General features: G+C 63.5%; 44 protein-coding genes and 1 tRNA gene. 31 read left to right on the top strand and 14 right to left on the bottom strand.

What is annotated here, in order from left to right; genetic code table 11:
- Nucleotides 1-137: 137 nt before the first annotated feature.
- From F757_RS0127800 to fdxA, 6 genes are all read right to left on the bottom strand, one after another.
- Nucleotides 138-467: an AzlD domain-containing protein gene (locus F757_RS0127800; RefSeq protein WP_027214239.1), complete on the bottom strand. Its 330-nt coding sequence runs from the start codon at nt 465-467 to the stop codon at nt 138-140.
- The gene (locus F757_RS0127795) at nt 464-1228 is read right to left on the bottom strand and encodes an AzlC family ABC transporter permease (protein WP_051376881.1); all 765 of its coding nucleotides are present in this window, start codon (nt 1226-1228) and stop codon (nt 464-466) included. Before F757_RS0127795 ends, F757_RS0127800 begins: the two co-directional genes overlap by 4 nt.
- Before the next feature lie 49 nt (nt 1229-1277).
- Nucleotides 1278-2108: a helix-turn-helix transcriptional regulator gene (locus F757_RS0127790; protein ID WP_027214237.1), complete on the bottom strand. Its 831-nt coding sequence runs from the start codon at nt 2106-2108 to the stop codon at nt 1278-1280.
- Between the two features lie 135 nt (nt 2109-2243).
- Nucleotides 2244-2744, bottom strand: a complete 501-nt coding sequence (locus F757_RS0127785; RefSeq protein WP_027214236.1) for a CreA family protein — start codon at nt 2742-2744, stop codon at nt 2244-2246.
- 284 nt (nt 2745-3028) lie between these two features.
- Nucleotides 3029-3104, bottom strand: a tRNA-Asn gene (locus tag F757_RS0127780).
- Nucleotides 3105-3219: 115 nt separating this feature from the next.
- A complete protein-coding gene (fdxA, locus tag F757_RS0127775; RefSeq protein WP_006052862.1) occupies nt 3220-3543 on the bottom strand; it encodes a ferredoxin FdxA in 324 nt (107 codons plus the stop codon).
- Between the two features lie 329 nt (nt 3544-3872).
- On the opposite strand from fdxA, the gene pncB reads away from it, so the two are divergent.
- The 5 genes from pncB to F757_RS0127750 all read left to right on the top strand — a co-directional run bounded on the left by pncB (nt 3873) and on the right by F757_RS0127750 (nt 9930).
- The gene (gene pncB, locus F757_RS0127770; RefSeq protein ID WP_027214235.1) at nt 3873-5069 is read left to right on the top strand and encodes a nicotinate phosphoribosyltransferase; all 1197 of its coding nucleotides are present in this window, start codon (nt 3873-3875) and stop codon (nt 5067-5069) included.
- A 210-nt stretch (nt 5070-5279) separates the two neighbouring features.
- Nucleotides 5280-5942 carry a LutC/YkgG family protein gene (locus F757_RS0127765; protein WP_027214234.1) on the top strand — a complete coding sequence of 221 codons (663 nt, stop codon included), beginning with the start codon at nt 5280-5282 and terminating at the stop codon, nt 5940-5942.
- Between the two features lie 77 nt (nt 5943-6019).
- Nucleotides 6020-7450 (top strand): sodium:proton antiporter, encoded by a 1431-nt coding sequence (locus F757_RS0127760; protein ID WP_027214233.1) that lies wholly within the window; start codon nt 6020-6022, stop codon nt 7448-7450.
- Nucleotides 7451-7504: 54 nt separating this feature from the next.
- Nucleotides 7505-8494 carry a 2-hydroxyacid dehydrogenase gene (locus F757_RS0127755; protein ID WP_027214232.1) on the top strand — a complete coding sequence of 330 codons (990 nt, stop codon included), beginning with the start codon at nt 7505-7507 and terminating at the stop codon, nt 8492-8494.
- On the top strand, nt 8491-9930 hold the full coding sequence (locus F757_RS0127750) for a DNA recombination protein RmuC (protein WP_027214231.1): 1440 nt from the start codon (nt 8491-8493) through the stop codon (nt 9928-9930). Before F757_RS0127755 ends, F757_RS0127750 begins: the two co-directional genes overlap by 4 nt.
- Nucleotides 9931-10100: 170 nt before the next feature.
- Here F757_RS0127750 and F757_RS0127745 read toward each other — a convergent pair whose 3' ends face one another.
- The 5 genes from F757_RS0127745 to F757_RS0127725 form a co-directional block, all read right to left on the bottom strand.
- On the bottom strand, nt 10101-10376 hold the full coding sequence (locus tag F757_RS0127745) for a hypothetical protein (RefSeq protein ID WP_006053283.1): 276 nt from the start codon (nt 10374-10376) through the stop codon (nt 10101-10103).
- A 98-nt stretch (nt 10377-10474) separates the two neighbouring features.
- Complete coding sequence (moeA, locus tag F757_RS0127740) at nt 10475-11776, bottom strand: molybdopterin molybdotransferase MoeA (RefSeq protein ID WP_027214230.1); 1302 nt, start codon at nt 11774-11776, stop codon at nt 10475-10477.
- Nucleotides 11777-11836: 60 nt separating this feature from the next.
- Nucleotides 11837-12475, bottom strand: coding sequence for a molybdenum cofactor guanylyltransferase MobA (gene mobA / locus F757_RS0127735; protein ID WP_027214229.1), 639 nt, complete (start codon nt 12473-12475; stop codon nt 11837-11839).
- Between the two features lie 9 nt (nt 12476-12484).
- Nucleotides 12485-13594, bottom strand: a complete 1110-nt coding sequence (gene moaA, locus F757_RS0127730) for a GTP 3',8-cyclase MoaA (RefSeq protein ID WP_027214228.1) — start codon at nt 13592-13594, stop codon at nt 12485-12487.
- A gap of 185 nt (nt 13595-13779) precedes the next feature.
- A complete protein-coding gene (locus tag F757_RS0127725; protein ID WP_027214227.1) occupies nt 13780-17082 on the bottom strand; it encodes an Rne/Rng family ribonuclease in 3303 nt (1100 codons plus the stop codon).
- A 718-nt stretch (nt 17083-17800) separates the two neighbouring features.
- Here F757_RS0127725 and F757_RS0127720 point away from each other — a divergent pair.
- The 4 genes from F757_RS0127720 to F757_RS0127705 are packed head-to-tail and all read left to right on the top strand — an operon-like array spanning nt 17801 to nt 20965.
- Nucleotides 17801-18838: an RluA family pseudouridine synthase gene (locus F757_RS0127720; protein ID WP_027214226.1), complete on the top strand. Its 1038-nt coding sequence runs from the start codon at nt 17801-17803 to the stop codon at nt 18836-18838.
- Nucleotides 18831-19490 (top strand): HAD-IA family hydrolase, encoded by a 660-nt coding sequence (locus F757_RS0127715; RefSeq protein WP_027214225.1) that lies wholly within the window; start codon nt 18831-18833, stop codon nt 19488-19490. The genes F757_RS0127720 and F757_RS0127715 overlap by 8 nt, the downstream gene beginning before the upstream one ends.
- Nucleotides 19487-19909, top strand: a complete 423-nt coding sequence (locus F757_RS0127710) for a Rieske (2Fe-2S) protein (protein ID WP_027214224.1) — start codon at nt 19487-19489, stop codon at nt 19907-19909. The genes F757_RS0127715 and F757_RS0127710 overlap by 4 nt, the downstream gene beginning before the upstream one ends.
- A gap of 51 nt (nt 19910-19960) precedes the next feature.
- Nucleotides 19961-20965, top strand: a complete 1005-nt coding sequence (locus F757_RS0127705; protein ID WP_027214223.1) for a S49 family peptidase — start codon at nt 19961-19963, stop codon at nt 20963-20965.
- A 10-nt stretch (nt 20966-20975) separates the two neighbouring features.
- Here the strand turns inward: F757_RS0127705 and F757_RS0127700 are convergent, their stop codons facing one another.
- Together F757_RS0127700 and F757_RS0127695 are read right to left on the bottom strand one after the other, a co-directional pair.
- Complete coding sequence (locus F757_RS0127700) at nt 20976-21695, bottom strand: SAM-dependent methyltransferase (RefSeq protein WP_027214222.1); 720 nt, start codon at nt 21693-21695, stop codon at nt 20976-20978.
- Complete coding sequence (locus F757_RS0127695) at nt 21692-22309, bottom strand: Maf-like protein (RefSeq protein WP_027214221.1); 618 nt, start codon at nt 22307-22309, stop codon at nt 21692-21694. Before F757_RS0127695 ends, F757_RS0127700 begins: the two co-directional genes overlap by 4 nt.
- A gap of 332 nt (nt 22310-22641) precedes the next feature.
- Here F757_RS0127695 and F757_RS0127690 point away from each other — a divergent pair, with 332 nt between their 5' ends.
- From F757_RS0127690 to nagZ, 22 genes are all read left to right on the top strand, one after another.
- Complete coding sequence (locus F757_RS0127690; protein ID WP_027214220.1) at nt 22642-23295, top strand: YceD family protein; 654 nt, start codon at nt 22642-22644, stop codon at nt 23293-23295.
- A gap of 101 nt (nt 23296-23396) precedes the next feature.
- Complete coding sequence (gene rpmF, locus F757_RS0127685; RefSeq protein WP_006051932.1) at nt 23397-23576, top strand: 50S ribosomal protein L32; 180 nt, start codon at nt 23397-23399, stop codon at nt 23574-23576.
- A 183-nt stretch (nt 23577-23759) separates the two neighbouring features.
- Nucleotides 23760-24866 (top strand): phosphate acyltransferase PlsX, encoded by a 1107-nt coding sequence (plsX, locus tag F757_RS0127680; protein ID WP_027214219.1) that lies wholly within the window; start codon nt 23760-23762, stop codon nt 24864-24866.
- On the top strand, nt 24866-25855 hold the full coding sequence (locus F757_RS0127675; RefSeq protein WP_027214218.1) for a beta-ketoacyl-ACP synthase III: 990 nt from the start codon (nt 24866-24868) through the stop codon (nt 25853-25855). The genes plsX and F757_RS0127675 overlap by 1 nt, the downstream gene beginning before the upstream one ends.
- 97 nt (nt 25856-25952) lie before the next feature.
- The gene (fabD, locus tag F757_RS0127670) at nt 25953-26891 is read left to right on the top strand and encodes an ACP S-malonyltransferase (RefSeq protein ID WP_027214217.1); all 939 of its coding nucleotides are present in this window, start codon (nt 25953-25955) and stop codon (nt 26889-26891) included.
- A gap of 70 nt (nt 26892-26961) precedes the next feature.
- Nucleotides 26962-27711, top strand: coding sequence for a 3-oxoacyl-ACP reductase FabG (gene fabG / locus F757_RS0127665; RefSeq protein WP_027214216.1), 750 nt, complete (start codon nt 26962-26964; stop codon nt 27709-27711).
- Nucleotides 27712-27862: 151 nt separating this feature from the next.
- Nucleotides 27863-28102: an acyl carrier protein gene (gene acpP, locus F757_RS0127660; RefSeq protein ID WP_004197638.1), complete on the top strand. Its 240-nt coding sequence runs from the start codon at nt 27863-27865 to the stop codon at nt 28100-28102.
- Between the two features lie 243 nt (nt 28103-28345).
- Complete coding sequence (fabF, locus tag F757_RS0127655) at nt 28346-29584, top strand: beta-ketoacyl-ACP synthase II (protein WP_027214215.1); 1239 nt, start codon at nt 28346-28348, stop codon at nt 29582-29584.
- 115 nt (nt 29585-29699) lie between these two features.
- The gene (locus tag F757_RS0127650) at nt 29700-30083 is read left to right on the top strand and encodes a protein YgfX (RefSeq protein WP_027214214.1); all 384 of its coding nucleotides are present in this window, start codon (nt 29700-29702) and stop codon (nt 30081-30083) included.
- 116 nt (nt 30084-30199) lie between these two features.
- Nucleotides 30200-30799: an RNA polymerase sigma factor RpoE gene (gene rpoE, locus F757_RS0127645; RefSeq protein WP_013340057.1), complete on the top strand. Its 600-nt coding sequence runs from the start codon at nt 30200-30202 to the stop codon at nt 30797-30799.
- Nucleotides 30800-30880: 81 nt separating this feature from the next.
- Nucleotides 30881-31537, top strand: coding sequence for a sigma-E factor negative regulatory protein (locus F757_RS0127640; RefSeq protein ID WP_027214213.1), 657 nt, complete (start codon nt 30881-30883; stop codon nt 31535-31537).
- A gap of 4 nt (nt 31538-31541) precedes the next feature.
- Nucleotides 31542-32585, top strand: coding sequence for a MucB/RseB C-terminal domain-containing protein (locus F757_RS0127635; RefSeq protein WP_027214212.1), 1044 nt, complete (start codon nt 31542-31544; stop codon nt 32583-32585).
- Nucleotides 32586-32619: 34 nt separating this feature from the next.
- On the top strand, nt 32620-34155 hold the full coding sequence (locus F757_RS0127630) for a DegQ family serine endoprotease (protein ID WP_027214211.1): 1536 nt from the start codon (nt 32620-32622) through the stop codon (nt 34153-34155).
- Entirely contained in the window at nt 34152-34436 is a 285-nt protein-coding gene (locus F757_RS0127625) for a glutaredoxin family protein (RefSeq protein WP_027214210.1), read from the top strand. Before F757_RS0127630 ends, F757_RS0127625 begins: the two co-directional genes overlap by 4 nt.
- Nucleotides 34437-34648: 212 nt before the next feature.
- The gene (lepA, locus tag F757_RS0127620) at nt 34649-36442 is read left to right on the top strand and encodes a translation elongation factor 4 (RefSeq protein WP_027214209.1); all 1794 of its coding nucleotides are present in this window, start codon (nt 34649-34651) and stop codon (nt 36440-36442) included.
- Nucleotides 36443-36460: 18 nt separating this feature from the next.
- Nucleotides 36461-37354 carry a signal peptidase I gene (gene lepB, locus F757_RS0127615; protein ID WP_027214208.1) on the top strand — a complete coding sequence of 298 codons (894 nt, stop codon included), beginning with the start codon at nt 36461-36463 and terminating at the stop codon, nt 37352-37354.
- A gap of 208 nt (nt 37355-37562) precedes the next feature.
- Nucleotides 37563-38801 carry a ribonuclease III gene (gene rnc / locus F757_RS0127610; RefSeq protein WP_027214207.1) on the top strand — a complete coding sequence of 413 codons (1239 nt, stop codon included), beginning with the start codon at nt 37563-37565 and terminating at the stop codon, nt 38799-38801.
- 54 nt (nt 38802-38855) lie between these two features.
- The gene (gene era / locus F757_RS0127605) at nt 38856-39755 is read left to right on the top strand and encodes a GTPase Era (protein WP_027214206.1); all 900 of its coding nucleotides are present in this window, start codon (nt 38856-38858) and stop codon (nt 39753-39755) included.
- Nucleotides 39742-40662, top strand: coding sequence for a DNA repair protein RecO (gene recO / locus F757_RS0127600; RefSeq protein ID WP_027214205.1), 921 nt, complete (start codon nt 39742-39744; stop codon nt 40660-40662). The genes era and recO overlap by 14 nt, the downstream gene beginning before the upstream one ends.
- Nucleotides 40659-41423: a pyridoxine 5'-phosphate synthase gene (pdxJ, locus tag F757_RS0127595; protein ID WP_027214204.1), complete on the top strand. Its 765-nt coding sequence runs from the start codon at nt 40659-40661 to the stop codon at nt 41421-41423. Before recO ends, pdxJ begins: the two co-directional genes overlap by 4 nt.
- A 26-nt stretch (nt 41424-41449) precedes the next feature.
- Nucleotides 41450-41905: a holo-ACP synthase gene (gene acpS / locus F757_RS0127590; protein ID WP_027214203.1), complete on the top strand. Its 456-nt coding sequence runs from the start codon at nt 41450-41452 to the stop codon at nt 41903-41905.
- A 65-nt stretch (nt 41906-41970) separates the two neighbouring features.
- Entirely contained in the window at nt 41971-42999 is a 1029-nt protein-coding gene (gene nagZ / locus F757_RS0127585) for a beta-N-acetylhexosaminidase (protein ID WP_027214202.1), read from the top strand.
- 86 nt (nt 43000-43085) lie between these two features.
- Here nagZ and F757_RS0127580 read toward each other — a convergent pair.
- On the bottom strand, nt 43086-43364 hold a 279-nt coding region (locus tag F757_RS0127580), incomplete at its 5' end, for an IS3 family transposase (RefSeq protein ID WP_027214201.1).

The raw sequence follows: 43364 nt of genomic DNA, 5'->3' as shown, positions 1-43364 counted from the left end.
CAAGGGCAAGGGCAAGGGCAAGGGCAAGGGCAAGGGCAAGGGCAAGGGCAAGGGCAAGGGCAAGGGCAAGGGCAAGGGCAAGGGCAAGGGCAAGGCAAGGGCAAGGCAAGGCAAGGGCAAAGCCAAGCCCAAGGCCTCTAGCGGAGCACCACGCCTTGCCAGACGAAAAACACCGTCAGCCCGATGGCGATGGTCACAAGCGGCCGCCGCGTCAGCGCGCTCGCCACGACAGCGGCCAGCGCGCCGACGAGTTGCGGATTGCGCCAGGTCAGCTCCGCGCCGGCGTCGGCGCCATGTGGCGAAACCGCCATCGGCACGATGATCGCCGTGAGCACGGTGACTGGCACAAACCCAAGCGCTGTTCGCACCAGTGGCGGAAACACCAGCCTGTCGCCGAGCACGAAGACGGCCGCCCGTATCACCCACGTGATGAGCGCCATGCCGAAGATGAGAATCACATAATTCATCGCGACGCCTCCGCCGATCGACGCCCGCGCCGGGAGCGCAGGGCCGGCGCCGACAACACGACGCCGACGGCGACACCCGCGAACACCGCGGCAAGCAGACCGAGTTTGTACGGCCACGCCTGCCACAGGAAGGCGAGCGTGCCCGCTGTCGCCGCAGCCGCAATGTAGCGCACCGCTAAAAGTTGCGGCACGACGATCGCAATGAAGGTTGCAACCATCGCGAAATCGAGCCCGAGCGATTGCAAGCCGGGGAACGCCGCGCCGAACAGCAACCCGCCCACGGTCCAGCACTGCCAGTTCAGATACATGGCGAGACCTGCGCCGAAGAAGTAATGCGGGCCGACCGTGCCCGGCTCGCGGTTGCGGTAGTGTTCCCAGGCGACGGCGAACACCTCGTCGGTGAGGAGTGCGGCGAGGGCCCAGCGCCAGCGCGCCGGCAAATGCGCGACATGCGGCGCGAGCGTCGCGCTGTACAGCACGTGACGCAAATTGACGACGAATGTGGTCGCGAGGGTCACGGCGAAACTCGCGTGACCGGCAATCAGCCCGAGCGCGATGAACTGCGCGGAGCCGGCGAATACGACGAGCGACATCAACTGGCCCTGCCACAACTGCAGCGGGCCGGACGCCACGAGCGTGCCGTAGATGACACCGAAGGGCGCCGAGCCGATCATCATCGGGATGATGTCGCGGGCGCCAGCGGTGAATTCCTTCAAAGGTTTCGACGGTGTCAAGATTTGCCTCCTTGAGTCGGGAAGCATAGCGGGCGGCCCACGGCAGGGCTTGTACGTTCTTGCGGGGGAGCGAAGCTCAGGTTCCCTGCCAACGTCCCGGCGGCACGCCGAACATGCGCCGGAAATGGCGCGTGAAGTGGCTCTGGTCGGTAAAGCCGCTAGCGGCCGCCACCTCGGTGACTGGCACGCCCGCGCGCAGCGGTGCGAGTGCGCGTTGCAAGCGCACCTGATTGCGCCACGCGTGCGGCGGCAGGCCGGTGCTCCGGTTGAACAGGCGCGCCGCGTGGAAGGGCGACAGCCCGGCGGCCCGCGCGAGTTCTGCGAGCGTGACAGGTTCGAGCAGGTCGCCCGTCAGACGCTCTTTCATCATCGCGACGCGGATGTCGTCAGTCGCGGCGTGAGAGGGCTCCGGCTGCGTCTCTCCGTAGCGCACGAGCAGCGTTGACAGTGCGTCGAGCAGCGCGGCTTCGGCGGCGAGCGCATCGGTGCCGGCTTCGAGCAGGCGGTGTGCGTTCGCGAGCCGCGCGGCGAGATCGGGATCGCGGATCACACCCGGCGCGAACCACGGCTGCGGCTGCGGCTTACCGGCGACTTCGTTAGCGAGTTCGTGGATGTATGGGACGGGCGCATACATCACCCGATAGCGCCAGCCGGCCTCCACGGCCTTCGAGCCGGTGTGAAGCTCGCCCGGATTGATGATCGGCACGCCGCCTGCTTCGGCGACATAGTCCGAGCCGCGATAGCGGTAACCCTCGGCGCCCGCGACGATCACCGGGATCGTGTACGCGTCATGCCAATGCGGCGCGAATTGGTGGTCGTGATATTCGGCCGTGAGCAGATCCGCGCCGGGCAGAAGCGGCGTTCGCCAATATCGGGCGGAATTGCGGAAATGATGGACAGCGGTCATGGCAGAGCTCTCGCACAGCCGCTCAGTTTAGCGCGGCACGGCTGACGGCGGCGCGGCCATGCGTGCTGCGCCGCTACACGCGACGTGCGCTTTCCCGTAGGGCGCAGCTCGGCTGCCCAATATCGTCCGGTGTGCTTACCTGAGCGGAATCGTTGTGCCGGCCGGCATCGGCACGGCGCTGACGCTGTTCTTCGCGCTGCCGCTTACCACCCGGTCGCTGTAAGTGAGATACACGAGCGCGTTACGTTTGGTGTCCACCACGCGCACCACGTGCAACGCCTTGAAGATCAACGACATGCTGACGGAGAACACATCGGCTTGCTGCTTCAGCGGACCGCTGAAATGGATCGCGCCGACCTGGCGGCACGCGATGGATGCCTCGGTGGGATCTTCGGCGATACCCAGCGTGCCTTTGACGCCGCCCGTCCGTGCGCGCGACACATAGCAGGTCACACCTTGCACGAGCGGATCGTCGTAGGCCTCGACCACCACGCGGTCCGAACCCGTGATGCGGAAATTCGTGTTGACGCTGCCGACCTCTTCGCCGTGCGCCAAAGGCGTGAACACGGTGGACGCGACTGCAAGCGCGGCGGTAAGCGTGGCTGAAAGGGCGATGCGCAGAGGAACGAGTTTCATGAAAGTGCCGACTGGGGAGCGAGGGGTGCGCGGGCAGGGCGGTTGCGCACTGCGAAGCCGCCATCGTATACCGCCTTGGACTCGCGCGACGAACGCGCATAGCGGCCCGTGCACCAATGCGGCGGAACGGGAATGGCAACGGTGAATCAACGCGATCTCAGAACAGAGTAGCCAAGCCGTGCTGCGGCGAGCGCATCCCGTCAACGCGCGTCGCATGACGCCGCACAAGTGCAGTTGCAGCGCACAAAAGAAAAGGCCCGCACGGATGCGGGCCTTTCGAATTCTGGCTCCTCGACCTGGGCTCGAACCAGGGACCTACGGATTAACAGTCCGGCGCTCTACCGACTGAGCTATCGAGGAACAGAACAACAACAGCAGAGAAACGAAATTGTAGGAGCAGGTTAGGCGCCTGTCAATACCTTGGCTTCATCTCAAATTGATTGGAGCGCGCAGGGTGGGTGACAGGCTGAGGCGCTCAGCGCACCAGCAGCGCGAGCTTTTCCTTGACGTCCTTGAACTCGTCGGCTTCCGGCAGCGGCGCCTTGGTCTTCGTGATGCTCGGCCAGTTCTTGGCGAGATCCGCATTCAGCTCGATGAAGTTCTGCTGGTCGCCCGGCACGTCTTCTTCGGCATAAATGGCGTTTACCGGGCATTCGGCCACGCACACGGCACAGTCGATGCATTCATCGGGGTCGATCGCGAGGAAGTTGGGACCTTCGCGAAAGCAGTCCACCGGGCACACATCGACGCAGTCGGTATAGCGGCACTTGATGCAGCTCTCGGTCACAACGTGAGTCATTCAGGCAGCTCCTGCATGCGGAATCAGGGAAGGCGCAAACGCCAAAAGCGCTATTGTAACGTAACGTCAAGAGGCGCATGCAGCATCGCGTCATGCCGTTTATATGTTTTCGTGATTAGTTTATTGCGCGAGCAATGAGTAACAGGCGAGTAACCCGCGAGTAACCCGGGAGTAACCGGCGCGGCCGGGACGGCGCCTGCTGGACGCGCGTTGAAGCCTGAAGGGCGGCGCATTCGGGTAACATGCGTCAAGCCGGCGCGCACGAGGCGCGCCATATGCATGGGTTGAGTCAGGCCTTCCGTACCTCCTGCGGTCCAGTTCGCACCATCATGATTATTACTTCGCTGCTCGACACCGATCTGTACAAATTCACGATGATGCAGGTGGTGCTGCATCACTTCCCGGCGGCCAACGTCGAGTATCGCTTTCGTTGCCGCACGCCCAACGTCGACCTCGTGCCGTACATCGGCGAAATTCGCAACGAGGTGCGCAAGCTCTGCGAACTGCGCTTTACCGACGACGAGCTCGACTACCTGCGGCGCATGCGCTTTATCAAGGGCGACTTCATCGAGTTCCTCGCGCTCTTTCATCTGAACGAGAAGTACATTTCGATCGAGCCGTCGCCAAAGAACAACGGCGAGATCGACATCGAGATCAAGGGCCCGTGGCTGCATACGATCCTGTTCGAGATCCCGATGCTCGCGATAGTCAACGAGGTCTACTTCCGCAACACGCAACAGGAACCGGACTACAGCGAAGGTCGCGGGCGCCTCGTCGAAAAGATGAAACTTCTTGGCGCGCGCCCCGAATTTGCCGACTGCAAAATCGCCGATTACGGCACGCGGCGCCGCTTTTCGAAAGAGTGGCACGAAGAAGTCATCCTCACCCTGAAGGACGGGTTGGGCGAGCAGTTCGCCGGCACGAGCAACGTGTTCTACGCGATGAAGCACAGCCTCACGCCGCTTGGCACCATGGCGCACGAGTATCTGCAGGCATGTCAGGCGCTCGGCCCGCGGCTGCGCGATTCGCAGATTTTCGGCTTCGAAATGTGGGCGAAGGAGTATCGCGGCGACCTGGGCATTGCGCTGTCCGACGTCTATGGCATGCAGGCATTTCTGCGCGACTTCGACATGTACTTCTGCAAGCTGTTCGACGGCGCGCGTCACGACTCGGGCGACCCGTTCGACTGGGGCGAGCGCCTGCTCAAGCACTACGAGGCGAACCGTTGCGATCCGCGCACGAAGATCCTGGTGTTTTCCGACGCACTGGACATTCCCAAGGTGCTGCAACTCTATGAGCGCTTTCGCGGCCGCTGCAAGCTCGCGTTCGGCGTGGGCACCAATCTGACCAATGATCTCGGCTACAACCCGTTGCAGATCGTCATCAAGATGGTTCGCTGCAACGGGCAGCCGGTGGCCAAGCTGTCGGATTCGCCGGGCAAGAACATGTGCGAGGACAAAGCTTATCTGGCCTATCTGCGCCAGGTGTTCGGCATCGCGCAGCCTGAGGAAGAGGCGGCGAAGTAGCACCCCGCAAAACGCACGACGAGCACACGCGAAGCGCAGGCAGTAGCGCAGGCAATAGCGCAGGCAATAGCGCATCTCTCGCGTGTGCGACGTGCTCCTATGCCGTCCGGCCAGGGTGTTCGCGCGGAGGGCGGCCGGTATAATTCCCCGACATGCAAGGCTTGCATATCGCACGGCTGTCGACACGAGGACTCTCGAGGACTTTCGCATATGGACACATCGACTGCCCGCCGCAACATCCTGGCGCGCATCCGCGCGGCGCAAGGCCGGGAGCCTGAGCCCTCCGCGTCCGAGCGCGAGGCTGCGGCGGACTACCTTGCGCGCCATCCGCAGGGACCGCGCCCGGACATGCCGCTTGACCTGACCGCGCGCTTCATTGAAGAAGCGCAAAAAATGGCGACCACCGTGGACACGGTCGAGTCGCTGGCCGACGTGCCGGCCGCTGCGCACCGCTACCTGGTTCAACACGCGCTGCCTTTGCAAGCCATTGCGTGGCAAACGCTGCAGGATCTGCGCTGGATCGACGCGGGCCTGACTGTCGAATTTCGCAAGCCGCGCGACGGCGACGTGGTGGGCCTAACCGGCTGCTTCTGCGCCACAGCTGAGACCGGCTCGCTCGTGCTGCTCTCCGGGCCGCAGACCTACGCATCAGCCGGTCTGCTGCCGGAAACGCACATTGCAATCGTGCCGGCTTCGCGCATCGTGTCAGGACATGAAGAAGCATTTGCGTTGATCCGCAGGGAGCGGGGCGAGCTTCCGCGTGCGGTCAACTTCGTATCGGGACCATCGCGCACCGGCGATATCGAACAGACCATCGTGCTGGGCGCGCATGGTCCTTACCGCGTGCATGTGATCGTCGTGCTCGGCGCCTGAGCCGCGCGGCGGGTGGTTCTGAGCGGACCGGCCGGTCCGCGCTTTTTATCGCAATTCAAAACAGGAACTTCCAGAATATGAATCGACGTGCCGTGCCGTCGAGCATGGTGCTCGCGGCTGTACTCATCTTGACGAGTTGGCCTCAGCTTGCCTGCGCTGCCACTCTGAACGGCGCTTCGCTATCCGTGCTTTGGGCACTGCCGTTTGCCGGCGTGCTGCTCTCTATCGCAGTGTTTCCGCTTGTTGCGCCGGCTTTCTGGCATCACCATTTCGGCAAGATCGCAGCGGCGTGGGGACTCGCGTTTCTCGTGCCGTTTGCTTTTGCCTTCGGCCCGAATGTCGCGTTCGGCACGCTCATGCATGCCTTGCTCGAAGAATACGTTCCCTTCATCGTGCTGCTGACCGCGCTTTACACGGTCGCGGGCGGGATCTGCGTGCGCGGTAATTTGCACGGCACGCCGCGCCTGAACGCATCGATTCTCGCGCTCGGCACCTTACTCGCGAGCGTAATGGGTACGACCGGCGCGGCCATGCTGCTGATCCGGCCGTTGCTGCGCGCGAACGACAATCGCCGGCATGTCGTGCACGTGGTGATCTTCTTCATCTTTCTGGTGGCCAATGCCGGCGGTTCGCTGTCGCCGTTGGGCGACCCGCCGCTCTTCCTCGGCTTTCTGCAGGGCGTCGACTTCTTCTGGACCACTACGCATCTCGCGCTGCCAATGTTGTTCGTTTGCGGCGTGCTGCTGATCGCGTTCTATTGTCTCGATTCATATTATTTCCATCGGCGGGAAGAGGAACGCGCGCGGTTTCTGGACCCGACGCCCGACTCGCCCGCGCTCGGTATCGACGGCAAGATCAACTTTGTTCTGCTCGGTGCGGTTGTCGGCCTCGTGCTGATGAGCGGCTTGTGGAAGCCCGGCGTGAGCTTCGACGTGTTCGGCACCCACGTGGCCTTGCAAAACGCGGTGCGTGATGTCGCGCTGATCTGCGTCACGTTGCTCTCTCTCGCGTGGACTCCGCGTGCGGCTCGCGCGGGTAATGACTTCAACTGGGCGCCAATGGAAGAAGTCGCGAAACTTTTTGCCGGCATCTTCGTGACAATCGCGCCGGTGATCATGATGCTGCGCGCGGGGGAGGCCGGTGCGTTTGCGGGCGTGGTCCATCTCGTCAACGATTCCGCTGGGCAGCCGCACAACGCCATGTACTTCTGGGCAACGGGCCTGCTATCTTCGTTTCTCGACAACGCGCCCACGTATCTCGTGTTCTTCAACCTTGCCGGCGGCGACGCCGCCTCGCTCATGACCAAGGGCGCCACCACGCTTGCCGCGATCTCGGCGGGCGCAGTGTTCATGGGCGCGAACAGTTATATCGGCAATGCGCCGAACTTCATGGTCAAGGCCATCGCGGAGTCGCGCGGTGTGCGCATGCCGAGTTTTTTTGCTTATCTGGCCTGGTCGGGGGCGGTGTTGTTGCCGCTTTTTCTCGTCACCGGCTGGCTGTTTTTCTGACACTGAGCTTGCTGCCGAGGCCGTCGAACTCGACACGCTACACGGAGAATTGCAATGCAGAAGATACTCGTCGCCCGTCCGATCTTTCCCGACGTGATCGAACGGCTTCAACGGTATTTCGACGTCGACTGGAATCAGGGCGACGTGCTGTCCGCGCAGGAGTTGAAGCGCCGCCTCGCCGACAAGGACGGCGCGCTGACGGCAGGCGACCCGATCGGCGCCGATGTGCTTGCGGCTGCGCCGCGTCTTCGCGTGGTGTCGAACATGGCGGTGGGCTACAACAACTTCGACATGGCTGCGTTCAACGCGGCAAACGTGCTCGGCACGAACACGCCCGACGTATTGAACGAATCGACCGCGGACTTCGGCTGGGCGCTGATGATGGCCGCAGCGAGGCGCATTGCGGAATCGGAGCACTGGCTGCGCGCCGGCAAGTGGCAGAAATGGTCGTACGACGGCTTTCTCGGCAGCGACCTCTACGGCTCGACATTGGGCGTGATCGGCATGGGCCGCATCGGCCAGGCGCTTGCGCGGCGCGCGCGTGGCTTCAACATGCAGGTGCTCTATCACAACCGTTCGCGCGTCGCGCCGGAAATCGAGGCCGAACTGAACGCCGAATACGTATCGAAGCAGGATCTGTTGCGGCGTGCTGATCACGTGGTGCTCGTTCTGCCGTACACCAAGGAAAACCATCACACGATCGGCGCTGCCGAACTGGCGCTGATGAAACCCACTGCCACGCTGACGAATATCGCGCGCGGCGGCATCGTCGACGACGCCGCGCTCGTCGAGGCACTCCGTGCAAGGCAGATCGCCGCGGCCGGGCTCGATGTGTACGAGGGCGAACCGAATCTGAACCCGGACCTGCTTACAGTGCCGAATGTCGTGCTGACGCCGCATATTGCCAGCGCAACCGAAGCGACGCGCCGCGCGATGGCCAATCTTGCCGCCGACAACCTGATCGCCGCTCTCGGCGAAGGTCCGCGCGCAGGCCAGCCGCCCAATCCGATCAATGCGGAAGTCATCGGCCGGGCGCGTGCATGACGATGATTCTGGTGGCAGCCGTCGCCGTGCTGGCGGTCGCGCTCGTGCTCGCCGTGGCCTTGCTGATGCGCGGCCACGGCCGCGCCGACGAGCAGGAACAGTTTGAACTGCTGACACAGCGCATCGACGCGGCAGCCGATGCGCAGGCACACGCGTACGAGCGTCTTGAGCGGCAGTTGCGCAATGACATTGCCGAGACGGCGCGCGTGTCGCGCACCGAGCAAAGCGGCGGCTTCGCGCACTTTCAGCAGACGCTGGCCGCGCAATTTGGCAGCATGACGACCGTGCAGGCCGGCAAGATCGACGGCTTTGCGCAACAGCTCGACGCAGTGCGCCACAGCCTGCAGCAACAGGCGCAGCAGGCGCGCGACGAACAGGGTCGCTCGCTCAAGCAGTTCGGCGACACGCTCAGCCTGCAACTCGGGCAACTCACCGAGGCGAACGACCGGCGCTTTGCTGAAGTTCGCGCAACCATCGAGCAGCGGCTCAAGGACATCGAGTCGAATAACGCCAGCAAGCTGGAGGAAATGCGGCGCACCGTCGACGAAAAGCTGCATGCCACGCTCGAACAGCGCCTCGGCGAGTCGTTCAAGCTGGTATCCGACCGGCTCGAGCAGGTGCATCGCGGACTCGGCGAAATGCAGACGCTCGCGGCCGGCGTCGGCGATCTGAAAAAGGTGCTGACGAACGTCAAGACGCGTGGCACGTGGGGTGAGGTGCAACTCGAAGCGCTGCTCGAGCAGATGCTCACGGCGGATCAGTATGCGAAGAACGTGGCCACGGTGCCGAAGAGCACGGAGCGCGTGGAGTTCGCCATCCGCTTGCCGGGACGCGCGGAGGCGGGCGGGACGGTGTGGCTGCCTGTCGACGCGAAGTTCCCGCGTGAAGACTACGAGCGCCTGATCGACGCGCAGGAACGCGCCGATCCGCTAGCGGTGGAAGAAGCTTCGCGTGCGCTGGAAGCACGGATTCGCGCCGAGGCGCGCAGCATCGCCGAAAAATACGTGGCGCCGCCGCACACCACCGACTTTGCGCTGCTGTTCCTGCCGACCGAAGGGCTATACGCCGAGGTGCTGCGTCGGCCGGGGCTCTCCGATCTGCTGCAACGCGATTATCGCGTGACCATTGCCGGGCCGACTACGCTCACCGCGCTGCTCAACAGTTTGCAGATGGGTTTCCGCACGCTTGCAATAGAGCGGCGCTCGAGCGAAGTGTGGCAGGTGCTCGGGGCCGTCAAGACGGAGTTCGGCAAATTCGGCGACGTGCTCGCGAAGACGAAGGCACAGCTCGAAACGGTCACCCGCTCCATTGAGGCAGCGGAAACGCGCACGCGAGTCATGAACCGCAAGCTGCGCGAAGTGGAGGCGCTGCCCGGCGAAGAGGCAAATGGCGTAATGGACGGCGTGTTGCCGGGTATCGAGCCCGACGAGCAGTGACGCGGGCCGCCGCGCGTGCATGCGGAGGCGGGGCGCTAAGTCCAACATGAACGTTGGCGTCAACCTTGGTGTCAACGTCGGCGGCAAACCTTGGCGTCAGCGTCGTGTCACCGACTCCTCGCCGGCCCGGCCCGCCGGCGCAGCAATAACGGTCCGCTACCGAAGCCGCGTCAAGCCTCTTCCGGCGCGTCGGTCAACTGAATCTCAATGCCGCCGAAGCGCGATGCGACCCAGTTGTATGCATGGCAGGCAATCCACAGCAGGATAAAGCCGAGAATCGCATTCAACAGCAGTGCGCTGAACACAGTGCTCAGTTCGACCGAGCCGTAGCGCACAAACGCCACCAGCACGCCCAGCAGCACGATAGGCACGGAAAACGTCAGGTAGACGAGGATGAGTGCTTTGGCCGTTTGTCCCGGTGCAATGAACGAGATCTGTTTTTTCATGTAAGTCAAACCCGCGTGTCGTAGTGGTAATGGGTAAAGCAAAACGTGCAAAGCGTGAGCGCGATAGAAGCGCCGCGCCGTGAAAACTTGTGAAACAGCTAGATCAGGCCGTGGAACAACATGATACTGACGCGTTCGCCCTCGCCAATGTCGCCTTCTTCATGGCCGAGCACGATGAAACAGTTGGCCTCGCTCATCGAACTGAGCACGCCCGAGCTTTGCGAGTCTGTCGGCATGACCTGCCACTCGCCGTTGGCGTCCTGGGTGGCGATGCCGCGCTGAAACTCGGTTCGGCCGGGTCGTTTGCGGATGGACCGCTGGCTCGCGGCGTGAATCACCGGCAGCGCCTGCGGTGTTGCGCCCGAGATGAGCAGCAGCACGTCACGCACGATCTGATAGAACGTCACCATGACTGCCACCGGATTGCCCGGCAGTCCGAAGAATAACGCAGGCAGCCCGAGACCTGGCCGCTCGCCGGACCAGATGCGGCCAAACGCAAGCGGGCGGCCCGGGCGCATGGCGAGACTCCAGAACGCGACGTCGCCGAATGTCTGCAACAACTGCCTCGTGAAATCCGCTTCGCCAACGGAGACGCCGCCCGAGGTCAGCACCACGTCCGCGCTCGCCGCGGCGGTGCGCAGGGCGGCCTCGAGCGCGGCGGGTTCGTCACGGATCACGCCAAGGTCGAGCGTGTCCACATTCAGGCGCCGCAGCATGGCGAACAGCGTATAGCGATTGCTGTCGTACACGCAGCCCGCGTCGAGCGGCTCGCCAAGGGAGCGCAATTCGTCGCCGGTCGAAAAGAACGCGACGCGCACACGCCGCCGCACATTGACCTCGCCGATTCCGAGCGAAGCCAGCAAGCCAAGGTCGGACGCGCGAATCACGCGGCCGGCGCGCAACGCCGGATGGCCGCGAGCCAGATCTTCGCCGGCGCGGCGCCGGTTGGCACCGGCCACTACGGCGTCGGCGGCAAAGCGGATAGAGGTGGAATCGGCGCTGCGCTCCACCAGTTCTTGCGGCACCACGGTGTCGCAGCCGCTCGGCATGCAGGCGCCCGTCATCACGCGCACGCATTGTGCGGCTTGCACGTGGTCTGCGAACGGATGGCCGGCTAACGCCTTGCCCGCCACCGTCAGCTCGACGGACGGCGTGCCGTGTGCCAATGCGGCGCTGTTGAACGCATAGCCGTCCATCGCGGAGTTGTCGTGCGACGGCACGTCGATCGGCGAAACGATGTCCGCGGCGAGCACGCGTTCCAATGCATCGCGCAACGCCACGCGCTCGACGGCCGTGACCGGCGCCGCCCACTCGCGAGTGATCGCCTGAGCGGCCGAAACGGGCAGCGCGTGAGGATCGTACTGCGCGACGCAGCGGGAAAATTCGTTATGCGTGGTCATGAAGAAGCTGGACGTCGCGGCCGGTGGCGGAGTGCACTTGCCGTGCGGCGGAGCGGGATTTCAGCCGGGACCCCGAAGATGCTCGAGGTCGGCGAGTTCTTGTAAAGAATTGATATTGTAAAACGCGCGCTCGTCGGTAAAGGCGACTTCCACGGTCTTGTGGCGCGCGTACCACGCGCGCACCTTGCGCTCGCCGGCGTCGAGAAAGGCGGCGAGATCGTCGGCGAGACCGGTGCGCAGCAGCGCGCATACAGGATGCAGCGAAAGATTGCCTGCGGCGTCCGGGGCCGTGACGGTGGCGATGTCGGCACCGTTTGCCGCGAGCGCGTCCGCAAGGCGCGCAGCCAGATCTGCGGGCAGCCACGGCGTGTCGCACGGCGCGCTCAGCAGGTAATCGCTGTGGGCCGCGCGCAAACCGGCGAGCAGACCGGCCAGCGGGCCGGGGAATTCAGGCACTGTGTCGGCGACGATCTTTGCGCCGAACGGTGCGCCCAGTGCCGCGTAAACGTCAGGATGACGGTTGGCGCTGATCAGCAGCGCGCCGGTTTGCGGCGCAAGGCGTCTTAGCACGTGGACGGCGAGCGGTTCGCCACGCAGCGTTTGCAGGCCTTTGTCGACGCCGCCCATGCGGGTGCCGCGCCCGCCCGCGAGCACGAGGCCGGTAAGCTGGTCGCGTGTCGGTCGCCCGGTTGCGTGCATGCTTGCCGGTTATCCGCCGATATACGACATTTCGACGCGGCGGCCTGCCTGCGCGCCCGCGTCTGCCGCGTTGCTGCCGCGCAATTGCGAGTAGCGGTCGCTGCGGCCTTGCCAGATTTCGGCGACGGCGGTCGCGATGTCGGCGTCGCTCGCCCCACTGCGCAGCAACGCGCGCAGGTCGTGGCCCGCAGACGCGAACAGGCACAGGTACAGCTTGCCCTCGGTCGAAAGGCGGGCGCGCGTGCAACTCGCGCAAAAGGCGCGCGTCACGCTCGAGATCACGCCGATCTCGCCGCTGCCGTCTACGTAGCCCCAGCGCTGGGCCGTTTCGGCGGCGCTATGCGCTTCGAGGGGCGCCAGCGGAAAATGCTCGGCAATGCGCGCGACCACCTCGGCGGACGGCAGCACTTCCGTCATGTTCCAGCCGTTGGATGTGCCCACGTCCATATATTCGATAAAGCGCAGCACCGCGCCCGAGCCTTTGAAATGGCGCGCCATGGGCACGATTTCGCTGTCGTTCGTGCCGCGCTTGACCACCATGTTGACCTTGAGCGGCGCGAGGCCCACAGCCTGCGCGGCGGCGATTCCGTCGAGCACGTCGGCGACCGCGAAGTCCGCGTCGTTCATGCGGCGAAACAGGGTGTCGTCGAGCGCGTCGAGGCTGACGGTGACGCGCGAGAGCCCGGCGTCCTTCAGGCTGCGGGCCTTGCGCGCGAGCAGTGAGCCGTTGGTGGTCAGCGTCAGGTCGAGCGGCCGGCCGGCGGGCGTGGTGAGCTGCGCGAGCCGCTCGATCAGGAACTCGAGATTCTTGCGCAGCAGCGGTTCGCCGCCCGTCAGCCGGATTTTCTCGACGCCATGCGCGACGAAGAGCCGGGCGAGCCGTTCTATTTCCTCGAAGCTCAGCAGCGCGCTGTGCGGCAGGAACGCGTAGTCCTTGTCGAAAATGGCGCGCGGCATGCAGTAGACGCAACGGAAATTGCAGCGGTCCGTCACCGAAATGCGCAGGTCGCTGAGCGGGCGCGCGAGCGTGTCGTGCAGTACGCCGCTAGGCGTCTGCAGCGGGCCGGAGATGACCGGCGCCGCGCTAAGATCGGCAACAGGGATGATGCGTCGGGACATGGATTGCTTTGGTTGTGTCGAACCGGCAAGGCGATTTCTTCATTCTATCGGAAATGCCTGTTGTGGCTTGGCGACGGCAAGCACTGTCGGGGTTTACGGGGAGGGCGGCGGTAGGGGGGGCTGCGGTGTTCGGGCGAAAAAAAGCCCGCCGGTGAGGGCGGGCTTTTTCAGGCGGCGTCGCAGGGTTACTGCGGGTGCCGGCCGGTTTCCACCTGCTGCATCGGCGTGCTGTCGACCGGCGGCAACGGCTTGCGCTCGCGCACCGCGCGCGGCGGCTTCACCGTTTGGGCGGCGGCTTCCTGTGCGGCGCGCAGCTTGTTGGCGTCCGTGTTGACCCAGACGAGACCGGCTTTTTCCAGCACCGGCTTCAATGCTTCAGCCGAAACTGCGGCACTGAACGACACCTTGGCCGGTTCGGCTGCTTGAGGTGCTTCAGCCGGCTGCGGGGCTTGCGGGGCCTCAGCGGCTGGCGACGCGGCGGCCACGGCTGCCGACTCTGCCGCCGGCGCCACTGCCGCGACGACCGGCTTCGGCTCTACGATTTCCGGCTGCGGCGCAGGTTCGGCAGCCGGGACGGCGAACGCTTCAGCCGGAGCGGCCGGCTCGACCTGAGCAGCTTGAGCGGCCGGTGCGGCGTGCGCCTCGACGGCCGGCGTAGCCGCCGCTGCTGCTTCTTCGCGAACCACTGGCGCCACCAGCGATACCGTTTCAGCAGCCGCTGGTGCGGTCTGTGCAGGTTCGACGGGCGTTGCGGCTTGCGCGACGGGCACTTCTGCAACCGGTTCGACAACAGGCGGAGCCGCCGGCACTTCGGCGACCGGCACGACGGTTTCCGTCCTGGCTGCCTTTTCAGCGGCAAGAGCCGGAGTTTCGGTGGCGGCGTGCAATTCCGTGACGACAGCCTTCTCGGTCGCAACAGCGGCAACCACGACTTCGACCGGCGCCACTTCCGTGGCTGCGCTGACTTCGTTCGCTTCCGGCTTGGGTTCCGCGGGCAGTTGGGCGGCACGCACGGGCGCTTCTTCGCCGATGTCGGCGTTTTCGCCTTCCGCTTCGGCGACGTCCGCAGCCAGGTTGCCGTTCACGTCTTCTTCACGCTCACGACGACCGCCGCGACGGCCGCGGCGGCGGCGACGGCGCTCTTCGCCCTCGCGCGCGACCGCTTCCTGATCGGCGGGCGCAGCGTTTTCGGTCGCAGCGGTCTGGTTCACCGCCAGTTCGTCCGCGGTTTGCGTGTCGGCTTGCGTCAACGCATCTGCGGTTTCCGTCTGCTGCTTGCGACGCTCGCCGCGCTCGCCGCGTTCACGGCGCTCGCCGCGTTCCTGACGTTCGCCACGCGGTGCGCTTTCCGCCGTTTCGGCACGCTCGCCGCCGCGATTGTCGCGCTCGCGCGCTTCACGCGGCTCGCGCGGCTCGCGTGCCTCGCGGCCTTCGCGACCACCACGCGGTTCGCGAGCCTCGCGCGCTTCACGGGCTTCGCGGGCCTCACGCGGTTCGCGACCTTCGCGTGCTTCACGGCCCTCACGGCTTTCGCGCGGCTCGCGTTCCTCGCGACGCTGCGATGGCTGCTGGCCCTGACGGCCGCCATTCACACCTTCGCCGCGTGCTGCCGCATCGCGGCTGCCGGTGCCGCCACGACGATTGCGGTTGCGCTCGCCCCCGCGCTCGCCGGTGCGTTCACCACGTTCCGTGCGCTCGCCGCGCTGCGGACGCGCCTGCTTTTCCGGTGCAGCCGGTGCGGCAGGCGCCGGCGCGGCAGGCTGCATGCCGAACAGATTCTTCAACCAGCCGATGAAGCCGCCGGTAGCCGGCGCCACTGCGACCGGAGCCGGGGCTGCCGCAGGGCGAACCGGTGCGCTCGGCGCCGGTTTTTCTGGGGTAATGCCCTTGACCGCCGCTTCCTGCTTTGGCTTCACTTCCTCGGTGCGCTTGCTGTAGCCGGTTTCCGATTCCAGTTCGCGTGCCGCTTCTTCGGCCATCTTCCACGAAGCGCGCGGGTCGTCGAGGCGGGCGTCGTCGTGACGCAGACGCTCCAGCTTGTAATGCGGCGTATCGAGGTGCTTGTTCGGCACCAGCACAACGTTGACCTTGAAGCGCGACTCGATCTTGTTGATTTCCGAGCGCTTTTCATTCAGCAGGAAGGCGGTCACCTCGACCGGCACCTGGCAATGGATTGCCGCGGTGTTTTCCTTCATTGCTTCTTCCTGAATGATCCGCAGCACTTGCAGCGCGGACGATTCGGTATCGCGAATGTGGCCCGTGCCGTTACAACGCGGGCAGGTCACATGGCTGCCTTCCGACAGGGCCGGACGCAGGCGTTGACGCGACAGTTCCATCAGGCCGAAGCGCGAGATCTTGCCCATCTGCACGCGAGCGCGGTCGTGCTTGAGCGCGTCTTTCAGGCGCTGCTCGACTTCGCGCTGGCTTTTCGCCGACTCCATGTCGATGAAGTCGATCACGATCAGGCCGCCCAGGTCGCGCAGGCGCAACTGGCGGGCGACTTCGTCGGCGGCTTCGAGGTTGGTGCGCGCGGCCGTTTCCTCGATGTCGGCGCCCTTGGTGGCTCGGGCCGAGTTGACGTCGATCGCGACGAGCGCTTCGGTGTGATCGATCACGATCGCACCGCCCGAGGGCAGCGGCACCGTGCGCGAGTACGCCGTTTCGATCTGATGCTCGATCTGGAAGCGCGAGAAGAGCGGCACGTCGTCGTGATAGCGCTTGACCTTGCTGACGTTGTCCGGCATCACGATGTCCATGAAGGCGCGTGCCTGGTCATGGATTTCGGTCGTGTCGATCAGGATTTCGCCGATGTCCGGCTGGAAGTAGTCGCGAATCGCGCGGATCACGAGGCTCGATTCGAGATAAATCAGCATCGGCTGGCCGGCCGACCCGCTTTGCGACGCGGCTTCGATCGCGCGCCACAGTTGCATCAGGTAGTTCAGGTCCCACTGCAGTTCTTCGGCGCTGCGGCCAATGCCGGCCGTGCGCGCGATGATGCTCATGCCCTCGGGCAACTGCAGCTGCGCCATGGTTTCGCGCAGTTCCTGACGGTCGTCGCCTTCGATCCGGCGCGACACGCCGCCACCGCGCGGGTTGTTCGGCATCAGAACGAGATAGCGGCCGGCAAGCGAGATGAAGGTGGTGAGGGCTGCGCCCTTGTTGCCGCGCTCTTCCTTTTCGACCTGAACGATCAGTTCCTGGCCTTCCTTCAGCGCGTCCTGAATGCGCGCGGAGCGCATGTCGACGCCGTCGCGGAAGTACTGGCGGGCGACTTCCTTGAACGGGAGGAAGCCGTGGCGGTCTTCGCCGTAGTTGACGAAACAGGCTTCGAGCGACGGCTCGATGCGGGTGATGATGCCCTTGTAAATATTGCCTTTGCGCTGTTCGCGCCCGGCGGTTTCGATGTCGATGTCGATGAGTTTTTGCCCATCGACGATGGCGACGCGCAGCTCTTCCTGCTGCGTCGCATTGAACAACATGCGTTTCATTGAACGGCTCCAGAGCGGCTCGGCCGGCCTTCTCCCGGGTGTCAGGCCGGGAGGGAGGGCAGCGGCATGCCGCGCCTTATTGTGTTTTCACAAGCACGCTGGAGCGGGAAGAATGGCGGGAGAATTGCCTGGGAGGGCCCGGCCCATAGACGACGGGGCGCGATGCCGCAGGGCACATGCGAACACGGCTTCAAATAACGACCCGACACGCCGCGGGTTCTGCCGGCAAACCTTCATCAGCCCACAATCTCCTCGCCGGCGCCAACGGGGCGCGGGACCGGAGGGTCGAAGGCTGCGGTCATGCCGCAACGGGAAGTTCGCGCAAGCGGCGCGTCTTTTCCTGCTGGGGGTGTCTCGCCTCATTTTGACGTCGCCAAGTCTTGTACTTTCTACAAAACGCCATGGGCGCACGCCGTATTTTCGCAACCTGCAGCTTCGTACAGCAGGGCGGGAAATCGCCCAATCCGAAGCTGGAGGTTAAATTCTTTTTGACCAAAATTCCGTTACCGTCGAAGCCGACCTTGACCGAACGCGCCTGTGGGCGCCGTCCCTGCCGGGCACTGGCTTCGTGCGTGCAACTTGTTGCATCTCATTCTCGGGGTGAGCAACCAGACCCCGGCGCAAGTAAAATAACGATTTACGCTTGCACCTGCGCAGTCCGCCCGAATTCCGGACACTGCGCCGGCCGCCGCAGACTGCTGGGCAAATTATATTCAGAATGAAAGAGTTAGGCAAAATATCCCAGAAATCGGTAACAAGTGCGGTCGCAAGCGATCAGGTGTCAGTGATCGAGATCGACGACAGTGCGGCCGGACAGCGCATCGACAACTTTTTGTTGCGGGTCTGTAAAGGCGTCCCCAAAAGCCATATCTACCGCATCCTGCGCAGCGGTGAAGTCCGCGTGAACAAGGGCCGGATCGACGCGCAATACCGGCTCGAGCTCGGCGACCTGGTGCGCGTGCCGCCCATCCGCGTCGCAAAGCATGACAAACCAGCCGCTCAGGCGCCGGTGCCCAGCGCGCAGTTCAGGATTATTTTCGAAGACGAACATCTGCTCGTCATCGACAAACCGGCTGGCGTCGCGGTGCACGGCGGCAGCGGCGTGGCTTTCGGCGTGATCGAGCAGATGCGCGAGGCGCGGCCGCAGGCTAAATTTCTTGAACTGGTGCATCGGCTGGATCGCGAAACGTCCGGCATTCTGATGCTGGCCAAGAAGCGCTCCGCGCTCGTGAATCTGCACGACCAGATACGCGAGAACAAAATGGACAAGCGCTACTACGCATGCGTCCACGGTGAATGGGCGAGCGACTGGGGACGCCGGCGCGCCGTCAAGGAGCCGCTGCACAAATACCTGACCGCCGACGGCGAGCGGCGCGTACGCGTGCAGGCCGACGGCCTCGCGTCCCACACCGTGTTCAACCTGATCGACCGCTGGCCGGACTACGCGCTGCTGGAAGCGGAGCTGAAGACCGGCCGCACGCATCAGATTCGCGTGCATTTGCAGCATCTGGAACTGCCGATCGTCGGCGATGCCAAATACGGCGACTTCGCGCTGAACAAGGCGCTGGCGCGTGCAAACGCCAAGCCCGGCCTCAAGCGCATGTTTCTGCACGCCTACCGCCTGAAGCTCACGCATCCGGCATCGGGCGCGCCGCTGCAACTGGAAGCGCCGTTGCCGGCGGAGTGCCGCAACTTCATCGCGCAACTGAACGAATTACGAAATGGGTCACACCCGGAGACGGCACCGCATGGCTAGAGACCAATTTGATCTGATCGTCTTCGACTGGGACGGAACGCTAATGGATTCCACTGCGCACATCACGCGCAGCATCCAGGCCGCGTGCCGCGATCTCGGTCTGCCGGTGCCTGCGGACGAAGCGGCCAGCTACGTGATCGGCCTCGGCTTGCGCGACGCGCTGCAAATCGCGGCGCCCACGCTCGATCCGGCCGACTACCCGCGGCTCGCGGAGCGCTACCGGTTCCACTATCTGGTAAAGGACCAGACCACGGAGCTGTTTGCAGGCGTGCGCGAGATGCTGCAGGAATTGCGCGATCTTGGCTATCTGCTCGCCGTGGCCACGGGCAAGAGCCGCGTCGGGCTCAACCGCGCGCTCGATCAGGTGCGGCTCACCAGCCTCTTCGATGGCACGCGCTGCGCCGACGAAACGTTTTCGAAGCCGCATCCGGCCATGTTGCACGAATTGACGCGCGAACTCGGGCAGGATCCGGTGCGCACGGTCATGGTGGGCGACACGACGCACGATCTGCAGATGGCGATCAACGCGGGCGTCGCGGGTATCGGCGTGACATACGGCGCTCATCCCGCCGACTCGCTCAGCGCACTATCGCCAAAATATGTGGCTTCGAGCGTCGGAGCCCTGTCAGGCTGGTTGAGGGACAACGCATGAGCTCCACGCAAGAGGCTGGCGGGCGCGCAGCGGAGTCTGCAGCGCAGGCCGTGCGCGTGTGCGCGTCGGACGAACTGCTCGACGGCGGGCGAGGCATTCGGCGCGCCGCGAAAATCGGCGCGCAAGAGGTCGTGGTGTTTTTCGTTCGCTACGACGGGCGCGCGTACGGTTACCTGAACCGCTGCGCTCACGTGCCGATGGAACTGGACTGGGCCGAGGGTCAGTTCTTCGAATCGTCCGGTTTATACTTGATGTGCGCCACCCACGGCGCGATTTACGCGCCGGATACGGGCAAATGCGTAGGCGGTCCTTGCCGCGGGGCGCGGTTGCGCGCTCTGCAGGTCGACGAGCGGGAAACACCCGAAGGCCGGGCCGTTTTCTGGCTCCCTGACGGCGAATTGCAGCCCGCCACGCCCTAATGCTGGTCCGCCCCGCCTGGCTCCCTTTTTCGATCTCTCCCAAAAGCGCGCATGTCCGACAATTTGACGCCTGAAACCAAAGAACCGCCGCTCGGCGAGCGTAGCCGTGCTTCCGCCGACGAGCCGGGCTGGGAGCGCGCGGCGCTCGAGCGCATCGCGCTTGCTGCGATTAACGAACAGCGCGCCGCGCGGCGTTGGAAGATCTTCTTCCGGCTGCTGTTTCTCGCCGTGCTGGGTTTCGTGATCTGGGCTGTGTTCGATTTTTCCGGCGACAAGCTGGCGGCGTCCGGCCGCCATACTGCGTTGATCGCGCTTGACGGCGAGATATCCGCTGATACGCGCGCGAACGCCGAAGATGTGGCCGCGGCACTGGAGAGCGCGTTTGACGACGCCGGCACGGCCGGGGTGATTCTGCGATGCAACAGCCCCGGTGGAAGCCCCGTGCAGGCCGGCATCATCTACGACGAAATGCGGCGTTTGCGTGCCAAACATCCGTCAATTCCGCTCTACGTGGTGGTCGGCGACATGTGCGCGTCCGGTGGTTACTACGCGGCGGCGGCCGGCGACAAGATCTATGTGGACAAGGCGAGCATCGTAGGCTCGATCGGCGTGCTGATGGATAGCTTCGGTTTCACCGGCCTCATGGACAAGCTCGGCATTCAGCGCCGGCTGCATACTTCGGGCGAGAACAAGGGATTTTACGACCCGTTTTCTCCTGAAACGCCGAAGATGGACCAGCACGCGCAGGATATGCTCGACCAGATCCACGCGCAGTTCATCGAGGCGGTCCGCCAGGGGCGCGGCAAGCGCCTGCACGAGACGCCGGACATGTTCTCGGGGCTTTTCTGGACCGGCGAAAAAAGTGTCGAACTGGGCCTCGCAGACGGTTTTGGCGATGCCAACTATGTCGCGCGAGAACTCATCAAGGCGCCGGAGATCGTCGACTACACGGTCAAAGAGAGCATTACAGACCGCGTCGCGCGCAAGTTCGGCGCCGCTGTGGGTAGCGGCGCCGTGCATGCGATGGCGCTGGGCGGAAAGCTGAACTTGCGGTGATGCCTCGGCGTTACGCCGCGAGGATCAGAAAAATCGCCGGCCGTTTGTGGAGGTCGACCGCCGGTTTCTTCTTCCAGTCCGCTACCGTGTGACTGCGGATCGTCTCAGTGTCCAGCGTCAGATCCGCGGCAACACAAACGAGTGTCGAAGGGGCGCAGCTGCCCAGCAAGGTGTCCAGCAGCGCCCGGTTGCGGTACGGCGTCTCGATAAAAATCTGCGTCTGCTTGCCCTTGCGCGATTGCGTTTCGAGATCGCGTAGACGCTTGGCTCTCTCGGCCGCATCGACCGGCAGGTAGCCGTGGAACGCAAAACTTTGTCCATTCAGCCCCGAAGCCATGAGCGCGAGCAAGATGGAGCTCGGTCCGACGAACGGCACGACCTTGACGCCGCGCTCATGTGCCCGGCGCACCAGCAGCGCGCCAGGATCGGCGACTGCTGGACAGCCGGCCTCCGAGACCAGCCCCGCGTCAGTACCGGCGAGGACCGGCGCCAGCAGCTTGTCGATCTCGCCCGCGGGCGTGTTGACGTTCAATTCGCGGATCTCGATTTCCTGAATCGGCCGTTCGGTGCCGACTTTCTTCAGGAATGCGCGCGTGGTTTTGGCGTTTTCGCCAATGTAATACTGAAGCGTTGCGGCGCGGGCGCGTACCGGCGCGGGGAGCACGGCGTCGAGCGCATCGGCGTCGCCCTCGCCGAGAGTATTGGGGATCAGATACAGCGTGCCGCTCATTTTGCCCCCAATAGCGGGTAACCCGCCGTCAACAGCATGCCGGATAGCGCGATCAGCGGCAGGCCGACGAGAGCGGTCGGATCGTCAGAATGGATTGCCTCGAGCAGCGCAATGCCGAGTCCCTCGGATTTCGCGCTGCCGGCGACGTCGTACGGTGTTTCGGCGAGCAGATATGCTTGCAGCATTGCGTCCGGAAGGTCGCGAAAGCGCACGCGCGTGATGACGTCGGCGCTCTGGGCCACGCCCGAGCGGCTGTCGAGCAGGCATAGCGCACTATGGAACAGCACCTCGCGTCCCCGCATCGCCTGCAATTGCGCAAGTGCCTTGTCGTGAGTGCCGGGTTTGCCGATCTGCAAGCCGTCATAAGTGGCCACCTGGTCGGAGCCGATCACGAGTGCGGCGTCATTCGCCGCAAGCGCGACCGCCACCGCACGCGCCTTTGCCTCCGCGAGCCGCAATGCAGTGGCTTGCGGCGTTTCGCCGGCATGCGGGGTTTCGTCGATCGCGGGCACGGCCACGTCGAAAGGAATGCGCAGGCGTTCGAGCAATTCGCGGCGATACGGCGAACTCGACGCCAGAATGAGGCGCGGCGGGCTTTTCAGGGAATCTGACATAGTCGATCAACGGCTGGAGGGGCGGTGTACGCGGCTCGCGCGCAGGTCGCGCCGGTACGGGCTTAAGTGTTTGACTCGAAAAGACAAAACGGATATGATTTTGGGCTTTTCATCGGTATGCTTGCGTCAGGCGGGCTTCGGTGTGATCCGCAGCGGTAGTGGCTCGCAGCGTCTTATAGTGTCTGTTGCAACAGCGGTAGCAGTGGCAGCATGGACGGCAGCAACAAAAAATACAAGCGGCCACAGGCGCATCACCGAAGGTACGCGGGCTTTCTCGCAAACTGGTTTATCCCGTGATCTAACGGCGAATTCTTGCCGACGCAGGAGCGCACATGACTCAACATCCTGGCAAACCTGCAGGTCTGTCCGACCCGCACGAACTCGATCTGTTCGAATTTGCGCGGAGCGGCCGGCAGGCCGCGGGTGTCGTGCGCGTCTCGCAACTGCCGCGCATGTTAAACGAAGTCCCGGCAGAAGCGCCAGACCGCGACACTGCGTTCACCTGGCAGGCCGAAGGGGCGACGCAGCCGGAATTGCAGGACGACGGCACCGAGGGTCCCCAGCCTTATTTGAGGATGGCGATTCACGGCGCTGCATGGCTCGAATGTCAGCGGTGCATGACACCGTACTCGCAGGCGTTCAATGTCGACGCGATCTACCGGATCGTCAACACGGAGGCGGAAGCCGAAGAGTTTCCGCTCGACGAGGATGAAGTCGAAGTGATCGTGGGCTCGCGCCAGTTCGATCTCATCGACCTGATCGAGGAAGAGTTGCTGCTTTCGTTGCCACTCGTGCCCAAGCATGAGGTGTGTCCCGAAGTGCACGAGAGTCTCGTCTCTGGTGTGGCCGGTACCGAAGGCGAGTTCGACGAAGCTGCGCTGGACGAAGCCGACGGGGCCGGTGAAGGCGTCGAGCCCGAGCGGCCGAATCCGTTTGCGGCGCTCGAAACTCTCAAGCGCGGCAAGCCGGGCGACAAGAAGCACTGAACAGTTGCATGGGAGCGCGAGGCGGGCGCATTGGCCATTCGGCCAGTGGCGGACACCGCGTCGGGCTGTGTTAGAATTCGGAAAATTTTTAGGAGTTAGTCATGGCAGTTCAACAAAATAAGAAGTCGCCGTCGAAGCGCGGCATGCACCGTTCGCACGATTTCCTGACGGCAGCGCCGCTGGCCGTGGAACCGAGCACGGGCGAAGTGCATCTGCGTCACCACGTCAGCCCGAACGGCTACTATCGCGGCAAGAAAGTCGTCAAGACGAAGAACGACTAATCGTTTCACTGCGTTGCGCCAACCGGCGTTTCGCGTGGCGATCAGCTCGCTTGACACTCGCTTGGCATTTTCCCGGCTCGACAAAAAGGCGGCATTGAATTGCCGCTTTTTTGTGTCGATCGCAGTTGCAGCTTCAGCGCTTGCCGCAGTCCCCTGCAGAGCGCCTGAAATTCGCCGCACTCCATGACAGTAAAGCTCACGATAGATTGCATGGGAGGCGACCACGGCCCGTCCGTGACCGTTCCCGCTGCCGTCAACTTCGTTCGCTCGCATCCCGACGCGCACTTGCTGCTCGTCGGCATTGAAAGTGCGATTCGTGCGCAGCTGAAGAAGTTGAAGGCTCAGGACCTGTCGGCGTTGACAGTCGTACCCGCTTCCGAGATCGTCGCCATGGACGATCCGGTCGAAGTCGCGCTGCGCAAGAAAAAAGATTCATCCATGCGCGTGGCGCTCAATCGCGTCAAGGAAGGCGAGGCACAAGCCTGCATCTCCGCTGGCAATACCGGCGCGCTGATGGCTGTGTCACGCTACGTGCTCAAAACGCTGGCGGGGATCGAGCGCCCGGCGATTGCCTCCGCCTTGCCCAATCCCAACGGCTACACGATGATGCTCGACCTGGGCGCCAACGTCGACTGCGAACCGCAGCATCTGCTGCAATTCGCGGAGATGGGGCACGCGCTCGTGTCCGCGCTCGAGGGTAAAGAGCGGCCCACCATCGGCCTGCTCAACATCGGCGAAGAAGTCATCAAGGGCAACGACACGATCAAACGTGCCGGAGAACTGCTGCGTGCGAGTACGCTCAACTTTCACGGCAACGTGGAAGGCAACGACATCTTCAAGGGCACGGTCGACGTGATCGTGTGCGACGGTTTCGTCGGCAATGTAGCGTTGAAGACCTCCGAAGGCCTCGCGCAGATGCTCTCGAACATCATCAAGGAAGAGTTCGGCCGTTCGTGGCTCACGAAGGTGATGGCGGTGCTAGCGCTGCCGGTATTGATGCGCTTCAAGAAGCGCGTCGATCATCGGCAATACAATGGTGCCGCGCTGCTGGGTCTGCGCGGACTGGTGATCAAAAGCCACGGTTCCGCGGACGCCTATGCGTTTGAGTGGGCTATCAAACGCGGGTATGATGCCGTCAAAAACGGCGTGCTGGAGCGCCTTGCGCAAGCGATGGAAGAGAACGCGGGTTCTCTTGAACAGGCGGCGCGCGACGCAAGCGGTGCGGGTCACGCAAGCCCCATCGCAGGCCAGCCGGCCGAGCCCTACGCTGCGCACTCCTCGAAGGCATAATGGCTCAATCGACAATTTACTCCCGCGTCCTCGGCACCGGCAGCTATCTGCCGTCCGCGCGCGTCACCAATCAGGACCTCGCTGAGCGTCTCGCGAAGCAGGGCGTCGAGACGAGCGACGAATGGATCGTGGCCCGTACGGGCATCCACGCGCGTCACTTCGCCGACCCGGACGTCACGACGAGCGACCTCGCGCAGATTGCCTCCCAGCGCGCCATCGAGGCGGCGGACATCGACCCGCAAGCCATCGACCTGATCATTGTCGCCACTTCCACGCCGGACTTCGTGTTTCCGAGCACGGCGTGCCTGCTGCAGAACAAGCTGGGCATCAAGAATCACGGCGCCGCATTCGACGTGCAGGCCGTGTGCTCCGGCTTTGCCTATGCCGTTTCCCTCGCAGACAGCCTGATTCGCAGCGGCCAGCATCGCACGGCGCTCGTGGTCGGCGCGGAGACGTTCTCGCGCATTCTCGATTTCAACGACCGCACCACCTGCGTGCTGTTCGGCGACGGCGCGGGTGCGGTGATCCTGCAGGCGTCGGCGGAACCGGGCGTGCTCTCGAGCGCACTGCACGCGGACGGCAGTCATTCGGGCATTCTCTGCACGCCGGGTAACGTGAACGGCGGCGTCGTGGCGGGCAGCGCGTTCCTGCACATGGACGGGCAAGCGGTGTTCAAGCTGGCCGTCAACGTGCTTGAGAAGGTCGCGGTGGAGGCGCTCGAGAAAGCGAACCTGTCGGCCGATCAGATCGACTGGCTGATTCCGCACCAGGCCAATATCCGCATCATGCAAAGCACCTGCCGCAAGCTCGGCTTGCCGCAGGAGCGCATGGTCGTCACGGTGGGCGAGCACGGCAACACGTCGGCTGCGTCCATTCCACTCGCACTCGACGTCGCGGTGCGCGACGGCCGCATCAAGCGCGGCCAGAACGTGCTGATCGAAGGCGTCGGCGGCGGCTTCACGTGGGGCGCGTCGGTCATCCGTTATTGATCGCCGGCTGACTTCTGGCGGCGCCGTTCGAGGCGCCCCGCGCCGCGTGCTCGAGAGCCGCGCGCCTACATCTGACTAAATCGACTTTGGGGACGATATGAAATTTGCGTTCGTTTTTCCTGGACAGGGTTCGCAATCCGTCGGCATGCTCAACGCTTTCGCCGATCAGGCGATTGTGCGCGAGACGGTTCAGGAAGCGTCCGACGCGCTCAATCAGGACCTCGGCAAGCTGATCGCCGAAGGTCCCGCCGAAGATCTGAATCTCACCACCAACACCCAGCCGGTCATGCTGACGGCCGCCTACGCGATCTACCGTGCGTGGCAGCAGGCAGGCGGCCCGACGCCGGCCATCGTCGCGGGCCATAGCCTCGGCGAATACACGGCGCTGGTCGCGGCCGGCGCAATCGCGTTTCGCGACGCCGTGCCGCTCGTGCGCTTTCGCGCGCAGGCCATGCAAACGGCGGTGCCGGTCGGCGAAGGCGGCATGGCGGCAATTCTCGGTCTGGACGACGACACAGTGCGCGCGGTGTGCGCAGAGGCGTCGGCGGCGGGCGTTGTTGTCGAAGCGGTCAATTTCAATGCGCCGTCGCAAGTCGTGATCGCGGGCCACAAGGCCGCTGTCGAGAAGGCCTGCGAAGTCGCGAAGGCGAAGGGCGCCAAACGCGCGCTGCCGCTGCCGGTGTCGGCGCCGTTCCACTCGTCGCTGCTCAAGCCGGCGTCGGATCAATTGCGCGAATACCTGGCGAGCGTCAACGTTCAGGTGCCGTCCATCCCCGTCATTAACAATGTCGACGTGGCCATCGTTAACGAGCCCGCGCAAATCAAAGACGCGCTGGTGCGCCAGGCGGCAGGCGCGGTGCGTTGGGTCGAGAGCGTCGAGGCCATGGCGGCGCAGGGCGTCACGCATGTGGTCGAATGCGGGCCGGGCAAGGTCCTTGCGGGCCTCACCAAGCGCATCGACGGCAATCTGACCGGCGCGTCCGTCTTCGATCCGGCCTCGCTCGAAGAAACCCTCAAGCTCGTCACGGCGAGCTGACTGCGACAGCGCAGACGCGGTACCAGCATCGGCAATCAATCAGCCCTCCGAAGGGCATTCGGATCGACAGATGGAAAAGAATCTCGACAAGCAGATCGCAATCGTAACGGGCGCCTCGCGCGGCATTGGCCGCGCCATTGCCATGGAACTCGCGCGCCAGGGCGCCACCGTGATCGGCACGGCGACGAGCGAAAGCGGCGCAGCGGCCATTAGCGAAGCGTTCAATGCGGCAGGCGTGAGCGGCCGCGGCGCGGTGCTCGACGTGAACGATGCGGCGGCTGCGGAAGCGCTGATCGACGGCACGGTGAAAGAATTCGGCGCGCTGCATGTGCTCGTGAACAACGCCGGCATCACGCAGGATCAACTGGCCATGCGCATGAAGGACGACGACTGGGACGCGGTGATCGACACCAACCTGAAGTCGGTGTTCCGTCTGTCGCGTGCGGTGCTGCGCCCGATGATGAAGGCGAAGGGCGGGCGCATCATCAACATCACCTCGGTGGTCGGTTCCGCGGGCAATCCGGGGCAGGTCAACTACGCGGCGGCGAAGGCGGGCGTGGCCGGTATGACGCGTGCGCTTGCACGCGAAATCGGCAGCCGCGGCATTACGGTGAATTGCGTGGCGCCTGGCTTCATCGACACCGACATGACGCGCACTCTTCCGGAAGAGCAGCAAACCACGCTCAAAACGCAGATTCCGCTGGGCCGTCTCGGCAGTCCGGAAGACATCGCACACGCTGTCGCTTTCCTCGCGTCGCCGCAAGCCGGTTACATCACCGGCACGACCATGCATGTGAACGGCGGAATGTACATGTCGTAACCAAATTCGGTTACTATCCGCGCCTTGATGCGTTTCTCGAATGCGTCGGGCGCATGCCTTGACAGCAACCTGATGCGCCGCTTTTTTGCTGGGTCAAACCTGATAAAATGCGCGCACTGTATTTTTGAACTTCTTTTCCCTTGGAGGGGTAATGGACAATATCGAACAGCGCGTCAAGAAGATCGTCGCAGAACAACTGGGCGTGGCCGAAGCTGAAATCAAGAACGAAGCTTCGTTCGTGAACGACCTCGGCGCCGACTCGCTGGACACGGTTGAACTCGTGATGGCCCTCGAAGACGAATTCGGCATGGAAATTCCGGATGAAGAAGCCGAGAAGATCACCACCGTTCAGCAAGCGATCGACTACGCTCGCGCAAACGTCAAGGCCTAAGGTCATTCGCACCTGCATTTGTGCGTTTGCGTCGTACGACGCCCTGCCGCGTCGGTTGTCGACGCCATCGGGGCTGGCGTTTCTTGCCGCGCCGCTTGCTGCAAGAGTTGTCATGCAGGAGCCAGCGATGTTGACAGCGCAAGTTTCCGCGCGATTGCCGACTTAACAGCCACAGGGCGCACAGGGCAGGTTCCTGTGGCCGCTGTGGCTTTTGCTTTTGTCATCTATGAAAAAGGGGTTACCGTGAGCCGCCGTCGTGTTGTTGTTACAGGCCTGGGGCTGATTTCGCCTGTTGGCAATAATGTTGCCGACGGCTGGGCCAATCTGGTCGCCGGCAAGTCGGGTATTGCCAATATCACGAAGTTCGACGCGTCGAACTTCTCGACTCGTTTTGCCGGCGAGGTGAAGGGCTTCAATATCGAGGACTACATCCCCGGTAAGGAAGCACGCCACATGGATACGTTCATCCATTACGGCGTTGCTGCAGGCATCCAGGCGATGCAGGACAGCGGCCTTACAGTCACCGACGAGAATTCGGAGCGTATCGGCGTCGTGGTCGGTTCGGGTATCGGCGGTCTGCCGATGATCGAAGTCACGCAAACCGAGTTGCTCAACCGCGGCCCGCGCCGCATTTCGCCGTTCTTCGTGCCCGCGTCGATCATCAACATGATCTCGGGTCACCTGTCGATCAAGTTCGGGATCAAGGGTCCGAATCTCGCCATCGTCACCGCATGTACCACGGGCCTGCACTGTATCGGTGAGGCGTCGCGCCTGATCGAATACGGCGACGCGGACGTCATGATCGCAGGCGGTGCGGAGTCGACGGTGTCGCCGCTCGGCATCGGCGGTTTCGCGGCGGCGCGCGCGCTGTCGCAACGCAACGATGACCCGGCTACGGCAAGCCGCCCGTGGGACAAGGACCGCGACGGTTTCGTGCTGGGCGAGGGCGCGGGCGTCATGGTGCTCGAAGAGTACGAGCACGCCAAGGCGCGTGGCGCGAAGATCTACGCTGAAGTGGGCGGCTACGGGATGAGCGGCGACGCTTATCACATGACTGCACCGCTCGAAGACGGCGACGGTGCGCGCCGCTGCATGCTCGCGGCCTTGAAGAACGCGGGCGTCAATGCCGATCAGGTGAATTATCTGAATGCGCACGGCACGTCCACGCCGCTCGGCGATCTGGCCGAAACGACCGGCATCAAGCGCGCGTTCGGCGACCACGCCAGAAACATCGTCGTGAATTCGACGAAGTCGATGACCGGTCACCTGCTCGGCGGCGCCGGCGGTCTGGAGTCGGTGTTCACGGTGCTTGCGGTGCATCACCAGGTGTCGCCGCCGACGATCAATATCTTCAACCAGGACCCCGAGTGCGACCTGGACTACTGCGCCAACACTGCGCGGGAGATGAAGATCGACGTCGCGCTGAAGAACTCGTTCGGGTTCGGCGGCACGAACGGCACGCTGGTTTTCAAGCGCGCCTGAGGCTCGCAACCGGGTGACGCGCCAGCCGTCGGCGCCGGTTGCACTGGCGCCTTCCCCTGAAACGGTCCTGTCCGAAAGAGCGCCGCAGCGAATCGCGCTGCGGCGCTCTTTCGCGATGCGCGCTGCGTCAGCTGTTTTCATCGCGACGGCATCGGCGGCGGTTTATGGCTGTCTGTCGTCGTGGCTGGGCGCCTGGCAAGCGCTTCCGTTGGCGCTTGCTGCGTTCGCGCTTCTCGCGCTTGGCTCGGTGCGATACGACCGGGCGCAGCCGGTCGCGCTGACACTGGGCCGAGAGAGCCTCGCTGCGTGGGGGCGGGCCGGTATTCTGCTCGCACAAGGTCGCATAGCGGGCTGCGCCCATTGGGGTGACCGTCTGCTGGTGCTCGTGCTGAAACCGGAAGAGGGGCGCTCGCACACGCTGCTCGTTCCCGCCGACACCGTCCCGCCGGCTGTCTTTCGCGAGCTGGCGGTGCGCGCCCGGCGACGCGCCGGCGCGTGACTGTAACGACTGTAACCGCTGTTACCGGGCGTCATGTGCTGCGTAACGTGCCCCCGTCGAGCGGGACGCTACAATGGTGCCCCCGTCATGCGCCCTTAAGTTAACGGATTTATCAGGTGAGCGAAAAAGAAATTGATCAGGTGCTGGTCGAGCGCGTCCAGAAGGGCGACAAGGCCGCGTTCGAGCTTCTGGTCTCCAAATACCACCGCAAGATTCTCCGGCTGATCTCGCGCCTCGTGCGCGACCCCGCCGAGGTGGAAGACGTTGCGCAAGACGCTTTCATCAAGGCTTACCGCGCGTTGCCGCAATTTCGCGGCGAATCCGCGTTTTATACGTGGTTGTACCGGATTGCGGTCAACACGGCGAAGAACTACCTTGCGACCCAGGGCCGGCGAGCGCCGACATCGACGGAAGCAGATGCTGAAGAAGCTGAAACTTTCTCGGACGCCGACCAACTAAGGGATATCAACACGCCTGAGTCGATGTTGATGAGCAAGCAGATCGCCGAGACGGTCAATGCTGCGATGGCGGTTTTACCGGAAGAGCTGCGTACCGCCATTACTCTTCGTGAAATTGAAGGTCTGAGCTACGAGGAAATCGCAGAAATGATGAGCTGCCCGATTGGCACCGTCAGATCGCGAATTTTCCGCGCTCGCGAAGCCATTGCGGCAAAATTGCGTCCGTTGCTTGACACACCTGAAGGCAAGCGCTGGTAAACCCGGCGCGCCGACCGGGGCGCGGGTGCAATATCTGGATTAGTGGTGTCACTACGGGATTTTCGTAAGATGGGGAGCATCATGGGGTCGGTCTCGATGCAATCGCAAGCCAGTTCGCGCGGCGAGCGTCTGTCCGCTTTTGTCGACGGTGAGCTGTTCGGCGAAGAGCATCTGAATCTGGACAAGTTTGTGTCCGAGCTGGACGGCGAAGATCGCGCCGCGTGGTCCAGCTATCACCTGATTGGCGACGCATTGCGTTCGGACGATCTCGCAATCAGTGCCGCAACGAGCAATGCTTTTCTCGGCGGCTTTGCAGCGCGCCTCGAAAGCGAGCCGCATCTGCTCGCGCCGGCTTTGCAGTCTGGTTCGCGGCCGGCCTCGCTGCCCATCACGCGCCGTCTGCTCGCGCTGCGCCGCCGGGCCGTGCCGGCCTTTGCCGTGGCTGCGGCGGCTGCCACCCTCACGTGGATCGTCGTGCCGCAACTACAAGGCGTGCCGGGCGGCCCGGGTGCAACGCAGGTCGCCTCCGTGTCTTCGCATGGCGACGCGCTGCAAAAGGTGGCGATGGCATCCGTGCCCGCTGCCAACGTCATGCCGGTCGCTCAAGACGCCAACATCATTCGCGACGCGAGCCTCGACCAGTATCTGGAAGCACACCAGCAATTCGCGCAGCAACCGGTCCTGCCGGGTTCCATGCCGCTCATCCGGGCTGCCGCCGTTTCAACGCAAGGCCAATAGTTTGATGCAGACTCCGCGGTTCAATAAAACGACTATCTGGGGGCGGCTGCCAGCATTTCTGTTCTGTGCAGCCGTATTGTTGTCCGCTACGCCGCGGGTCTTTGCACAAACCGACGATCCGCTCGTCGCGCGCCGCACGGCCGCCGATCTGCTCGATCGCATTCATCAGGCCGCGCAGCAGCAGAACTATGAAGGCGCATTCGTCTATCAGCGGGGCAATTTCGTTCAGACCTCGCGAATCGCGCATTACGCGACGCGCGGCGACGGCGAATTCGAGCAGTTGGAAAGCCTGGACGGCAAGCCGCGCAAAATGCTGCGTCATAACGACGAGCTCTACACGTTCGTGCCGGAACGTCATCTGTGCGTGGTGGAAAAGCGCCAGAACAAAGACTCGTTTCCCGCGTTGCTTGCTGTAAGCGGCGAACAGGTTCTGTCCGTGTATGAACCCAAGGTACTGGGTGACGACCGTGTGGCTGGCATCGAAAGCCAGGTAATCGAGCTCGACCCGAAAGACGCTTACCGTTTTGCTTACAAACTGTGGGCCGACAAAAAAACCGGTCTGCTGCTGCGCGTGCAAACGCTCGACCCGAACGGTCAGGTGCTCGAACAACTGTCGTTTTCGCAAATTCGGATTGGCGTGCCGGTCGACAAGGCGGGCATCGTCAACGGAATGCGCAATACCGCCGGCTGGACGGTAGTGCGTCCGCCCATCGAGCCGGTCGACATCGCTGCGCAAGGCTGGCAGTTCGGCGCAACGGTGCCGGGCTTTCGCAAGATCCGCGAACTGCGCCGTCCCATGGCGGCGCGCGAAGCAGGTCAGCCTACTATTCCGGTAGATCAGGCGGTGTTCTCGGACGGTCTCGCCGCGGTCTCCGTGTTCATCGAGCCGGTTGAGAACAATACGCGAAAGGAAGGCGCGGGCAGCAGCGGCGCGACACACGTGCTGGTCAAGCGGCGCGGTGACTTCTGGATTACCCTGCTCGGCGAAGTGCCTCAGGCCACGTTGCAGCAATTCGCGTCTGCCATAGAATACAAGGCTCCGAAGTAATTCTCCGAATCCTGAATCCCTCGGCTTCCACACTATGACGACTTTCTCGCTGCGCAAATTCTTCGCCGCCGCGGTGGTGGCGGCATGTTTGCCGTTCGCACCGCACACGGCGTCGGCGGCCTCCGCAGCCAATCTGCCCGACTTTACCGACCTCGTCGACAAGGTTGGACCGGCGGTCGTCAACATTCGCACGACCACCCGCGTGACGAGCGGCGGCCCGCGTGGCGCACTGCCGCCCGGCATGGACGACGGCGATATGTCCGAATTTTTCCGGCGCTTTTTCGGCATTCCGATGCCGCAGTCGCCGCAATCGCCACAATCGCCCGGTATGCCACGCGGCGGCAACAACGGCGGCAATGGCGGTAGTGGTGGTAGTGGCGGTAGCCAGGACACGCCGGACAGCAACGACCTCGAACAGAACAGCGGCGTCGGCTCGGGCTTCATCCTGTCGGCTGACGGCTATGTGATGACGAACGCGCACGTCATCGACGACGCGGACACCATCTATGTCACGCTGACCGACAAGCGCGAATTCAAGGCAAAGCTCATCGGCGTGGACGAGCGCACCGACGTCGCTGTCGTGAAGATCAGCGCCGCCAACCTGCCGACCATCACGATCGGCGACTCGAACAAGGTTCGCGTGGGCGAGTGGGTCGTCGCAATCGGCTCGCCGTTCGGCCTCGAAAACACGGTGACAGCCGGCATTGTGAGTGCCAAGGGGCGCGACACCGGCGACTATCTGCCGTTTATCCAGACCGACGTGGCCGTCAATCCCGGCAATTCGGGCGGGCCGCTCATCAACATGCAGGGCGAAGTGATCGGCATCAACTCGCAGATCTACAGCCGCACCGGCGGTTTCATGGGCATCTCGTTCGCGATTCCGATCGACGAGGCAATGCGCGTGGCCGACCAGTTGAAGGCGTCCGGCAAGGTGGTGCGCGGCCGGATCGCCGTGGCAATCGGCGAGGTGACGAAAGACGTTGCGGACTCGCTCGGTCTGCCGAAGGCGCAGGGCGCGCTTGTCAGCAGCGTCGAGCCGGGCGGCCCGGCGGACAAGGCCGGCGTGCAGCCGGGCGACATCATCCTGAAGTTCAACGGCCATTCCGTGGACACGGCGACAGACCTGCCGCGCATGGTCGGCGACACAAAGCCGGGCACGAAGGCGACCATCACCGTCTGGCGCAAGGGCCAGACGCGCGATCTGCCGGTCACGATCGCCGAGATGCAGCCGGACAAGACTTCAAAGGGCGACCAGAAAAAGCCGCAGCCGCCGAAGCAGCGCGCCACGAACGCGCTCGGCCTTGCCGTCAGCGATATCCCGGCTGATCAGTTGCGCGCGCTGAAGTTGCGCAATGGCGTGCAGATCGACGCGGTGGACGGCCCGGCGGCGCGAGTTGGCCTGCAGAAGGGCGACATCGTCCTGCGCGTGGGCGATACCGATATTACGAGCGCCAAGCAGTTCGACGAAGTGACTGCTCATCTGGACTCGCAGAAGATGGTCGCGCTGCTGGTGCGCCGGGGCGAGAACACGCAGTTCGTGCCGATTCGTCCGCGCAGCGTACAGAAATGATGGAACTGGCACCGCTCACGCTGTATGGACGCGCGTGGTGCCATCTGTGCGACGATATGCGCGCCGCGCTCGAGCCATTGCTGGCCGAGTTCGGTGCGCAAGTGCAAGTGATCGACGTAGACAGCGATCCCGTGCTGGAAGCGCGCTACAACGAAAGGGTGCCGGTTTTGTTGTGCGACGGTGTTGAACTCTGCCACTACTATCTGCAGGAATCGCGCGTGCGCGCCGCACTGGCGGCCCGCGCCGCCGGTGTCGCCGGTGTTCAGGAAGAGGCATCCTGAAACCAGTCAGGCTTTGCAAAAATCTTTAAAGCGCTTAGCGGGCGTGCCGCCAGCCTTACGTTACTCGTCCTTCGCCGGCCCGGCTGCCGTCCGAACCTCTCAAGATACGCCGGCCGCCGGCCTTTTCGGCTAAAATAGATAAGTTTTTCACCTACTTACAAGGCGTGCTCCGCTATTGTCCGAGCGCGCCTTTTTTGCTTGATCGGCACTGAATGGATCATATTCGTAATTTCTCGATCATTGCGCACATCGACCATGGCAAGTCGACGCTCGCCGATCGCATCATTCAGCTTTGCGGCGGTCTGTCTGACCGCGAGATGGAAGCCCAGGTGCTCGACTCGATGGACCTCGAACGCGAGCGCGGCATCACCATCAAGGCGCAAACCGCGGCGCTGACCTATCGCGCGCGCGACGGCAAGGTCTACAACCTCAACATGATCGACACGCCGGGCCACGTCGACTTCTCGTACGAAGTCAGCCGCTCGCTGTCCGCGTGCGAAGGCGCGCTGCTGGTTGTCGACGCGAGCCAGGGCGTGGAGGCGCAGACGGTGGCCAACTGCTACACGGCAATCGAGCTCGGCGTCGACGTTGTTCCGGTGCTCAACAAGATCGACCTGCCGGCCGCGAACCCGGAAAACGCAATTGCAGAAATCGAAGACGTAATCGGCATTGACGCGACCGACGCCACGCATTGCAGCGCAAAGACGGGTCTGGGTGTCGAAGACGTGCTCGAGGCGCTGATCGCGAAAGTACCGCCGCCGAAGGGCGATCCCGACGCGCCGCTGCAAGCGCTGATCATCGACTCGTGGTTCGACAACTACGTCGGCGTGGTCATGCTGGTTCGCATCGTCAACGGTACGCTGCGACCGAAAGACAAGATCCGCCTGATGGCGACCGGCGCGCAGTATCCGGTCGAACACGTTGGCGTATTCACGCCGAAGTCGAAGAATCTGGAAGCATTGTCGGCCGGGCAGGTGGGCTTCATTATCGCGGGCATCAAGGAATTGGCCGCAGCGAAAGTGGGCGATACGGTGACGCTCGTGAACCGTCCGGCGGAAGAGCCGCTGCCGGGCTTCAAGGAAGTGAAGCCGCAGGTGTTCGCCGGCCTCTATCCGGTCGAAGCCAACCAGTACGACGCGCTGCGCGATTCGCTCGAAAAACTGAAACTGAACGACGCATCGTTGCAATACGAGCCGGAAGTTTCTCAAGCGCTGGGCTTCGGTTTCCGCTGTGGCTTCCTCGGCCTGTTGCACATGGAAATCGTGCAGGAACGTCTCGAACGCGAGTTCGACATGGACCTGATCACGACGGCGCCCACCGTGGTGTACGAAGTCGTGCAGCGCGACGGCACCACGCTGATGGTCGAGAACCCGGCCAAGATGCCTGAGCCGTCGAAGATCGAAGAGGTGCGCGAACCGATTGTCACGGTCAATCTGTACATGCCGCAAGACTATGTCGGCCCGGTGATCACGCTGTGCACGCAAAAGCGCGGCACGCAGATCAACATGCAGTACCACGGCCGCCAGGTGCAGCTCACCTATGAAATTCCCATGGGCGAAGTCGTGCTCGACTTCTTCGACCGCCTGAAGTCCATTTCGCGCGGCTATGCGTCGATGGACTACGAGTTCAAGGAATATCGCGCGTCGGACGTGGTGAAGGTCGACATGCTGATCAACGGCGATAAGGTCGACGCACTCTCGGTCATCGTGCACCGTTCGCAAAGCCAGTACCGCGGCCGCGAAGTGGCGGCAAAAATGCGCGAACTGATTCCGCGTCAAATGTACGACGTTGCGGTGCAGGCCACCATCGGCTCGAACATCATCGCGCGCGAGAACATTAAAGCGTTGCGTAAGAACGTGCTGGCAAAATGCTACGGCGGCGACATAACACGTAAAAAGAAGCTGCTGGAAAAGCAGAAGGCAGGCAAGAAGCGAATGAAGCAGGTGGGGTCCGTCGAGATTCCGCAAGAGGCTTTCCTCGCCATCCTGCGTGTCGAAGACAAATAAGACGAACAACGGAACCCTATGAATTTTGCGCTGATTCTTTTTGTGCTCGTTATTTTAACGGGCGTCGCATGGGTCGCAGACAAACTGGTTTTCATGCCGCAACGACGGCGCGCGGCGCAAGCCGCGGTCGACGAGTTCGACCGGCAGCAGGAACGCGTGGGCGAGCGTTTCGCCGACGAGAACGCCGCGCAAACGCGCGCGCGTCTGCGTGACGACAAGCTGCGCCAACCGTGGTGGCTGGAATACTCGGCGAGCTTTTTCCCGGTGATTCTGGTGGTTTTCGTGGTGCGCTCGTTTGTCGTTGAGCCGTTCAAGATTCCGTCGGGCTCTATGGTGCCCACGCTGCTGGTGGGCGACTTCATTCTCGTCAACAAGTTCGATTACGGCATTCGTCTGCCGATCATCAACACGAAGATCACCGAGGGCCGTCCGCTTCAGCGCGGCGACGTGGTGGTGTTCCGCTACCCGAAAGACGAGTCGGTCGATTACATCAAGCGCGTGATCGGTTTGCCGGGCGACATCGTCGCGTATCAGGACAAGCAGTTGACGATCAACGGCAAGCCGGTGCCGGAAACGCCGCTGCCTGACTACCTCGACGAGGAACGCCTCGGCTACGCGAAGCAGTTTGAAGAAAATCTGGAGGGCCGCAAGAACGCGATCCTGAACAATCCCGCGGTGCCGCCGTTTATCGTGGGCGCCGAAGACTATCCGTATCGCGATAACTGCACCTACAACGCACGCGGCGTTATCTGCAAGGTTCCGCCGGGCAATTACTTCATGATGGGCGACAACCGCGACAACAGTGCGGACAGCCGCTATTGGGGTTTTGCGCCGGACAAGAATATTGTCGGCCGCGCGTTTTTTATCTGGATGAACTTCAGCAATCTCAAGCGCATTGGTTCGTTCCAGTGAACTCCGCGTAAGCTGCTGCACTCGCCGCAAGCGGGGCCGTTTATCAACGAGTGATCGCGACCGGATGTGCGATCGCCTCAACGGTCCTCAAAGTGGCGGCGAGTTATCACGCCACTTTAAGAAACTTCGGTAACGTCGCTTCACCACGCTTTTTCCGCTGGCCGTACCGCGTTTTCGCCCGGTACGGCGCCCGCGTTATACTCTGCCCATGCCCTCATCTCCGTTGGAAAGCCGTCTGCGCTATGAATTTCGCAATGCGGAATTGCTGCGCCAGGCTTTAACGCACCGCAGTCATAGCTCCACGCACAACGAACGGCTCGAATTTTTAGGCGACTCCGTTCTGAATTGCGCGGTGGCTGCGCTATTGTTCCAACGTTTCGGCAAGCTGGACGAGGGCGATCTATCGCGCGTCCGCGCAAACCTCGTCAAGCAGCAGTCGCTTTACGAACTCGCTCAGGCCCTGAATATTTCCGAAGGTCTTCGGCTTGGCGAAGGCGAGCTGCGAAGCGGCGGCTTTCGTCGGCCGTCCATCCTCGCAGATACGCTGGAAGCCGTGCTCGGCGCGGTTTTCCTCGACGGCGGCTTTGAGGCTGCGCAAACTGTCATCAAGCGTCTTTACGTGCCGATTCTCGATCACATCGACCCGCGCACGCTCGGCAAGGACGCCAAGACGCTTCTGCAGGAATATCTGCAAGGACACAAGATTGCGTTGCCGACGTACACCGTCGTGGCTACGCATGGTGCGGCGCACAATCAGCAGTTCGAAGTCGAATGCACGGTTCCTAAGCTGGAAGTGAAGGTGTCGGGCTCGGGTGCCAGCCGCCGTGCCGCGGAGCAGGCAGCGGCGAAAAAGGCGCTGGACGAAGTGATGGCCGCCGCGCCGGCCGTCGTCTCCAGGTCGAAGCGGTCCAAGGGTGCCCGCGCGGCCAAGAAAGCCGAAGCGGAGGTCGTGCCGGGCGTGACCGGCGTCCAGGCTGCGTTGGATCTGCGCAGCAGCTCCGAGCGCAAGAACGAGCGCGCCGCGATGCGCAGCGACACGCGCGTGGCGCAGGGCGCGGACACTGTGAGCGAGCGTACCGTTCTGTCACTGCCAGGCGCTGCGGCTGCGCCGCTCGCCGTGATCCGCGCCGCGCACGTCGAATACACCGCGCCTGAGCGGGCAGAGCGCACGGACAAGACAGAGAAGGCCGAGAAAGTGGACCGGGCGGACCGAGCCGACAAGACAGACAAGCCGGCGGCACACTCAACCGAGAAGTCTGCCGAGCCCACAATCGCCGAACCCACCGCCCGCACAGCCGATAAACCGCACCGCGCCCGCGAAGCTGCGGCTAACGCCAGCCCGGCCGCAACGAGCGCAACGAGCGCAACGAGCGCGATCGCGCCCACCGAACACGAACCCGGCGTGGCCGACGCGGTACAAACGCGCGTCGCCGACGCGGGCCATTGATTGCCATCGGCGCGCTCACACTGCGCGTCGTCCGAACCCTGCCGTAGCCCGAATATGAACGCTCCCACTCCCACTGGTTTTCGCTGCGGCATGGTCGCAATCGTCGGCCGTCCGAACGTCGGCAAATCGACGCTGATGAACGCGCTGGTCGGCCAGAAAGTCAGCATCACGTCGCGCAAGGCGCAGACCACGCGCCATCGCATCACCGGCATTCACACGCTGGAAGACGCGCAGTACATTTTCGTCGACACGCCCGGCTTCCAGACCAAGCACAGCAGCGCACTGAACCGTTCGTTGAACCGCGCGGTGACGTCCACGCTTACCGCCGTGGATGCCATCCTGTTCGTGATCGAAGCCGGCCGTTTCGGTGCGGACGATCAGAAGGTGCTCGACCTGATACCGCCGTCGGTGCCCACACTGCTCATCGCGAACAAGCTCGATCGCGTCTCGGACAAAGACTCGCTGTATCCGTTCATGCAGCAGATGAGCGCGCTGCGCCCGTTTAACGAGATCGTGCCGCTGTCGGCCAAGAACCCGGACGACATCAAGCGTCTGATGGCGACCGTGAAGCCGTATCTGCCCGAAGGCGCGCCGATTTACGGCGAAGACGATCTCACCGATCGCAGCGAACGCTTTCTCGCCGCCGAAATTCTGCGTGAAAAAGTGTTCCGCTGGACCGGTGACGAATTGCCGTACACCAGCACCGTGCTGATTGACAAGTTCGAGACCGAAGGGCGGCTGCGTCGTATCTTCGCGACCATCCTTGTCGAACGCGATACGCACAAAGCCATGATCATCGGGCAGAAGGGCGCCAAGCTGAAGCAGATCAGCAGCGAGGCGCGCCTCGACATGGAAAAGCTGTTCGACGGCCCTGTGTATCTCGAAACTTTCATCAAGGTGAAGAGCGGCTGGGCCGACAACGAAGCGGGACTTCGTGCGTATGGGTACGAATGACGCGTGGGTCACGCTGAATTCCGACACCGACCCGGACGATTCCGAGCCGGCCGAGCCGTCGCGCGAGCGCTCCGCCAGGGCCGCTCGCGGTAGCCGCAAAACCTCCGCTCGCAGCGCCCCGGACACCACTGCCGGGGACGAGCCGCGCAAGACGCCGGCCCGCAAGTCGTCGCGCGGTTCTGGCTCGCCGTCCGAATACCGGATCGCGGAGCAGCCCGCGTTCGTTCTGCACAGCTATCCGTATCGCGAGACGAGCCTGATCATCGACGTGCTGTCGCGCGATCACGGCCGTCTCGCGCTGGTCGCTAAGGGCGCGAAGCGTCCGCACTCCGCGCTGCGCGGCGTGTTGCAGACGTTCCAGCCGCTCGCGCTGTCGTGGTCGGGCAAGTCGGAGGTGCGTACGCTCACCGGCGCGGAATGGGTCGGCGGCATGTTGCCGCTGACGGGCGACGCGCTGCTGTGCGGCTTCTACGTGAACGAACTGCTCGTGAAGTTCTGCGCGCGCGAAGATCCGCACCCGCAACTGTTCCATCATTACGTGGTCACGATGACGCGCCTCGCGCACGACGAGCCGCCGGTCCAGGTGCTGCGCTCGTTCGAGCGGGTGCTCCTGCGCGAGACAGGTTATGCGATGTCGCTCGATCGCACGGTTACGCGCAAGGCGGTTGAAGCGGGTAGCCGCTACGTGTTTGACCCCGAGCGCGGCGTGCGCGAAGCATCCGACGACTTGCCGGCGCAATGGCCGGTGGTCGCTGGGCAAACCTTGCTCGATATGGAAAAGGACGATTACCATCGAGCGCAGACCGTGGCGCAAAGCAAAACGCTGATGCGCTTTCTGCTCAACACCTACCTTGGCGGCACGCCGCTCGCGACGCGCCAGATCCTGATCGACTTGCAGAACTTATGAGCTTCTTTCTAACGTCGCCGACCGTGATCGATCTCGGCGTGAATATCGACCACGTCGCCACGCTGCGCAACGCGCGCGGCACGTCTTATCCCGACCCGATCCGCGCCGCGCTGATGGCGGAAGAGGCGGGCGCCGACGCCATCACGCTGCATCTGCGCGAAGACCGCCGGCATATCGTGGACGCCGACGTGCGCACGCTGCGTCCGCTTCTGAAAACGCGAATGAATCTGGAATGCGCGGTCACGCAGGAAATGCTCGACATCGCGTGCGAGGTGCAGCCGCACGACGTTTGCCTCGTGCCCGAGAAGCGTCAGGAACTGACGACCGAAGGCGGTCTGGACGTGGCCGGCCAGTTCGAGGCGGTGCGCGCCGCGTGCCGCCAGCTTGCGGACGCGAAGTCGCGCGTGTCGCTCTTCATCGACCCCGAGGAGACGCAGATTCGCGCCGCGTACGAAGCCGGCGCGCCGGTCGTCGAGTTGCACACCGGGCGCTACGCCGAGGCGCACGATCCCGCGCAACAGCAGCGCGAGTACGAGCGTGTGGTCCGCGCGGCCGAGTTCGGCGCGACGCTCGGCATCAAGGTGAATGCCGGCCACGGTCTGCATTACACGAACGTCCAGCAGATCGCGGCGATCGACGGCATTGTCGAGCTGAACATCGGTCATGCGATCGTCGCGCATGCGCTCTTCGCCGGCTGGGACAACGCGGTGCGCGAGATGAAGGCGATTATGGTCGCCGCGCGTCTCGGCGCACGGGCCTGATGCCTTCGCACGGACCCGCCACGCCTATGACCATCTACGGTATCGGTACGGACATCGTGCAGGTGAGCCGCGTCGCGGCGGTCATGCAGCGCACCAACGGGCGCTTTGCCGAGAAGGTGCTCGGGCCCGACGAGCTGCGCGTCTATCACGCGCGCCACGCGCGTTCGGCGGCGCGCGGCCTTGCCTTCCTCGCCACGCGCTTTTCGGCGAAAGAAGCGTTCTCGAAGGCAATCGGCCTCGGCATGCACTGGCCGATGACATGGCGCGCGCTGCAAACGCTGAACAAGCCGAGCGGCGAGCCGATGGTGGTCGCCTCGGGTGAGCTCGCCGAATGGCTTGCGGCGCGCGGCATCACGGCGCGCGTCACGATCAGCGACGAGCGCGACTATGCGGTGTCGTTCGTGATCGCTGAGAGCGCGCAGACTGAGAATCCTGAGGCCACGAGCCCGGCTCGCGCCACTCATCCTGTCGACAAAAACTGACGCGGAACCGCGGCCCGCGCGGCCGCGTCTTTCCTTGCTCCACGCATTCTTCAAAGCGGAATTCGATGAAAACCATTCCCGGACCGGTGATGCTCGACGTGGTCGGCAAAACGCTGAACGACGACGACAGGCGCCGCCTTGCCCATCCCATGACCGGCGGCGTGATTCTATTCGCGCGCCACTACGAGAGCCGCGCGCAACTCATCGCGCTGACCGATTCAATCCGTGCGATTCGCGAGGATCTGCTGATCGCCGTGGATCACGAAGGTGGCCGTGTGCAGCGCTTCCGGACTGACGGCTTCACGGTGCTTCCGGCGATGGGCAAGCTCGGCGCGTTGTGGGACAGCGACGTGCTGCATGCCACCAAGGTTGCGACGGCGGTCGGCTACATCCTCGCCTCCGAACTGCGCGCATGCGGGATCGACATGAGCTTCACCCCGGTGCTCGATCTGAACTATGGTCAGTCGCAAGTGATCGGCGATCGCGCGTTTCATAGCGATCCGCGCGTGGTGACGCTGCTCGCGAAAAGCCTCAACCACGGTCTTGCGCTAGCGGGCATGAGTAACTGCGGCAAGCATTTTCCGGGGCACGGTTTCGCGCACGCCGATTCGCACGTTGCGATGCCCGTCGACGAGCGCACGCTCGATGAGATTCTGCGCGACGACGTCGCGCCGTATGACTGGCTCAGCCTGTCGCTCGGCTCGGTGATCCCGGCGCATGTGGTCTATCCGCAAGTCGATTCGAAGCCGGCGGGTTTCTCGCGCGTGTGGCTGCAGGAAATCTTACGCGGCAAGCTGCGCTTCGAAGGCGCGATCTTCAGCGACGATCTGTCGATGGAGGCCGCGCGCCAGGGCGGCACCCTCACCGAAGGCGCGACGGCGGCACTGCAAGCCGGCTGCGACATGGTGCTGATCTGCAATCAGCCTGAACAGGCGGAACGGGTGCTGGACGAATTGCGCTTTACGCCGTCCCGGGAATCGCAGCAGCGGATCAAGCGCATGCGGCCGCGCGGCAAGGCGCTCAGGTGGAGCAAGCTGGTCGCGCAGCCGCAGTATCTGCAAGCGCAGGCGTTGCTGCGCAGCGTGTTCGCCTGAGCGGCGAACAGCGCACACCGAACAGCGGCCAGAAAAAACGGCGTCTCGTAATGAACTGACCCCGTAAAGTTGGACAGTTTGGTCGGCTAGGCTGTTGAGGGCTGAGTTCTGTACATCACGGGACTCAGCCCTTTCAATTTCAGCTTGATGCGCTTGTGGTTGTAGTAGTGGATGTACTGTTTGATGCCGGCCTTCAGTGCATCGATGCTTTCGAACCTGTTCAGGCGGAAGAACTCCGACTTAAGGGTGCCAAAGAAGCTTTCTATCGCTGCGTTGTCGTGGCAGTTTGCCTTGCGCGACATACTCTGGGTCAGGCCACGTTGATCGAGCATCCTCCGGTAGGCGGACATCTGGTATTGCCATCC

It is taken from the genome of Burkholderia sp. WSM2232, assembly GCF_000472545.1.
Classification (GTDB): domain Bacteria; phylum Pseudomonadota; class Gammaproteobacteria; order Burkholderiales; family Burkholderiaceae; genus Paraburkholderia.
The sequence above is the reverse complement of the archived record's forward strand: the minus strand, read 5'-3'. Positions and strand labels throughout refer to the sequence as shown.

What these genes read in the sequence shown, in the direction of transcription:
- F757_RS0127800 (WP_027214239.1), bottom strand. Translation starts at nt 467, where the DNA reads ATGAATTATGTGATTCTCATCTTCGGCATGGCGCTCATCACGTGGGTG.
- F757_RS0127795 (WP_051376881.1), bottom strand. Translation starts at nt 1,228, where the DNA reads ATGCTTCCCGACTCAAGGAGGCAAATCTTGACACCGTCGAAACCTTTG.
- F757_RS0127790 (WP_027214237.1), bottom strand. Translation starts at nt 2,108, where the DNA reads ATGACCGCTGTCCATCATTTCCGCAATTCCGCCCGATATTGGCGAACG.
- F757_RS0127785 (WP_027214236.1), bottom strand. Translation starts at nt 2,744, where the DNA reads ATGAAACTCGTTCCTCTGCGCATCGCCCTTTCAGCCACGCTTACCGCC.
- fdxA (WP_006052862.1), bottom strand. Translation starts at nt 3,543, where the DNA reads ATGACTCACGTTGTGACCGAGAGCTGCATCAAGTGCCGCTATACCGAC.
- pncB (WP_027214235.1), top strand. Translation starts at nt 3,873, where the DNA reads ATGATTATTACTTCGCTGCTCGACACCGATCTGTACAAATTCACGATG.
- F757_RS0127765 (WP_027214234.1), top strand. Translation starts at nt 5,280, where the DNA reads ATGGACACATCGACTGCCCGCCGCAACATCCTGGCGCGCATCCGCGCG.
- F757_RS0127760 (WP_027214233.1), top strand. Translation starts at nt 6,020, where the DNA reads ATGAATCGACGTGCCGTGCCGTCGAGCATGGTGCTCGCGGCTGTACTC.
- F757_RS0127755 (WP_027214232.1), top strand. Translation starts at nt 7,505, where the DNA reads ATGCAGAAGATACTCGTCGCCCGTCCGATCTTTCCCGACGTGATCGAA.
- F757_RS0127750 (WP_027214231.1), top strand. Translation starts at nt 8,491, where the DNA reads ATGACGATGATTCTGGTGGCAGCCGTCGCCGTGCTGGCGGTCGCGCTC.
- F757_RS0127745 (WP_006053283.1), bottom strand. Translation starts at nt 10,376, where the DNA reads ATGAAAAAACAGATCTCGTTCATTGCACCGGGACAAACGGCCAAAGCA.
- moeA (WP_027214230.1), bottom strand. Translation starts at nt 11,776, where the DNA reads ATGACCACGCATAACGAATTTTCCCGCTGCGTCGCGCAGTACGATCCT.
- mobA (WP_027214229.1), bottom strand. Translation starts at nt 12,475, where the DNA reads ATGCACGCAACCGGGCGACCGACACGCGACCAGCTTACCGGCCTCGTG.
- moaA (WP_027214228.1), bottom strand. Translation starts at nt 13,594, where the DNA reads ATGTCCCGACGCATCATCCCTGTTGCCGATCTTAGCGCGGCGCCGGTC.
- F757_RS0127725 (WP_027214227.1), bottom strand. Translation starts at nt 17,082, where the DNA reads ATGAAACGCATGTTGTTCAATGCGACGCAGCAGGAAGAGCTGCGCGTC.
- F757_RS0127720 (WP_027214226.1), top strand. Translation starts at nt 17,801, where the DNA reads ATGAAAGAGTTAGGCAAAATATCCCAGAAATCGGTAACAAGTGCGGTC.
- F757_RS0127715 (WP_027214225.1), top strand. Translation starts at nt 18,831, where the DNA reads ATGGCTAGAGACCAATTTGATCTGATCGTCTTCGACTGGGACGGAACG.
- F757_RS0127710 (WP_027214224.1), top strand. Translation starts at nt 19,487, where the DNA reads ATGAGCTCCACGCAAGAGGCTGGCGGGCGCGCAGCGGAGTCTGCAGCG.
- F757_RS0127705 (WP_027214223.1), top strand. Translation starts at nt 19,961, where the DNA reads ATGTCCGACAATTTGACGCCTGAAACCAAAGAACCGCCGCTCGGCGAG.
- F757_RS0127700 (WP_027214222.1), bottom strand. Translation starts at nt 21,695, where the DNA reads ATGAGCGGCACGCTGTATCTGATCCCCAATACTCTCGGCGAGGGCGAC.
- F757_RS0127695 (WP_027214221.1), bottom strand. Translation starts at nt 22,309, where the DNA reads ATGTCAGATTCCCTGAAAAGCCCGCCGCGCCTCATTCTGGCGTCGAGT.
- F757_RS0127690 (WP_027214220.1), top strand. Translation starts at nt 22,642, where the DNA reads ATGACTCAACATCCTGGCAAACCTGCAGGTCTGTCCGACCCGCACGAA.
- rpmF (WP_006051932.1), top strand. Translation starts at nt 23,397, where the DNA reads ATGGCAGTTCAACAAAATAAGAAGTCGCCGTCGAAGCGCGGCATGCAC.
- plsX (WP_027214219.1), top strand. Translation starts at nt 23,760, where the DNA reads ATGACAGTAAAGCTCACGATAGATTGCATGGGAGGCGACCACGGCCCG.
- F757_RS0127675 (WP_027214218.1), top strand. Translation starts at nt 24,866, where the DNA reads ATGGCTCAATCGACAATTTACTCCCGCGTCCTCGGCACCGGCAGCTAT.
- fabD (WP_027214217.1), top strand. Translation starts at nt 25,953, where the DNA reads ATGAAATTTGCGTTCGTTTTTCCTGGACAGGGTTCGCAATCCGTCGGC.
- fabG (WP_027214216.1), top strand. Translation starts at nt 26,962, where the DNA reads ATGGAAAAGAATCTCGACAAGCAGATCGCAATCGTAACGGGCGCCTCG.
- acpP (WP_004197638.1), top strand. Translation starts at nt 27,863, where the DNA reads ATGGACAATATCGAACAGCGCGTCAAGAAGATCGTCGCAGAACAACTG.
- F757_RS0127650 (WP_027214214.1), top strand. Translation starts at nt 29,700, where the DNA reads ATGCGCGCTGCGTCAGCTGTTTTCATCGCGACGGCATCGGCGGCGGTT.
- F757_RS0127640 (WP_027214213.1), top strand. Translation starts at nt 30,881, where the DNA reads ATGGGGTCGGTCTCGATGCAATCGCAAGCCAGTTCGCGCGGCGAGCGT.
- F757_RS0127635 (WP_027214212.1), top strand. Translation starts at nt 31,542, where the DNA reads ATGCAGACTCCGCGGTTCAATAAAACGACTATCTGGGGGCGGCTGCCA.
- F757_RS0127630 (WP_027214211.1), top strand. Translation starts at nt 32,620, where the DNA reads ATGACGACTTTCTCGCTGCGCAAATTCTTCGCCGCCGCGGTGGTGGCG.
- F757_RS0127625 (WP_027214210.1), top strand. Translation starts at nt 34,152, where the DNA reads ATGATGGAACTGGCACCGCTCACGCTGTATGGACGCGCGTGGTGCCAT.
- lepA (WP_027214209.1), top strand. Translation starts at nt 34,649, where the DNA reads ATGGATCATATTCGTAATTTCTCGATCATTGCGCACATCGACCATGGC.
- lepB (WP_027214208.1), top strand. Translation starts at nt 36,461, where the DNA reads ATGAATTTTGCGCTGATTCTTTTTGTGCTCGTTATTTTAACGGGCGTC.
- rnc (WP_027214207.1), top strand. Translation starts at nt 37,563, where the DNA reads ATGCCCTCATCTCCGTTGGAAAGCCGTCTGCGCTATGAATTTCGCAAT.
- era (WP_027214206.1), top strand. Translation starts at nt 38,856, where the DNA reads ATGAACGCTCCCACTCCCACTGGTTTTCGCTGCGGCATGGTCGCAATC.
- recO (WP_027214205.1), top strand. Translation starts at nt 39,742, where the DNA reads ATGGGTACGAATGACGCGTGGGTCACGCTGAATTCCGACACCGACCCG.
- pdxJ (WP_027214204.1), top strand. Translation starts at nt 40,659, where the DNA reads ATGAGCTTCTTTCTAACGTCGCCGACCGTGATCGATCTCGGCGTGAAT.
- acpS (WP_027214203.1), top strand. Translation starts at nt 41,450, where the DNA reads ATGACCATCTACGGTATCGGTACGGACATCGTGCAGGTGAGCCGCGTC.
- nagZ (WP_027214202.1), top strand. Translation starts at nt 41,971, where the DNA reads ATGAAAACCATTCCCGGACCGGTGATGCTCGACGTGGTCGGCAAAACG.